Here is a 53,323-nt window from a genome sequence, read left to right as displayed (position 1 = left end):
TCGGCAGAAGGTGCGGCCCGGCTGCGTTAGCGATCAAGAAACTAGATGGCCGACGCAATCAGCCCAAGTGCCGTACCGCAGTACAGGCCATTTGGGGACCCCTGCTCACGTGGGCAATCCACCCAACGGACCCAGGTCTTCCGCATCGGGGCTCGCGCGTCGACGCCTCCGCCTCCGGGCAACCCGCATGCACCTCCGCGCAGTTCCGCTCGGTCAGCTCTTCCAGGAAGGCCGCGTCTCGATCAGGCGTGACGAACGGAAAGCAATCACAGTGCGACCGAAAGTAACTGCATGGCCAAGAATGCCTCTTGCCGCGCCGAGCTCCGCCAGACAACGGAACTCAGGGCGGCCGGCGACGGACCGGGCCTGCCAGTACGCCCCGGCCGACGACTGTCGCCTCCGAACAGTGCCGCCGGGAGTGGGACCCGGGTGCTCAGGAACCGGGAGCGGGAGGTGGTTCCTTCACCCAGTCAGCGTCGCGATCGCAGGACGAAGCGAGCCCTGGGGTTGCAAGGGCAACAGATCCGACCTGCATGGCGTGATCTTCACCAGTCCACGCACGGACGGTAACGAGCGGAGCTTGAGCCGTTGTTGTCGTTTGGGATCTTTCGATCAGCCCCTGCGATCTGGACGGGCTCCCCTACGCGTGGGTGGGGTTCCGGCTGCCCTGAGGCAGGGCCTCAAGGGGGGCGTTGTCGAGAGAGCGCGTCACCGACGCTTCTTGATCCAGGTGATCAAGGCCGCGACTCCCAGGGGCACAACAACTGCCGCTTTCGCCGCAAGCTTCGCCGACAACCATCCGGTCCCGGGGTCAACCAACCCAGCCACCAGGCAAGGGCTGCCAGCAGCCCAGCAGCCACCAGCGCGCCGACTGCGAACAGCACGCTCCGAAGACCGCCGCTGCCTCGTAACTCTCGTTTCCCTTCGCTCATGAGGGCGACTATAGGGGCATGCCGGAATGCTTCATTCCTGGACTGCCCGGTCCGACAGCCGACCGAGGCCGGGCCCGGCCGGCAGGTGTCAGGCTCCGCCACGAAGCGAGCAGCCGCACGTGCGCAGTCGCTACCGCACTGACCACACGAACGAGGTGCATCAGGTCTTCGGATGCGCGGGAACGACATGCCAGGTCTTGCAACTGTCTTGCACAGTTGGCGAATTGGCTGCCAGGTGCGGCTGGCGTTGCCTACGATGGCTGCCGTTGCATGGGCAGCCAGGTATCGGGAGGAGCGGATGGGCTCCGTCGACACAGATGAGGTAGCCGCGGTACCAGGGCTGCGGGCAGCTGTCGGTTTCTACTCCGGCAAGGTCGGGCGGCTGCTGCAGAGGAAGTCGGAGCTCGAAGCCGAACTCGCCCTTGTCGCCGCGGAGGTGGCGAAGGTATCCGCCACCCGTGACCAGTTGCGTGAGGCGCTTGAGGAGATCCTCGCGGATGCTCCGCCACCCGTGAACGAAGAAACAGCCCCGGACGGCCCCGCGGGGACGGCTCCCCGCAGACGGAGTCCGGGCCCAATACGGACCCGCCTCCCGGACAACAGGACAGGGCACCGGCCGATGACGATCCACCGCCTCCCCGGACAGAGGTTGCCGCAGGCCAGCGGACCGCGACGGGCGAGTTGATGGAGGCGGTCGAGCGGATTCTGGTGACTGCTGGGGCGGTCGATGCCGGTGCGGGACATCACGGAGGCGCTCCGGGCGGCCGACCCGGGGGAAGGCAGGGCGGGGGCCCTCGCGACGGTCCGCGGGACGTGCAAGCGGCTGGTGAAGAACGGCCGGGTCGTCGAGGAGCCGGTGGGCATGTTCGCCGTCGCCAGGGCCAACGGCTCACCGACGAAGGAGGCCGCCTAACGAGAGCCTGTTCATTGGGTGTTCCCTCCCCTCGGCGGGGGAGGGAACCAGCTCCCTGAGGTGGCACCCTCGTACGGGAGCGCGGCGTGGTCCCGTTCGCAGTGGCTCACGCACTCCCGAGGCTAGAGCAACTGGGCTCGCCTCGGGGGCGCGTGGCCTATTTTGTCGCCCCTTCGGCCGCCGATGCCGGGGGGCGGAAGGGCTGTTTTCCATGCGTACGGCGCATTCCTCCCCCGGGCGGGTAGAGGGTGACGGCGAGGAAGTTCTCCAGGCGGGCGACGGTGGCGATGTCGGGCCAGCAGCGGCCGGCGATCAGGTCGGCGATGGCCTGCCGGTTGACTCCCGACCCTTCGGCGGCCCGCCGCAGACTGCGGCCCTGGTCCGCCAGGGTGGTGGCGAGGGTGCGGGCGATGTCCTGGACGACGGCGGCGGCGGGGTCGTCGATGAGGGCGTGGGGCCAGGTTTCCGGATCGCGGGCAAGATCGCGCGGCGGCCTGCTGCGGGTCAAACCTCCGACCATGTTGATGCACTCCTCTCGGTGAAGATCGGCTTCGATGCCTTCACCGGCTGCTTGTCCAGCCGATTTGGTTGGACCGTGACGTTGAGCCCTGAGGTTTCCCGGCGGATCCGCGACTACCGTCCCCGTCTGCCACACCGGCGGTGGGCGCCGGTCGCCGACCAGGTCAGAGCGACGGTGGCCGCGGCGGCTCCTGCCACCTGCTACGAGGCGGGGCATCTGCTGCATGTGGTGGGGCGGCTGGCGGTGTGGGCGGACGGCTGCGGGCTCCCGCGGGATCCCGGGGTGTGGATGCGGACCGAGACGATCGACGCGTTCGTGCTGTCGGGCTGTGCCGGCATGGACGGCTCCACCGTGCAGACCTACCGCTCCTGGCTGCGGCGGGTGCGTGAGGCCCTGGTGTGGGTGCAACGCGGTGAGGCGCCCGCTGCACGGCTGTCCTCGCCGCGCGACCCACAGCCTCCTTACGAGCGCGGGGAGTTGTCGCGGTTGCGGGCCTGGGCGGCCCAACTGCCGGGACAGGCCCGGCTGGACGGCCTGGCGCTGATGGCGCTGGGTGCCGGATGCGGCCTGGCACCCGGCGAGGTCCCCCGGGTCCGGGGCAGCCACATCCGCGTCACCACATCCGGCGTCGCGGTGCTGGACCAGGAGATGCTCGGCCGGCTGGTGGCCTGCCACACCGGATGGGAGACCGTGCTCGCCGAGCTGAGGGAGACGGCGGGGGCGGGTTTCCTGTTCCGGCCGGGCCGGAAGGTGGCGGCGGCGAAGAACCTCGTCTCGTCCTGGCCGCACCGTCACCGCCCGCATGCCGGTCTCCCGCCGCTGTCGGCCCGCCGGCTGCGGTCGACCTGGATCGTCCGGCTGCTGGCCGAAGGTGTCAGCCCGGCGGTTGTCGCATCGGCGGCGGGCATGGTCTCCCCGGCCGGCCTGGCCCCCTATCACCGCTGGGTCCCGCCGCTGACGGACAAGGAGGTCGTCCGGCTCCTGCGCGGTCGCCGCCGGTGAGGCCCCGGCCCGAAGGTGAGGAGCTGGCGGCACGGTTGCTGCGGCCAAGGCTCCGTCCCGGCCGGCTGACCGAGATACCCGACTCCAAGGTCGGGCAGCTGCTGTCGGTGCTGGACCGCTCCGGCCTGCCCCAGCGGCTGGAGGAGCTGTTGGACGGCCGTCCGGGGCCGCCGGGCGTGCGGCCGCGCACGGTGCTGGCCGGGCTGATGCTCGCCGTCTACTACACCGGGCGGGCCACCGTCGCCGAAGCGTGGCGGATACTGCATTTCCGCCTGCGGCCAACAGCCCGCGTCTGGCTGGGCATTCCCCAGGCGCCGCCGGGCTCGGCCCGGGAGTGCGTCGCTGCCAGCCGCCGTCTCTACCGGGGTCTGGACCGCATCACCACGGTCCTGGACCCGGCCCGCTGCGACCGGCGCCGACGCCTGCCCCAGGCGGACGCCGATGCCCACGCGGCGGCATGGGACACCCCGGCCGGACGCCAGGCTGCCGGCCGTCTGCAGAAGCTGGCCAACGACCTCGTCCTGACTCCGGTCAGAATCGCCCAGCAGCGCGGGCACTTGCGCGGCTGGCGCGGCGACATCGGAGTCGACGCGACCGCCATCCCCGTCCTGGCCAAGCCCGACAGCGAGTTCTCCGGCACGGCCTCGGTCGAGATCACCGCGGGTTTGCACTTCAGCGGCGGCTCCGACGAAGGCGTCTTCGGTTACAGCGCCACCTTCCTCGTCGCCGCCCACACCCGCCCCGCACACGTCACCGGGACGACCCCGGCGAAGACGACGGCCTACCCGCAGCTGTGCCTCGGCCTGGTCCTGGACACCCCCACCGTCCGCACCGGCCCCAACGCGATCACCCTGCTGCGGCAGCTGGACGAACTCCAGCTGCCCAAAGGCACCTGCGCGGCCGACCGCGCCTACACCGGATGTAGCCCACAGCACTTCCAGGTCCCCGCCCGCCGCCTCGGCTACCGCCTCGCCCTCGACTACAAGGTCAAGGAACGGGGACTCCAGGGCACCTGGCAAGGGGCTCTCCTGGTCGACGGCTCGCTCGCCTGCCCGCGCATGCCCACCGCACTGGTCGAGGCCACACACGGCGCGGACGACAAGGCCGTACGCATCCGCAGCGACGAACTCAAGGAAGCCATCGCACAACGCCGGCCGTACTTCCTCAAACTCAAGGAGAGCGCCGACGCCCGGGGCACCGTCCGGCTGCAGTGCCCGGCCGCCGGTCCGTCCCCATCGGTGAACTGCCCCCGCCGCAACCGCCTCCGCCCCAACCAGCCACGCTCCTCCGGGCCGCCCCCGACGGTGGTCAACCTGGCCGATACCCGGTCCCGGGCCGCTCATCCCGCCGCCCGGCCCACGGTCCAGCTCCCCGACAACGAGTGGCTCGACCTGCCCCCTCAAGAAGACCTGCCTGCCGTCTGCGGGGCATCCGCCATCAGCGTCCCCGCCGACGCCCGCGGCGACCTGAAGACCGCGAAGTACCGGCAGGACACGCACTACCTCAGCCCCACCTGGGACCACACCTACAAACCCATCCGCTCCCACAACGAAGGCATCAACGGCCGCCTCAAGAGCGGTGACATGGACATCGGCAACCCGAAACACCGGCCCGCCCCCGGACAGGTCACCCAGACCCTCCTGATCGCCATCATGACCACCATCGGGAACCTGGACATCCTGGAAACCTGGCTCTACCAACACACCGGGGCCACCCTCGACAACGACACCGGCCTCAGCCGCGAACCCCACGGCACTCCCGGGCCAGATCACCCAGCAGCCCAACCACCGGGAAACACCGGACGGCCGCCCCCGCGCGTCACCTGACCCACGCACACGACAACGACAAAGCAGCACCGCCAGCCCCGGCCACCCGGGGCCCGCCCCCCTGCCCTCACAACGGCAAGTCGGCGCATCAGAAGGCTGATACCCCCACCACGCCGCCATCCACCACCCCGAACAGACATCGAACGGCCCCTGGAAACGCAGAAATCCCGCCCGATCAAAACGATCAGACGGGATTTCATCAACCGATCCTGAGCTAACTCAAGAACGGCCCGGCGAGGAGAAGGTGTCCTTCCAGGTCGTCACCGAGCACGCCCGCTCCATCGCCTTCCTCATCGCCGACGGCGTCCTGCCCGCGAAGGACGGCCGCGGTTACATCCTGCGGCGGCTGATGCGCCGCGCGATCCGCCATGCCCGCCGCCTCGGCATCAACGGCCCCGTCCTGCCCGCCACGACCGCCAGCGTCATCGGCAACCTCGGCGATGTCTGGCCCGAGCTGACGAACCAGGCCACGCTGATCGAGCAGGTTGTCACCGCCGAGGAGGAGTCCTTCACCCGCACCCTCGCCCAGGGCACCCGCCTGCTGGACGCCGCGATCTCCCGCACCCAGGGCAGCGGCTCGGCCGCCCTGCCCGGCGAGACCGCCTTCGAGCTCGCCGACACCTACGGCTTCCCGCTCGAGCTGACCGTCGAGGCCGCCCGCGAAGCCGGGCTGACCGTCGACGAGGAGCGGTTCGCCGCGCTGCTGGACGAGCAGAAGAAGCGTGCGAAGGCCGGCGGCAAGGCCAAGACCGCCGAGGCCCTGCGCAAGATGGACACCTACCGCGAACTGGCCGCCAGCCTGCCGCGCACAGAGTTCCTCGGCTACGAGCACCTCACCGCCGAAGCCACGGTCACCGGCCTGATCTCCAGCGGCACCGTCGTCCCGGCCGCCAGAGCCGGCAGCGAGGTCGAGCTGGTGCTGGACCGCTCGCCCTTCTACGCCCAGGCCGGCGGGCAGATCGGCGACACCGGCACCCTGACCATGGGCGACGGCACCGTCCTGGAGATCACGGACACCCGCTATGGGCTGGAAGGCTTCCGCGTCCATGCCGCCCGCGTCCTGGAGGGTGAGCTCCGTACCGGCGCCAGCGGCGAAGCGGTCGTGGATGCCGAACGCCGGGCCGGCCTCATGCGCTCACACTCGGCCACCCACATCCTGCACGCCGTCGTCATGGCCACCCTCGGCGATCATGCCCGCCAGCAAGGCTCCCTCGTCGAGCCCGACCGGCTCCGCTTCGACTTCGCGCACTTCGCCGCCCTCGCCCCCGAGCAGCTCACCGCCATCGAGGCGGCCGTCAACGGGCACGTCCTCGACGACCCGGAAGTGCGGGCCTGGCATGCCGACCGGGCGGAGGCCGAGGCCGCCGGGGCCATCGCGCTGTTCGGAGAGAAGTACGGCGAGCGCGTTCGCATCGTCGACATCGGCGACTTCTCCCGCGAGCTCTGCGGCGGCACCCACGTCGCCCACGGCTCCCAGGTCGGCGCCTTCCGCCTGCTGTCCGAGTCCTCGATCGGCTCCAACCTCCGCCGCGTCGAAGCTCTCACCGGCCACGGCACCCTCCGCCACCTTGACACCGAACGGCGACTGCTGGCCGAACTCGCCGGCCTGCTCGGCACCCGCCCCACCGAGGCCCCCGACGCCCTGCGCAAGCGCCTGGACGCCCTCGCCGCCGCCCAGGAGAAGCTGTCCCAGCTCCGGGCCGAGGAACTGCGGCATCAGGCCGGACACCTCGCCGACCAGGCCCAGCCGACCGGTCACGGCCAGTTGGTCGTCCAGCGCGTCACCGGCGTCGCCCCGGAGGAACTCCGTGGTCTCGTCGCCGTTACCCTTGCCCGGCTCGGCAAGAGCCCGGCCATCGTGGTCCTGGGCACCGAACACGAGGGCAAGGCCCTCCTCGCCGCCGCGATCTCGCCCGACCTCCACCAGGCCGGCACCCACGCCAGCCAGCTCCTCGCCGAGGCCGCACGCAGCGTCGGCGGCGGCTCCGGCGGCAGTGGCCCGCTGGCCAGCGCCGGAGGACGCCGCCCTCAGGCTCTCTCCCAGGCCCTGGACCTCACCGCCCAAGCAGCGACCCGCCTGCTCGACGACCAGTGAGCGCAGAGTGGTGGGGGACCTGCTGGCAAGTCCCCCACCAACAACGCCATCCGCAACAGGTCCGAGAGCCGTCCGCTACCGGGGTTCACGACTCTCGGCAATGCCTCTCGCTCGACGTACCTCTGTGGTGGCGAGAGGCGATCGCCCTCCACGAGAATGCACGGCAGATTGTTCCCGCATCGAAGGATGCCCGCCCATGACCACCAGCCGCTGCGATCACTGCGACCTGATCATCGGAGCCGGCTGTGCATGTGCGCCGCAACCGCCACAGCGCAAGATCGCCTCCCATCCCCACTGGGGGAACTGGAACCCGAACACCATCCTGATCTCGCCGACCCAGTACGCCCACATCCCCGGCTGCACGCACCTGTCCGAGAGCGAGATCAAAGCCCCGAGATGGGGCTGGACCACCGTCGCCGCAGGCACGTGGTCAAGGATCTCCTCCAGCCATCCCGTGCGAGCCACCGCGGGCAACACGGCCCGCGTGGCAACCCGCCGCTGCCAGACGTGCAACGAATCCGCCTGACGTGCTCCGCCTATCCCGGCATCTGGGCGCCGCGCGGGCGGGCGACTGTGAGGCGTAACACACTGCACCCTCCGGGCGGTACCTACCGGCAGAACCGCAGCACCTATGACTCGCAACCGCCCGTCGCTGTCGGCGGCGGCCGGTACCTTTGCAGTGAGTGTTGTGGTCCGCGTTTGACATCGCGGCCCGATCGAGCTGCATGGGAGTGGTCGCGGGTGACGAGTGGGCGCCTGACCCTGTCGTGGGTCGGCAGGGACGAGGCCCTGCGGAACACGGCGGACGGCGGATACGAGTGGGTTTCACGGCAAGACCCGCGGGTTACCGAAGTCCGGCTATTGCTGGAAACCGGCAAGGCCGGCGATGTCACCGGCACGGCAGCGGACAATCTTCTCATTCACGGCGACAGCTATGACGCCCTGCACGCCCTGGTTCGTAACCCAGAGTACGGCAATCACTACCGCGGCAAGGTGAAGCTCGTCTACATCGATCCGCCGTTCAACACGGGCCAGGCTTTCCAGCACTACGACGACGCGCTCGAGCATTCTGTCTGGCTCACAATGATGCGTGACCGACTTCTGCTCATCCGTGACCTTCTTGCCCCTGGCGGATCGGTCTGGGTGCATCTGGACGATGCTGAGATGGCGTACTGCCGCGTTCTCATGGACGAAATCTTCGGACGTGGCAACTTCGTCGGGACTGTTGTCTGGCAGAAGATCCACGCTCGCAACAACTCGGCACAGCATCTCTCCTCGGTGCATGACTACCTCCTCGTCTACGCTCGCTCCAAGAGCGATCTGGTGCTCAACAAAATCGATCGCACCGAGCTGAGCGATCAGGAGTTCTGGAACCCAGACAACGACCCTCGTGGCCCCTGGCGTAGATCGGACCTCACGGCCTCCCACGCATACGAGGACGGCCGCTATGAAGTGGTCGGTCCATACGGCGATGTGTTTTCCCCGCGAGGCAACCGTTGGTGGTCGTGCTCAAGGGAGACATTCGACGCACTGCGCGAGGACAACCGGCTCTGGTGGGGGAAGACGGGGCGCACCTTCCCGTTCCGAAAGAGGTTCCAGTCGGAACTGGGTGGCCTCGTGCCTACCACCTTCTGGACGCACGACGAGGTCGGCGATAACCGCCAGGCGAAGGCCGAGGTGACCAAGCTCTTCGACCGGTCGCGGATCTTCTCGACCCCAAAGCCTGAGGCTCTCTTGAAGCGCGTGATCCAGATCGCCACTGACCCGGGCGACGTTGTCGTCGACGTGTTCGCCGGCTCGGGCACCACCGCTGCCGTAGCGCACAAGATGGACCGCCGTTGGGTGACTGCCGAGCTCCTCGAGGAGACGGTTGAGACCTTCACCCGTCCCCGTTTGGAGAAGGTCGTCGCCGGCGATGACCCGGGGGCATCACGAAGACCGTTGGATGGGAAGGCGGAGGCGGCTTCAGGAGCCTCAAGGCATCGCCGTCCGCGTTCGAGATCGCCGATGGCCGCGTCTTCCTCACGGATTGGGTCAAGGGCGAAGACTTTGCTGCCGTCGTCGCAGCCCAGTTGGGCTTCATGTACGACAGCGCAGACGGTGGACCGTTCTGCGGCACGAAGGGACGTGCTCGGCTGGCCGTTGTCGACGGCGTCGTGGACGAGGTCGTGGCCCGAGGCGTTATTGGGCATTTGGACGAGGGAGAACGAGCAGTGATCGTCGGCAGGGGCGTCACGCCCGAAGCTGAGAGTCTCGTTGCGGAGCTGAGCCGGGGATCCAAGGTGCTTAAGGCGCCTCGCGACCTGGTGCGTCGCGGGAAGGCTGTGCGATGACCTGGATCGACTACGACGCCTCGCTCGTGGACGACATCGCGGCGAGGTTGGACCTTCGGGCGCCCAATGCGTCGGCCGTTCGTACAGTTGCCGAAGCGATCGCGGACGGGGACGGCCGCGAAGTGGTGTGCGACTTGGCGACGGGCGTCGGTAAGACGTACATCCTTGCTGGCCTGGTGGACTACCTGGCCGCGCAGGGAGTTCGGAACGTCCTGGTCGTCACGCCCGGCACGACGATCCAAGACAAGACGGTCGCCAACTTCACTCCTGGGCATGCGAAGTTCGTGAATGGTAGTGACGCCGAGCCGCTGGTGATCACCTCGGAGAACTTCTCCCGAGGACAGGTGGGCGATGCCCTGCACGACGACACGGTCACGAAGCTGTTCGTCTTCAACGTGCAGCAGTTGATCCGGCCCAGCGACAAGACGTCCAGGCGGGTCCGAGCCCGAGACGAGTTCATCGGCACGGGTCTCTACCAGCACCTTCAGCAGGTAGAGGACCTCGTCGTCATTGCGGACGAGCACCACGTCTACAGCTCAAGAGCCAAGTCGTTCAACCAGGCCATCGAGGACCTGGGCGCGCGGGCAGTCGTCGGACTCACCGCAACACCTGCACCAGGTGTCAAGCCGATCTTCCAGTATTCCCTCGCCGAGGCCATTGCCGACGGCTTCGTGAAGATCCCTGTGATCGTCTACCGCCCGGATGGCCGGAAGGACGAGAGTACGGTCCTTGCCGACGCTTGCCATCTACTGCGGATAAAGGACGCCGCATGGACTGCCTGGGCGGAAGCACAGGGCAGGACCCCCGTGCACCCTGTGCTCTTCGTGGTGTGCCGTGACATCCCTGACGCCGAGCGTGTCGCGAACAGGCTGACAGCCGACGACATGTTTCCCGACGAGGGGCAGGTGCTCACCATCACCTCGCAGTCGAGCGACACCGCACTGCGGGCCCTGGCTGAGGTGGAAGAGGCCGACTCGCCAGTGCGCGTCGTGGTCTCGGTGAACAAGCTGAAGGAAGGCTGGGACGTCAAGAACATTGGGGTCATCGTCGGCCTGCGCGCTCTCGCGTCGGAGACCCTGACGGAACAGGTCCTCGGCCGAGGGCTGCGGTTGCCTTACGGGCGTCGGGTTGGTACCCCCATGGTGGACACGGTTGACCTCGTTGCCCACGAGTCCTACCGGCAGTTGCTGGCCAACAAGGACGCGCTGCTGCAACAGGTTCTGCCCACTGGTGGCGGTGACGTGGACAAGGACCGTCCGCAGCCGGCCCCTGTTGTGAACCAGCCGAGCAGCGGCGACGAGCAGCAGATCCTTACCTTTACGTCCCGTCCGCGCGTTATCGGAGACGACTTGGTGGACGGCTCTCCGTTGCTACATGTGGAGTCGTTTGACGCTGTCATGGCCCAAGGCAAGCGTGACACGAAGGCCGTCGCAACGCTTCGCGCCAAGGTCCCCGGTGCGCCGACGATCCGCTTCCCCAGGCGTGAGCGGGAGATTCTTCCTGTTCGTTTCTCCTTCAGCTACATCGACAACGCGGCCGCGCGGTCTGAGGGCACCGCGTACAAGCACGAGTTCAAGGTCCCGTTGGTGCGGCAGGCGGTCGACGCCCAGCGTGGCATGGACAGCAAGGTGGACACGTTCGTGACGGCAGCCGAATCGGTTGACGCCACCCAGAAGCTCATCCCAATCTCCGAGCTCCGCAACGATCTCTTTGGGCGGATCTGGAACAGTGGTTACGTGGAGGAGACGCTTGCCGAATCCCGAGCGGCCGAACGCGTTGTCCGCGAGTTCTTGGCGGGAGCCGGCGTCACCGCGGAAGACCAGGAGCACGAGTGGGGTGAACTGCGTGCCGCCCAGGCAGCCACTGCCCTCGGTAAGTTGGTCAAGACTGCCTACGACACCCGTAAGCTCCAGCCCGCTTACGCCTTCCGGCCGGTAGACGTCCCGACTGTGCCCCCGCCGCCCATGCCCTCGAACGTCGTCAGTAAGTGGGCGGATTTCCGTAAGGACCTCTGGTACGAGGGCTGGGAACACTCGGTCGAACCGGTTGCCTCCTTTGATGCCGGCAGCACCGAGTACGCCCTGGCGCACCTGTTCGACGCGAGCCCCAGCGTCCAGTGGTGGCTGCGCAACTACGACCCGGGCCCCATCTGGATCGAGCGGGACAACGGGAAGAAGTACTATCCGGACTTCATCGTCCTCGACGCCGAGGGAACGTACTGGGTCGTGGAGGGCAAGGCCAACGACCGAGCGAATGATCCCGAGGTGCTGGAGAAGCGGCGAGCCGCTGAGGATTGGGCACGTTTCGTCCGGGACTATGGCGAGTTCGGCACGTGGCGGTACGTCTTCGCGACCGAGAAGATCATCAAGGATGCCAAGGGGTCGTGGGAGTCCCTGATTGCACTTGCCAAGCCGGAATGATCAACCGTGTTGCGGCGATCAAGGTCAGGCGCCTCCAGTTTGGGGAAGCGGAATTCTTGTGGGGGCCGTCGTAACGCGCAGATCTCGGGTTCGAATTCCGGCGGCTACTCCGAAAGATGCCAGGTCGCGCAGTCCGTGACTTGGCCCTTTCTCTACTCCTTCGCCCTGTCCGAGGGCCGGGTCTACGACCTGTTCGCTGGCCTCCACACCGCGCTCGGCGACAGCGAGGTGAGCAAGCGCTGGACTGCCACGCAGACCAGGCTTCTCGCCCTCGCTTCCTGACGCCGCGCGCTCCTGCCTGCACCCCCGGAAGGGCTGGTAGGAAGGCCGACAGTGCCGGAGGCGAGCGAGCGGCGGGCCACCAGGTGGGTGGCCCGCGGTGGAAGCGGACAACAGCTCGCAGATGCGGTCAGCAGAGGCAACTGGGTGCCGCCAGTTGGCGTCGGCCAGTTCCGCGACGGCAGATCGCTCGGAGCCGGAAACAGAACGGTGGAGACATGCCGTCCTCGCCGCAACTTCGTCGTCAGGTCCACAACGCACGCCAACCCGCCTGCCCGCCCCCCCCCGCAGGTCACCGGCCTCACGCAGGACGAGCTACGGCAGCTGGCCTCCGAGACCCTCGCCCAGTTGCCCGCCGCTCCCGCGATCGTGGTTCTGGCCCTGGAGCACTCAGGCAAGGCCCTGCTCGTCGCGTCCGTCTCGCCTCATCTGCTCAGCCGCGGCGTCCAAGCCGCACAGGTCATCACCCGCGCCGCGCGGACGGTCGACGGAGGAGGCGGCGGCACAGAACCCTCGCAAGCGCGGGCGGACGCCGCCCCGAACACCTCAACCAGGCCCTCACTACCGTGGTCGGGGACGCCATCGCCCGGCTCGGTGGCCGATAACGTCAGGCGATGCCGACCCGCTCAGCCCCTACTGGGCAAACCGGCGATCCCCAAAATGGACACGAGGAGGGAACGTGGATCATCTCTTTGCCGTTGCAGGTCGCCTGGCAACACCGATTTCACCGACCGGGCTGGCCACGGAAGGGCTCCTGGAACGGCAGCACCTACAGGAGTGGGTGATCGACAACCCTCATGTCCTTGGTGAGTCGGTACTCGTGATCACCGCGGAGTTCGACCGGTGGGCCGACACGGAGGGAGTACCGGCACGGGACCGGCTGGACGTCCTGGGGCTCGACGCCACCGGGCGCCTCGTGGTGGTTGAGCTGAAGCGGGGAACGGCCGACCGGGACGTACATCTCCAGTCGATCACCTACGCTGCCTTGGTGTCCCGGTTTGACCTCGACACCTTGGCGCAGGCGCACCACGACTTCCTGGCGAGCAGGGGGCAGGCCGTCGAACTCGACGCATGCAGGCAACGTCTCCTCGACCATGTGGACGGAGACTGGAGTCCGGAGCTGCTCCAGCGACCTCGGCAGGTGATCATCGCCGCCGACTTCCCCAAGCAAGTGACCCACACCGTTGTGTGGCTGTCGGAGATGAATCTCGACATCGACCTGGTGCAGGTGGGCCTGTGGAAGGTGGAAACCCACCTCGTCGTGGGTTTCACCAAGGTCTATCCGACGCCAGAAGTGGAGGAGTTCACACTCGCTCCGGCCCGGGTCGAGGCCAAGGCCGCTGCCCAGAAGCTGGAGGAGCGCTCCCGGGCCCGCAAGGCCGCGCATGTCCTCGTCGCCGCCGGCCTGCTGCCGGACGGGATCCGGCTGCGGCTGACGCCGAGGCACGGCGCGCCGCAGTCCATTCGCGAGGCCATCCTTGCCTGGGCGGGTGAGGATGCACGTCGCGCGACGGCCACCTGGAACAACAACACCGCCAAACCGCTGACCTGGGACGCCGATGGCAAGCCGTACACGCCGACCGGGCTGGCCAACCACATCTTCAAGAGCGTGACCGGCCGTACACCCGACGGGATACGGGGCACGACCTGGTGGGACGTCGACACCGACGATGTCCCAAGCGCGGTTGACCCCATGGAATGGGAGGCGTTGGCAGGCGTCAGCCTCGCGGACCTGGCCAAGCAGTTCAGCAGCGCCCGCAAGGACTGGACGAGCCTCCACACCCTGCTTGGCGCCATTCCGTCCGGGCGGTGGACCACCTACGGCGACGTGGCGTCCGTCATAGGCAGCCACGCCGTTCCGGTCGGCACCCACCTGGCCACTTGCGAGCAGTGCCCCAACGCCTGGCGGGTCCTCACCGCAGCGGGGCGCGTCAGCGCGGGCTTCCAGTGGACCGACCCGACGCGCACGGACACACCCGCAGATATCCTCGCGGCCGAGGGGGTCCAATTCGACGGCGGAGCCGCCGCTTCGGAAGCCCGCCTGCCGCTGCAGACACTTCAGCGTCTACTCGACAGCTGACCGCGGCGCTTCCGCCGAGACGGAACAGGCCGGAGAGGAGCCATCGACCGGCTGACTACCTCAGACGGGGACTCTTGACACGAGGGGGGACATGAACCAGTTCGAACTGCGCCGCGTGGAGCAGCAGCTCCGCGAAGCACTGCGAGACACCGCATTGAGTTGGGTGCTCGATGATGTCGACGCGGCAATCGCCGCAGGAGTGCCTGAGGAGAAGATTCTCCGTCGCCGTCCTCAGCGCCGCGGTGACGACACGTATGCCGCCAGCCCGATCTCGGTGGCGGCCCGATACGAGGTCGTGGACCGCAGCGAGCTCGGCCACGTCGAGATCGAGGCATCGCGCAAGCGAGGGACGCTGGTCATCGCCACGCGAGCCATGACAGACGAAGAACGTGTCCAGCTCCTCCTGAATGCAATGAGGCGAGTGCTCGTCGAGCTGCCCGAGATAGAGCTGGAGTCGCTGAAGACGCTCCGCGCCGGGGCCGAGGGCGACGCTGGCAGCCGGAGCATCGCCGAGGCAGTCGTATTCGAACCGGACGAAAGCGCTCAATCGCGCCGTAGTCGAACGGAGTTCCGGGCAGATCGGATGCCTGCACAGCAGCGTACGCGCGTTAGCCAGCTGTTGGCCGATGTGGCGAGGGAGGTGCGCAGTTGAGTACTGTCGATCATCTGGTCAGCGAGATCAAAAGTCTTCTGGCTGCAGGGGCCGTCTCGTACGACTCCGCTTCGAAGCCGAACGACGTCTACGAGGGCTTCATCTTCTCGTTGATCGTCGCCACTGCGAGTCGGCATGGCGCCACTGTCACCTACGAAGATGTCTACGGGGCGAAGGCCAGCAGCCTGGTCTTCCGGACAGGACCTGGTCACCTGCACAGCGACAGCCAGCCTTTCACCCATGCCGTGATCGATTTCGACGGTGCACCCGCCCTTGAAGTCCACCTCGGTGTGTACGTGGCCGGCACGTCGGGCGTTCTCCACGAGTGCGACGTGCTGGTGCTGCCGGCTGAGGAAGCCGCCTTGAGCCGGGCACAGGGCATCGCCCCACGAGGGAGTCAGTCCGTCCTCATCGTCGAGTGCAAGTACTACACCTCCAACCTGGGCATCGATCTCGCGCGGAACTTTGAGGGACTGCGCGCCGACATCCGCACCCAGAACGAGCTCTTCGTCTCCAACACCAGATCATCGAGCATCGTGCGGTACCTCGATGCCCGAAAGAGAGGGTTCGAGCCGGATGTGGTGCCCAACTCACCACAGGTGGGATACCTCCAGGCAGAGATCAGGAAGACCTTCAAGAGCTACCTGAGCAAGCACACACCCTCAACGGTGATCTGACCCCGCTGGTCAAACGCCGCAGCGACAAGAACTGCGCATGAGTGGCAGCGCGACACCGGGCACTCGGCGACTGGGCCAACGCCACGTCGTGCAAATTCGCCTGCGCAACGCGGTGCGGAAGTGCGCCTGCCTTGCTACCGCACCGCCGCTTGGGAGAAATCTGGGAGAAGATCTTCTCCCAAACCCACCGCGACACCAACCCAGACCAACCGCCACCAACACCCTGACCTGCACAGATACCTTCCGCACCAGGTGGCAGGCGTGATCGAACCTCATTCGGGACGAAGAGGTCGTGGGTTCAAATCCCGCCACCCCGACAGGTGAAACACCAGGTCAAGGGCCTGATCTACTGAGTGGGTCAGGCCCTTGATTCGTTTCCGTAGATCACTTGCCGAGAAGTCCGGGAGAAGATCTTGGCCGCGGTCTCCCGGCGGAGAGCGCACGACGCCGCGTCAGGCGGGTGAGGCACGATCCGAGGACGGTGTGCCTTCGCGAACCCGGCGCTGTCGGCCCCCATCGCCTGGGCAAGAGGCCCGGCACCAGGAGCGGGGTGCGCACTCGGGGAATGGTGCAGCAGCGCACCGAGGAGATCACCCGGCGGACCTCCGGGATCGCGCAGGAGGCCGCCCGGGCCGATCACATGCACCCGATCGAGTTGGTCGTCCTGTTCCCGGCACCACGACCGCCTTCGCGGGCGGCTCACTCCAGGTCGCGCCCGCCGAGGTCGCCCAGTCCCCTGGGGCTCGACAGACGAAGTTTGCTGTGCGGCTGAATCCATGTCCTTGGTGCCGGCGTGGCGACGGAAGCGTTGAAGGCACAGGCGGTGATCAGTACTGTCGTGTCCAACGTATGGCCGATGGGGGGACCTTGCGATGTCGGGCCGGACACGTACGTGGGGGCCTGGTGCCCGGGCTGTGGCACGAGCCGTGCTCGCAGGATTGGCCGGCGCAGTGGTCGGCATCGCGGCGTACTCCATCAGCCAGACTGGCGGCCGGATGCTCTCGATCGTGGTGGGTGGCCTGATCGGCATTGCACTCGCGCTCGGAGCCGATTTCTACCGTCGATCGGCTCAGCTGACGGAGGTTCAGCTCACCCTGCCCGGCAGTGTCATGGTCTTCGCCGCCACCACGGACATGCGGCAAGCGGCACAGCGCATGTTCTTCCAGGCGTCCACTCGTGTGGCCACGCGTCCCCTTGAGGAGGGCAGCGGGAACCTGCGTGAAGCATTGACCTCCCTCAAGACCCTGTTCGACCTGTACCGGGAACCTTTGGAGTCCGGTGCCGCACCGCCGCCGCCCGCCAAGGGCGACTCGGTCTACGACCTCGTCCTGGACATCCTCAACTTCGAGCTCGCTCCCTTCCTTGCGAAGTGGCACCCGCGGCTCCGCGCCTGGGAAGCCGCCCAGGGGGCACAGGCGGACGAGGCCGCATGGCCCGAGAACGCCGCTTTCCGGGACGACCTCAAGGATCTGCAGCGGCGCCTGCGGCCGTACGTCATCGGTCTGGGGAAGGTCGCGGGCATCCGCGACCCGGAGCGGCATCTGCGCAGGTCTGACTGGCACCCCGGGTCCGTGAGCCCGCCGGCCCCCCGTCAGCCGGAGCCCGGGCGCGACATCCGCTGAGGAACCCGGTGGCAGCGGAGTCCTTCAGGGGATGACGCATGATGAGAGCGTGACGATCACCCCTTCACGCGCCGCTGCGGCGGCCACCGCGCGGAACAAGGCAAAATATGCGCCCCCCCCCGCTGCTTTTGGGCCAAGCGGGTATGCGGGCATTCAGGCATGAGCCCTTCCGGGAGGGATTGATCGTGGTCCCCCCGGCAGCCCCCGGCGGTGTTTCCGCACTCGCCGCCGAGTGGGACGTGTTCCTGAGCTACAGCCGCACCGACGCCGACAAGGCACGTGTCCTCGCTCGCATACTGCGCGAGCAAGGGCTCCGGGTATTCCTGGACGACATGGCGGTCGACGACTTCGCGTCGATCACCGCATCGATCTCCGAGGCTCTCGCACGCTCCAAGACGCTTCTCGCCCTCTACTCGGCCGAGTACCCGCGCCGTCGCGCCTGCCAGTGGGAACTTACCTACGCGTACCTCGCCGGCCAGCGGGAAGGCGATCCTCGGCGCCGTGTTCTGGTGATCAATCCTGAGCGCGCCGCACATCATGTCCATCCGGTCGAGCTGCGCGACGCGAAGCACTGGATCTGGCCCGCCGTCCCGGACGCCCTTCAGCGTCTGGCAGCACAGGTCGCGGCACATGTGGCGGCCATCGACTCGCCACTTGGCGCCGCGGGGCAGCTGACAGGCACACAGGAGCCGCGGCCCATCCCCTGGCTGCCGGCCCCAGCCAGAACGGGATCGGCGCGCTTCACGAACCGGCTCGCGGAACAGTGGCGCATCCACACGGCGCTGGTCCGGCATCGTGCCCCGCTCGTCGCCGAGCCGGGTTCCGGCTCCGGTCGTACCGCCCAGCTCCGCGGCATGCCGGGCATCGGCAAATCCGTCCTGGCCCAGGAGTACGCCGTCCGGTTCGGCTCCGCCTACCCCGGCGGCGTGTTCTGGTTCGATCTTCACACGGCGCAGGGCTCTCCCACGACCGCGATGGACGCCTACGCGCAGCAGGTGGCCGTGGTCTGTCATGCCCTTGACGTCGATGACACAACAGACGCCCCGCTCTCGCGGCTCCTCAGCCGCCTCGCAGTCCACCTGGGTGAACGCGGAACGCCGTGCCTGTGGGTCGTGGACGGGCTGCCTGACGGTCTGCAGTGGGAAGAGCTGCAGCTGCTGCGCGGTCCCCATCTGCTCGCATCCACCCTGCTGACCACCCGCTCGTTCCGCTACGGATCGTTCGCCGAAGCCATCGACCTCCCCCCGCTCTCCGATGCGGACGGCTTCCGGCTCGTCACCTCGCACCGGACTCCCGCCGGCGACGTCGAGAAGGCGAGCGCCCTCGCCCTCGTCCACGACACGGGCGGGCACCCCCAGGCGCTGGACATCCTCTCCGACCTGGCCGAAACGACTGGATTCGTGGAACTCAGGAATCGACTGCACGCCACCGGCACCGACATTCTGGCTTCCCCCGGGTCTCCCCACAGTGAGCACCGATCCGTGAAGCCCCGCCACGGGACGCCTCTGGCCTCCGCATTGCTCACCCGCCCTCTGTCCGGGAACCGGCCGGTCGACGACGTGCTGCGTCTCCTTGCCCTCGCCGCGCCGGCGCCCCTGACCCAGACGGTCCTGGAGAACGCCATCGCCTCAGTGGATCCATACGACCCGTGGGAGGCCGGCTCCGCGGTCTCGGAGGCCGTCACCACACTGCTGGGCTCCGGTGCCCTCCTTCCCGATCCCACGACCCCACGTTCGTGGACCGTGCACGCCCTCCTGGCACGAGCCGTGCGGAGGCACGACGTGGACACCGCCCGCCAGGAAGACCTGCGCCGCGTGCTGCTGCACACCCTTGCGGCCCCGATCGCCCAGGAGCCCCGCGACGGCGCCCCACACCGGGCAGAGCCCGCGCCCTTCCCTCCCCTCGGCCTGCCCCACTCAGGGCCGAGCCCTGTCGAACGATCCGCAGCGTTCGATCTGCAAGTGGAACTGGTCACGCGGGTCGGCGTCCAGCCCCTCGACCCCGAGGCCGGCTCACTGCGCGAAGCGCTCACCTCGCTGCACTCCCTGTTCGCCACGACACGCGAGGTACTGCACCGGGTCGCGGGGGAATCCCCGCCCCCGCTCGTCCTCCCCCGTATCGCCCTCGACTTGACCAACCAGCACCTCCGCCCGTTCCTGGCGCTGTGGCACGCGGCACTCCGGCAGCACGAGGACACCTGTCCCCCTGACCGCAGCGCCATCGAGCACGAGCGGCTCTGGTCCAGGGCCGCCGACATGCGTACGCACCTCGCCGCCTTGAGAGAACCGTTGACCTCGACGGCCGAGGATCTGGCCGCTCTCTGCGGCATCGACCTTCTGCACCCGCCCAGGCATGAGATGCCTTGACGGCGTACCGCTCCATCTGCTCCGTGCGGATCAGGCTCCAGACGTGTTCTCGAAGGTCACCTGCAAAACTGGGGAGATCTCGGACTGGCTTCTGCCAGCAAGTGATCGCCGGGCAGGTAGCACATACCCCGCACGCAGCGGCGCACGCCGTGCGTTCGTGTACCCAACCGCCGACTCGGCTTGTTCTCTGGCCTTTCAACCGTTGTAGGCGATAAGGGTCTTCTCGCGGCGGACGGTGTCGCCCACGTCGTAGCGGGGTGCCCGGTGTCCGTTCGGGGTGCCTGGTGGTCGTCCGGGGCCGGGTCGGTGGGGTTTCGGTGCTCGGGCGGGGCAGGGCATGTGACGACGGAGGTTCCGAAACGCCCGCCGGGCCCGGGCGGGTGCGAGTCGGTGTGGTGCGGTCGGCTTCTCCCATGGGTGTCGCAGGTCACGGACCGGCGGGCGGGCAAGCTGGAGCTGCGTGTAGGCGGCGATGACCGGCCAAGTCCATCGGACGGCCGCCTCGGGATCCCGTAACCGGGGCCGGGTCCAGCCCAGCGTCTGCTTGAACAACCGGAAGGTGTGCTCCAGGTCGAAGCGTCGCAGGAACGCCTGCCAGGACCGGTTGACGTCCGCGTCGTCGGCGCCGGCCTTCGGGAACCCACCGAGCGGAAGGGGCCGCGCGTCGCTTGGCTCGGTCTCGCAACCGTGCCCGCGTCCACATGGTCGGCGTCCTTGAACCTCACTTCAACCGTGCTGTCGGACCTCCGCCAGAACCTCGTCCAGGAGTCCCCTCACATCGCTTCCTCCCAGCACCAGTTGTCGATCGAGCAGTCGGTTTCCGGTCTCGCAGGAGGTCTCGCTCACCAGGGAACACCCGTGGCAGGCCGAGAGGTTCAACTGCGAGGCTCCCTGCCGGTCGCTCTCGATGCAGACCGGGTCGTTGGAACAGAAGTCCGCGTCGTCCAAGGCCGCTACCAGGAGCGGAATCAGCTTCTCGGGCTCCCCGAGCCTGACGAGGCCGCCGAGGGCCCCCTGGGCGTCCCCCGCCACGGTGTAGATCAGGATTCCGGCGGTCTTGTCCGTACGGTCGGAGTTCGCGTAGATCCGCTCCTGCAGCGAGGCGGACGCATAGCCGCTCGCGAACGCCAGCCGCCGGATGAGCAGGTGCGCCAACGTATGCAGGGCGATGTACCTGGGTTCCGGAAAGTCCAGCCGGTTGGCCCAGGGGGAGTCGGCCCTGCGCTCCTTGAGGATGGCGGCGCGCGCCTGCACTTGCGGTTGCGCCTCCCATTCGGCGAGCTTCCGCTCCTCGAACCGCAGGAAGATCCCCTCTCCGAACAACTCGATCGCCGGGTAGGTGGGCCAACGTCGCTGGTCCGGACCCAAATCGGCACTGATCATCGCCGCTTCCGCGTCATGGCGCCGGAATCCTCGCAGAGCACGGACCTCCCGGAACCTGCGCACCTGCCCTATACCGCTCATCTTGTCGAGCAGGCTCTGCGGTCCTGCGACGTTCTCGAGGCTTCGTCCGTCGACGACGAAGTCGCTTCCCGAGCCGTCGCGCCCACCACCCAGCTTCGTCAGGAACGCCGCCCACTCACCGTCCTTGAGATCGAGCAGCATCTCGTCCGGGGCGGTCTCCTCCCCCGCCGCCACGGCGAGGACGGTTTCCGGCGTCACTCCGAGATCGTCGGCGATCCACTCCGCCACCTGCTCCGACAGGGGGCCGCCGTTGTCCGTCACCACTTTCTCGAAGAAAACGTGCCCCCGAATCTTGTCGGCCGCTTCCGCGGACTGCGGACGTTCTTCCGGTATGTCGAGCGCCGATATCCTCTCGGCGATGTAGTTGCCCGTGGCGCCGCGCTGCACGGCGACCAACTCGTACGGGCAGGGCTTCTTGACGGAGTCCTCCGGCTCCCAGGGTTGCCGCCCCGCACAACGGATCCCGTCCCGGTGCAGAGCCCCCTTCGTCACGAGTTCCGCGAGCCGGCGCTCGTTACCGCATCCGTGGCACTTCACGACCAGCGCCGCGAGACCTTCGCCACGGGTGGCCAGCTTGTGGAACCTGAGCGACTTGTAGTCACGGCAGAAGCGCACCCCTTCGTTCAGACTCGCCGCGCGACCACGATGTGCCCATTTGAACCAGTTGACGTCCTGGGCGTGGCTGCCCTTCTCGCAGACGGCGATGTAGCGCATCGGCACGAGCGCGCCGCCGCACTCGCAGGCGTTGCTCCACTTCCCCTTTTTCTTCCCCGTCAGCTTCGAGAGCTTGCCGCAGCGCTCGCAGAACCGCCAAGCCGGGAAGCGCCAGTACGGCAGTGCGGGCGTGTCCTTGCCTGCGCGGCCCGCGTGCTCCGGCGGTTGCCTCAGGACGCCGGCACCAAGGCGTGCCATCAGACGCTCGCAGCTGATCTCCTGGGCGAATCTCTTGTCCCACCAGGACGTATCCGGCGCCATGAGCGACTCGCCCCGGACATCGACGATCGCTCCCACACCGAACGGCGAGATCGTCTCGGAGAGGCGCAGGTCATGTCTGATCTTCTCCACGGTGCACCTCCTCCTGCGGCTCCTGGACCTCGACCGCCACGTTGGGCTCCACGGACCTCATCGAGTCTGCGACGAGCCACCCTTCGCCCGGCTGACCGGACCTCTTCAACAGAGCTGCTTGATCTTTATTCGTACGCTGGTAGTAAAGGGGTTCGTCCGCCTCGCGTGCCTGTGCGGCCCGCCGGTCCCAATCCCTCAGAAGGCTCCACACCGCAGAGCGCGTCTCCGTCGCTTCGAGACCGTCGGCACGCCTCACGTAGCCCAGGAACCTGTCGACGAGCCGATCAACCGCTTCGCGGGTCCTGTCGTCCTTCAGGTCGAGCCGACCCGCCGCGTCCTTGGGGGCGAGTACCGTGAACGACTGCCTCAGCAGTGCCACGAGTGCGCCGGCGAGCGACCGGTCGCGTGAGGCCAACGACCACGGCGTGACGCTCGTCGGCTCCACGCTCCGATTTCACCTGTCCATAGCCCCGGCGACCCACCCCGGGCTTATCGCCGGACGAGCATCGAGTGACACATGCCACACTCTCGCCCGTCCGCCTCAGAGGCGCTTCCGCATGCCGGGGTGACATGGGCGTACTGGGCAGGGCACGCGCTCGTGGCGCACTGAAGCCGAACAGCTGGCCGATATGGCCGCTTTGGGGATCGGGTCGGCTACTCGCAGGACTCACTTCCGGACCGCATGCGCCGGCGAAGAGGGCTTGCGTGGCGAGGGAGTGGGGATGACCGACTGCGGCTGCGGCGGAATGCCGAACCTGCTTCAAGCAGTCGCGGAGTCCCGGTTCAACGGTGGGCTCGCGCGACCAGTACGCCCACAGGCGAGAACTCGAATCGCCTCGCCGGGCACCTCCGTTCCCTTGGCACCGAGAGCGCCGACGGGTACCGCTAAGGGACTTGCGCGGCTAACTACCTGGCACTCCAGGGTCAGTTCATCCATTCACCGCATGCGGCAGCATGTATAAGCGAGGGACTGTCATGCTCACTGCACAAACACCGGGTGGACCGCAGGACCACAGGACCGCGCCGAGCGAACAGCGCACACCGGACCAAGCGTCTTTGGAGCACCCGAGAACACAGAATGCTTTCGCCTGGGTCGGACTCGGGCTGCCCGCCGTGGCCGATGCCGTCGGCGCGTCCCTCTGTGTGATGGGCCACGAGGAAGCAGGAAGTGCCCTCATCCGCTGGGCGGAAAGCATCTGCCCACAGAAGTAACGAACACCTGCGCCCCGTGCCGCCGGGCCATGCCATCCGGCGGCACGGGGCGAGCTCCGTGGGGAGGCCCACGACACCCGTGCAGGGGGTGAGGCGCCCCGAGCGCCCGCGCATCCAGACGCTCGGGACCCCTGGGACAAAGGAGGCCGGCGACTGCGACTGCGCGTCTGTGGCAGGGGTTGCCTAAGCATGCTCATCGACGATGCCGGGCACAGGGCCGGCAGAGCGCCAGGAGGACGCCTGCCAGGCGTTGCATGAAGGCAGGCTGCCGGGCACAAGCTGTCGGCGTGGCACGCGCGATCGCCGCTCCGCGCGAAAGGCGCTCGAAGGTACCGCCCGGGCCGCGGCATGGCGCGATCCCCGTCCGTCGTCCCGCGCCTCGGTCATTGCGCGGGATGGCGGACGGGGGCCGCGACGAGCGTCAGCTCTCCAGGGACGGGTAGTCGGTGTAGCCCTTGGCGTCGCCGCCGTAGAAGGTGGAGCGGTCGGGGGTGTTGAAGGGGCCGCCGGTGGCGAGGCGGCGGGGGAGGTCCGGGTTGGCGAGGAAGAGGCCGCCGAAGGAGATGAGGTCGGCGGTGCCGTCCTCGATGAGGGAGAGGTGTTCGGGGCCGGTGGGCTCGCTGGCGGTGAAGGGGTTGAGGATGAACGGGCCGTCGAAGAGCTTGCGCAGGGCGACGGTCAGCTCGCGGTCGCCGGGCTCCATGATGTGCAGGTAGGCCAGGCCCAGCGGGGCGATGCGGGAGACCAGGGCCTCGTAGGTGGGGCGCGGGTCGGCTTCGTGGATGTCGTTGAGGGTGCCGCCGGGCGACAGGCGGATGCCGGTGCGCTCCGCGCCGATCGCGGCGGCGACCGCCTCGGTGACCTCCACGGCGAAGCGGATGCGGCCCTCGACCGAGCCGCCCCAGTCGTCGGTGCGCAGGTTGGAGTTGGTCGCCAGGAACTGCTGGATGAGGTAGCCGTTGGCGCCGTGCAGCTCGACCCCGTCGAAGCCTGCCTCGACGGCGTTGCGGGCGGCGCTCACGAAGTCGGCGACGGTCTGCCGGATCTCGTCCTCGGTGAGCTCGCGCGGGGTGACGAAGTCCTCGAGGCCCTGGCCCGTGAAGACCTGGCCCTGCGCGGCGACAGGCGAGGGGCCGACGGGGGTGAGCCCGTCGGGCAGCAGGACGGGGTGCCCGATGCGGCCGGTGTGCATGAGCTGGGCGAAGATCCGGCCGCCCTCGGCGTGCACGGCGTCCGTGACCTTACGCCAGGCGGCGACCTGTTCGGCGCTGTGCAGGCCCGGGGTGGAGGGGTAGCCCTGGCCCACGACGGAGGGCTGGACGCCCTCGGTGACGATCAGGCCGGCGGAGGCGCGCTGGGCGTAGTACTCGGCGGTGAGTTCAGTGACGACACCGCCGGCGGCCGCGCGGCTGCGGGTCATCGGAGCCATCACGATGCGGTTGGCGAGCTGCCGGCCGCCGACGGTGATCTGGTCGAAAGCGCTGGTCATGACTAACCCTCCCATTTACTTGGCCGACCAAGTGGCTGGCCTGGCGCCACTGTAGCGCATTACTTGGTCGGCCAACATAATGGGACGGGAGAAGATTTCCGGAGCTCCCGTCGAAGCGGCGGGACACAGACCCGCACATCGGAGATCCGCACCTCGGAGACCCGCACATCACAGAGTCGGCACGACTGGGCCGGCGAACCAGGAGGCATCCCATGACCGGCGCCGAGTACCAGTGCCCGAACGAGGCGACCACCACCACGGACTCCGGCACGTGCGGCGAGATCAGTCATGCCATCGCCCGCGTCTCCAAACTCCATCGGATCACCGCCGGGCAGCTGCTGCGCCGCCTCGGCCTCTACCCCGGGCAGGAGCTGCTGATGATGGCCCTGTGGGAGCACGGTCCGCAGCGCCAGAGCGAGTTGATCAAGCTGATGGGCGGCCTGGACCCGTCCACGGTGACGCGCATGGTGCAGCGCCTGGAGCAGGCGGGACTGGTCGGCCGGCAGCCGGACCCCGCCGACCGTCGCGCGGTCATGGTGAAGACCACGGAACAGGGGGAGGCGCTGCGGGGCGAGGTCGCCGAGGTGTGGCAGGAACTCGAAAACGCCACGCTCGCCGGACTCGGCGACCATGACCGCGCCGAACTGAGCCGTCTGCTCGGCCTGTTGGAGACCAACCTCCACGGCGCGTGCCGACCCTGCTGACGGCCCGGACCGCCGCTCGCCGCTCTAACGCGCCGACTGCGCGGCCGGGTTGTGGAATGTGAACATCTTCGCCGGCTCGATCCGTGCCCACGCGACGCCCTTGAGCCACCCGTCCCACAGATCCCTGCCGTGCAGCTCGATCAGGAAGGACTCAAGAGCCGGATCGTCCGCGGGTGACACCTCAACCGCCTTTCCGTGCACCGTGATTTGAAGGCTCTGCCCCTCGAACACCGTGGCACTGACCGCGGGGCGGGCACGGATGTGCCGGAAGCGCACCGAATCCCGCCCCGATCCGAAGTAGAACCGGCCGCGGAAGAAGTGCCCGTCGACGACGCCGACCCTCGGCTCGCCGACGGCCGTCACCGTCGCCAGGGCCATCATCGATATGCCCGGGAGCCGGGCCACGACCCCGGCGGCGTCCAGTCGGCGCTCCTCGTCCAGGACAGAGCGCAGATGGGGGCCCGCCGCGGCATGGCTGTCGTCGAGCAGGCGTTGGAGAGCGGTCAGGTCGTCCGGCGTCTCGTACATGCCCCGACTATGACTCACGCCACTGACAATGGACCGGGATCTGCCACCATCCCGTCAGCTTCACACCGTACAACCACCCGACCGGGGCACGGAGTTGTCCACAAGCAGTCGGTCGTCCACAGACTCGACCGCGGCCGGTCTGGATGTCGGCGGTTCGGCGCAGAATGGGGGCATGACTGAGAGCAACGGGGCCCTGCGGGGCGACGGGCACATGCCCGATTGGGAGAAGCGCTTCCGGGCGCCCCGCGTGGGGCTGCCCAGATGGGCGGAGGACGCGCCGGACCGTTCGCTGTTCACTTCGAACGCGACCGGAACGTTCGAGGTGTACGCGTGGGACCGTGCCACCGGCGGCCTGCGCCAGGCCACGGACCGGCCCAACGGGACGACGGGCGGGATACTCACGCCGGACGGCGAGTGGATCTGGTGGTTCTCGGACACGGACGGTGACGAGTTCGGCGTCTGGATGCGCCAGCCCTTCCACGGCGGGCCGGACGAACCGGCGGCGCCCGGCCTCGAGCCGTCCTACCCGGGCGGCCTGGCCCTCGGCCGGGACGGCACGGCGGTGATCGGCCGCTCCACCGACAAGGCCGGCTCCTCGGTGCACGTGGTGCGCCCGGGCGCGGCGCCCGTGGAGATCTACCGGCACGAGCAGTCGGCGGACGTCGCCGGCCTGTCCCACGACGGCACTCTGATCGCCATCGAGCACACCGAGCACGGCGACGCCATGCACTCGGCGATCCGCGTCGTCCGCACGGACGGCACGACCGTCGCCGAGCTGGACGACACCCGGGGCGGCACCGAGGAGCTGGGCCTGTCCGCGATGGGCTTCGCGCCGGTCGCGGGCGACACCCGGCTACTCGTCGGGCACCAGCGGCGCGGCCGCTGGGAGCCGATGCTGTGGGACGCGGCCACCGGCACGGAGACCGCGCTCGACATCGACCTCCCCGGCGACCTCGAGGCCGACTGGTATCCGGACGGCTCGGCGCTGCTCGTCGAGCACAGCCACCACGCGCGCAGCGAGCTCTGGCGCTACGACCTGGCCGACGGCGCGCTGACCCGCCTCGACACCCCCGCCGGGACGGTCTCCGGCGCCCTGCCGCGGCCCGACGGGACGGTGGAGTTCCTGTGGTCCTCGGCGGAGAAGCCGCCGGTCGTCCGGTCCACGGCCGGGCACGTGGTGCTGGAGCCGCCGGCGGGCGCGGACGGCGTGAGCCATGCCCCGGACTCGGTCCCGGTCGAGGACATATGGGTGGAGGGTCCGGGCGGCAGGATCCACGCCCTGGTGCAGAAGCCGGCGGGCGAGGGCCCCTTCCCGACGGTCTTCGACATCCACGGCGGACCCACCTGGCACGACAGCGACGCCTTCGTGGCGGGCCCGGCGGCCTGGGTGGACCACGGCTTCGCGGTCGTACGCGTCAACTATCGCGGTTCGACGGGCTACGGGCGCGCCTGGACGGACGCGCTCAAGCACCGCGTCGGGCTGATCGAGCTGGAGGACATCGGCGCGGTGCGCGAGTGGGCCGTCGCCTCCGGGCTCGCCGACCCGGAGCGGCTCGTCCTGGCGGGCGGCTCCTGGGGCGGCTATCTGACGCTCCTGGGCCTGGGCACCCAGCCCGACGCCTGGGCGCTGGGGCTGGCCGCGGTCCCCGTCGCCGACTATGTGACGGCCTACCACGACGAGATGGAGGCCCTCAAAGCACTGGACCGCACACTCCTCGGCGGCACCCCGGAGGAGGTCCCGGAGCGCTTCACCGCGTCCTCACCGCTGACCTATGTGGACGCCGTGCGCGCCCCGGTCTACATCTCCGCCGGGATGAACGACCCGCGCTGCCCGATCCGCCAGATCGAGAACTATGTGCGGCGCCTGGAGGAACGCGGGCATCCGCACGAGGTCTACCGCTACGACGCGGGCCACGGCTCCCTCGTCGTGGAGGAGCGGATCAAGCAGCTCCGGCTGGAGATCGCTTTTGCGGAGCGGCATCTGGGCCGTCCGTCCCCGGCCCGGGATCGGGGGTGATGCCCAGCTCCGCGTCCCGGAAGGCTTCGACCTCACGGCGGAAGAGCCTGAACCACATGAAGAGCACGAAGCCGACGAAGATGAACCACTCACCGGTGTAGCCGAGGTTCTGGAACGCCTTGAGGTCGAGGCCGCTGTTGGGGGGGGCGGCGGGGGGCACCACGGTCAGCGGACGCGGCGCGTCGGTCGCCGTGATCCACGCGTCGTGCACCCCGTACGGCACGAGGTTGACCAGTGAGGCCGCGCTGATCACACCCACCTGTCCGGCGGGCAGGCCGCCGGATACGCCGACGCCCTTGGACGTGGGGCTCTCGGAGGACTGGAGCGCGCCGTCGACGGTGACCCGGCCGGTGGGCGGGGCGGGGATCCCGGTGGTGTCGGCTTTCGCGCCGGCATCGCCGGGGAGCCAGCCCCGCACCACCGGAAGGGCCTTGCCGTCGTCGGTCCGCAGCGGGGTCAGGACGTAGAAGCCGTTGCGGCCGTCCAGTTCCCGGTCGGGGACGAGCAGTTGACGCCCGGCGTCGTAGTGGCCGGTCACCCGGGCCTTGCGGCCAGAGGTCTCGGTGGTCACTGGAAGGAGGTCCTTCAGCGGCACCGCGGGGGCGGTGCGGGCCTCGTCGGCGTGGTTCTGCTGTTCGCGGTGCGAGTCGACGCGCGTCTCGAAGCGGCCGAGCTGCCAGGTCCCCATGAACAGGCAGAAGGGGATGGCCAGCACGGCGAAGGCGTTGATCACCCACCAGCGGGGGGTCAGCAGAAACCGATACACACCCCCACGGTACGGGGAGCGCGCGGCGGGGCCGCACCGGGCCTCCCCGTACGGGCCCGGGCGGGAGCCTAGCCGAGCCCGAGCGGGGCGGGGCCAACGGGGCCCGTCCAGGTCGCCGTCCCGGTCCCGACCCCCGAGGAGGGCGCCGGGACGGCGCCCCGTCCCAAGCAAGGAGACACCGCAGAGGAAGGAGGGAGGTGGTGAGCGGGGGATGACGAGGAGAAGGCGCGACGGCTCATGCGGCCGGCGCCCGTACGGCGAGGGCTCCCACGGCCACGGCTTCCCCTGCGGAGACGGCTCCTACGCCCGGTGATGGCTCCTACGCCCGGTGATGGCTTCTACGGTGTCGGCGCGGAGGCCGGCAGGGCACCGGTGTGGTAGACCGTCCCGGCACACGCCTCCGGAATGCGGGCCTCGGCGGCGGCTGGTTCGCCCGCCATCGGAGTGTTGGTGAGGGTGATGCCTCCGCCGGTCGTCCCGCCCGAACCTCCGGAACCGCCCGTGCCGCCCGCACCGGTGGAGCTCCCGGAGCCTGCAGAGCCGCCGGAGCCGGCCGCGGCGGGCGTCTCCGGGGCCCCGGCCGTCGACAGCACGGGGGCGTGGGAGGCGGTCGTGGCCGGGGTGGCCGGCGAGGAGCTCGGCGTGGGGCTGCTGCCGTCCTTCGTGCACGCACCCGGTGCGCCGTCGGCCGACGGCACCCAGGCGAACTTCACCTCGTAGGCCTGGCCCGGCCGCAGCACGACCTCCCGGGGCTCGCGCCGGGGGTCGGGCAGTCCGGCCGCCGGGTCACCGGAGGTGTGATCGACGACGGCGACCCTGGTGTGGCCGGCGGCGCCGGTCCGGGCGCTGGCGACGAGCGAGCCGGGGCCGGTCACGGCACAGGCCGCGTGGGAGACGTTGACGATGCGGAAGGCACCGTAGATCCGGCCGGCCGCGTCGGCGGAGCCCACGACGCCGGAGCCCCCGCCGAGCTGGGACCGCGAGCAGACCGGCGCGGCGGCGCCCAGGGTGGCGCCCGGCGGGGGCGGCACCGTGGCGCCGCCCGACCGGTCGGTGCCCTGCGGGGCCCCGGTCTCGCGCGTTCGTGCACCATCGCCCGACGGCTCGGCGCGGTGGTCGCCGCGGGCCACCGACCCGTCGCGGGAACGCTCGCCCGGGGGGTCGTCGGATTCTCCGGGCTGCCGGCCGTCGGCCGGTCCCTCGGAGTGGTGGCGGCTGCTCGCCGCGTTGGCCGGCCGGTCGCCGGGGCCGGGGGAGTCGATCTCGTCGGCGACGTGCAGCACGGTGGGCAGCGCCACGCCGAGCAGCACCACGGCCGCGACGGCCCCGCCCAGCGCCTGGCGCCGGCGGGCCCGCCGGGCGGGCACGGCCCGCCGCAGGTGGTCCAGCGCTCCGTCGGAAGGCCGGAGTCCCCCGACGGCGCCGTGCATCAGCCGTCGCAGCGCCTGCTCGTCGAGCTCCGGCAAACCGCCGGGAGTGGTACCGGGCGTGCCGGCGTCGCCGAAGGGCTCGGCGAGGCGACGGCGCCCGGGGTGCTCTGCGTGGTCCGAACGCTCGGCGTGGTCCGACCTGTCCGTGTGGCCCAAGCGGTCCGCGTGGCCCAACCGGCCCGTGTGGCCCGACCGGTCCGTGTAGTCCGACCGCTCAGTGCGGGCCGACGGCTCAGTGCGGGCCGATGGCTCGGTGTGAGCCGACGGCTCGGTGCGGTCGGAATTGTCCGGACTGGGGTAGTTCTGTGGGGAGTTCATGCCGGAGCCTCCATGGCGACGCGGAGGGCGGCTATCCCCCGCGAGCCGTACGCCTTCACCGAGCCGATGGACAGGCCCAGCACCTCGGCCACCTGCGCCTCGGTCATATCGGCGAAGTAGCGCAGGACGAGCACCTCGCGCTGCCGGCGCTGCAGGCCGCGCATCGCCTTGATCAATTGGTCTCGCTCCAGCTGTTCGTACGCCCCCTCCTCGGCGCTCGCCATGTCCGGCATCGGCTTGGAGAGAAGCTTGAGGCCCAGGATGCGGCGGCGCAGCGCGGAGCGGGACAGGTTGACGACGGTCTGCCGCAGATAGGCCAGGGTCTTCTCCGGGTCACGGACCCGGTTCCGGGCGGAGTGCACCCGGATGAACGCCTCCTGCACGACGTCCTCGCAGGAGGCCGTGTCGTCCAGGAGGAGTGCGGCGAGGCCGAGCAGCGACCGGTAGTGCGCCCGGTACGTCTCGGTGAGGTGGTCGACGGTGGTCCCCGCTGCCGCCGCCGGCTGCGGCAGCGGCGTCACCGACGCCTGCTCCCCGCCCTTCTGGGCGGGAATCCGCCCGGAGCCGCCCGGCTGCTCGGACGGGGTCGACGACGGCGAAGAGGACGAGGCGGGCCAGGGCGCGATCACCGGCATACCGCCCGGAGCACGCGTGCGCGTCGTGGCGCCGCCACGTCTCGGGACCGTCGCCATGCTGATGACCTCTGCCACGCCTGTTGGACACGCCTGCCCCCGTCAGGGTTGTACGCCCCGGGCACCCTGGGGGATCCCGGCACCGATCCGGCGCCGGACAGCGCACCACACGCCCTCATGCGTACCAGCCCTCCCCTGACGCCCCGCACCGCCCCGACCCGGTGAGCGCACTCCAGGGCGTCCACGCGCGGTTCAAGGGGTCTGGATCAACGGCTTGATCACAGAACCTTCACACGCCCACCAGTATTGCGGAGCCGCGGACCCGGCCGCCATGAGTTCGGCGGTACGAACGGGCCCGGAGCGGATGCGGAACGCCGCGTCCCGCCCCGGGCACCCGCCCGCGCATCGGTCGGGGAGGCCGGTGGCTCAGCGCCCCGTGCCCCCGTAGACGACGGCCTCGTCGTTCTCGCTGTCCAGGCCGAAGGCGGTGTGCACCGCGCGGACGGCCTCGTTCACGTCGTCGGCGCGCGTGACGACCGAGATGCGGATCTCGGAGGTCGAGATGAGCTCGATGTTCACGCCCGCGTTTGACAGCGCCTCGAAGAAGGTCGCCGTGACGCCCGGGTTGGTCTTCATGCCCGCGCCGACCAGCGAGATCTTGGCGATCTGGTCGTCGTAGCGCAGCGACTCGAAGCCGACGCCGCCCTTGGTCTTCTCCAGCGCCTCGATCGCCTTGCGGCCCTCGGTCTTCGGCAGGGTGAAGGAGATGTCCGTCAGACCGGTGGACGCCGCGGAGACGTTCTGCACCACCATGTCGATGTTGATCTCGGCATCCGCGATGGCGCGGAAGATCGTGGCCGCCTCGCCCGGCTTGTCGGGCACGCCCACGACCGTGACCTTGGCCTCGGACGTGTCGTGCGCGACACCCGAGATGATCGCCTGCTCCACCGGCTGACCTCCTGGAGGCTCGTTGCTCACCCATGTGCCCTTGAGCCCCGAGAAGGACGACCGCACATGGATCGGGATGTTGTAACGGCGCGCGTACTCGACACAGCGGTGCAGGAGCACCTTGGAGCCGGAGCTCGCCAGCTCCAGCATGTCCTCGAACGAGATCCACTCGATCTTGCGGGCCTTCTTCACCACACGGGGGTCGGCGGTGAAGACGCCGTCCACGTCCGTGTAGATCTCGCAGACCTCGGCGTCCAGCGCCGCGGCGAGCGCCACGGCCGTGGTGTCCGAGCCGCCCCGGCCCAGCGTCGTGATGTCCTTCTTGTCCTGGGACACGCCCTGGAAGCCGGCGACGATCGCGATGTTCCCCGCGTCCACCGACTGCTGGATGCGGCCCGGCGTGACATCGATGATGCGCGCCTTGTTGTGGACCGAGTCCGTGATGACACCGGCCTGGCTGCCGGTGAACGACTGCGCCTCGTGGCCGAGGTTTTTGATCGCCATCGCCAGCAGCGCCATGGAGATCCGCTCTCCGGCGGTCAGCAGCATGTCGAACTCGCGCCCGGCAGGAATCGGCGATACCTGCTCGGCGAGGTCGATCAGCTCATCCGTCGTGTCGCCCATCGCGGAAACCACGACGACGACCTGGTGGCCGTTCTTCTTGGCTTCCACGATTCGCTTGGCGACCCGCTTGATGCCCTCGGCATCGGCAACGGAGGAGCCTCCGTACTTCTGCACGACAAGGCCCACGTGCGCTCCTCGCAGCTCTGTGTATTGCGGTCGGTTCAGTCTAACGAGGGCGGGAATTCGGCCAGGAAAGAGCCGCATCGTGAGACATTGCCGCACATTCGGCCGCCGCCGCGGGCGGTGAACCGAGATTCTCCGGCGCCGGCCGCCCGCGAAAGGAGTTCTTGAACCGGGGCCCGAAAAAGGTCCCGGTTCCCGGGAGTTGGGCGTACGGACGCGCCGGAACCCGTCACAGGTCCCGCACCGGGGCTCCTCACCAGGCCCCGGGGATACGGCGGTTCAGACCGAGCGCAGGCCCGGCCCCGCGCCGATCTCGGCGGCCATGACCCGGCCGGCCTCCTCCTCCAGCTGCTCCTCCGTGCCCACCGTGTCCGTGTCGAGGCCGTCGAGCTCGTCCAGCGGCTGGTCGAGCCGGACGTGCGCGACGAGGGACTGGAGGGCACGCAGCGTCGCGGACGCGGTGGGGCCCCAGTTGGAGAGGTAGGAGAACTGCCACCACCACAGGGCCTCGCTGACCCGGCCGTCGCGGTAGTGGGCCATGCCGTGCCGCAGGTCGGTGACGATGTCGGCGAGGTCGTCGGAGATCCGGCAGGCGACCGGGACGCTGCGCGGCACGTACGGGTCGAAGACCTCGGAGTAGACGTCCACCGGGTCGAGGAGCGCGGCGAAACGCTCGCGGAGCTCGTCCACGTCCGGTTCCGGACCGACGTCGGGCTCGTAGCGCTCGTCGGGCAGGAAGTCCTCGTGGGCACCGAGGCGGCCGCCGGTGAGGAGCAGCTGCGAGACCTCCAGCAGCAGGAAGGGAACGGCGCTGTCGGGCTCGTCGCCGCGGGACACCTCGGCGACGGCCACGAGGAAGCTCTCGATCGAGTCCGCGATCGAGACCGCGAAGTCGTCGGGATCGCGCTTGGCGTCGTGGAGCGTTGCGTCAGACATCGAGAAGTCGTCTCCCTTCGAAGGCACGCCCGAGCGTGACCTCGTCGGCATATTCCAAGTCTCCGCCCACAGGGAGCCCGCTGGCGAGCCGGGTGACTTTCAGTCCCATCGGCTTCACCATGCGCGCCAGATACGTGGCCGTGGCCTCGCCCTCGAGGTTGGGATCCGTGGCGAGGATCAGCTCGGTGACCGATCCGTCCGCGAGCCGGGCCAGCAGCTCACGGATGCGCAGATCGTCGGGGCCGACGCCCTCGATGGGGCTGATGGCCCCGCCGAGCACGTGGTAGCGGCCGCGGAACTCCCGCGTCCGCTCGATGGCGACGACGTCCTTCGGCTCCTCGACGACGCAGATGACGGCCGGGTCGCGGCGCGGGTCCTGGCAGACGCGGCAGCGCTCCTCCTGCGCCACGTTGCCGCAGACCACGCAGAACCGGACCTTGGCCTTCACCTCGGTCAGCGCGTGGGCGAGCCGGCGGACGTCGGCCGGCTCGGCCTGGAGGATGTGGAAGGCGATCCGCTGGGCGCTCTTGGGACCGATGCCGGGCAGCCTGCCCAGCTCGTCGATCAGGTCCTGGACCACGCCTTCATACACGGATCGGGTTCTCCTTCGGGATGCGGACGGGCCGGCTCCGGCCCGGCGGGATCAGAAGCCGAGGCCGGGCAGACCGCCGCCGAGGCCCTGGGCGAGCGGGCCCAGCTTCTGCTGCTGGAGCTGCGCGGCGGCCGTGTTGGCGTCACGGACGGCGGCGAGGACCAGGTCGGCGAGGGTCTCGGCGATCTCCTCGGGGGTCGTGCCCTCCGGGTCGACGGCCTTGGGGTCGATCGCCAGGGCCTGGAGCTCCCCGGCGCCGGTGACGGTGGCCTTGACCAGGCCGCCGCCGGCCGAGCCCTCGACCGGGGTCTCCGCGAGCTCCTGCTGAGCCGCGGCGAGGTCCTGCTGCATCTTCTGGGCCTGCTGAAGCAGCTGCTGCATGTTGGGCTGGCCACCACCGGGGATCACGGCTTCGCTCCTGTGCTCTCGCGACTACGGGTACGACGCGCACCGGCCGGTCCGGGAAACCCGGACACTCCGGGCCCCGGGAACCCCGGGGAGCCTCGCGGATCCGCCGGTCCGACGCGGGTCGGTAGCCCGAGCCTACGTGGTCGCCGGACGCGGCGCGCCATGCGTGGGGAAAAGTACGGAGCGGGCGCCCGGCGCCCGGGAACACACCGCTTCCCGGGGACCTCCGGGCCCCCTGACGCCCCGCCCTTCCCCTCCGCTACTCGTTGGCGATCTCCTCGATGACCGTGGCACCGAGCTCGCGGACGATCAGGTCGTGCCCCGTGAGGGCCGTCTCGTCGAGGTCGGGGTCGTCCTCGGCGGGCATGTCGTCCTCGGGGGAGACGGCCCGCGGGGGCTCCGGCTCGCGGTAGGGCTGCGCGGGCGCGGAGGGCGCGGCGGGCCGGGGCTCCGCCGGAGCCGCCGGACGGGGTGCGGGCGCGGGCTGCGCCTGCGGAGGCGCGGGGGCCGCCGGAGCGGCGTACGGCGCGGCGGGCGCGAAGCCGCCGCCGCCCCCGCCCGCGCCCGGACCACCGACGGGGCCGCCGCCGGCGTCGACGATGAGCTCGATCTTCCACTGCACGCCGAAGGCGTCGTGCAGCGCCTGGCGCAGGACGTCCTCGCTGCCGCTGTTGGCGAAGCTGTCGCGGGCGCCGGCGTTGGAGAAGCCGACCTGGAGGGTCGCGCCGTCGAACCCCGCGACCTGGGCGTTCTGGCTGAGCAGGATCCAGGTGAAGCGGCGGCGGTTCTTGACCGCCTCCAGGATCTGGGGCCACATCTGGCGGGCCTGCGTCACATCACCGCTGCCCGCGGCGGGCGCCGGGGCGGGGGCGGACGCGGGGGTGGGCGCGGGCGCCGATGCGGGCGCGGCCTGCTGCGGGGCCTGGGCGCCGGCCGGCCAGGCGCCCGGCTGGGCGGCCGTGGGCCAGGCCCCCGGCTGCGCCGCGGGGGTGCCTCCGCCCGCGCCCGGGGCTGCCGCGGTCGGCCAGGCGCCGGGCCGTGCGGCGGGTGCCGGAGCGGGCGCCGGGGCCTGCTGCGGCTGAGGTGCGGGAGGCGCGGTGGCCGCCGGGGCGGGCCGGGGCGGCTCCTGCACGGCGGGCGTCGCCGGGGACGGACCGCCCGGCGCGGGCACGGCCGACGCCGGGGGCGCGACCGCTGCGCGGGCCGCCGCCGGCCCGGAGAGACCGGGCGTCGAGGCCGGGTCGTGCCCCTGCGGCCCCGGCACGTAACCGGCGGACGGCGCGGCCGGCGCCGGGGCGACGAACCCGCCCGCGGCGGGCCCCCCGCCGACGCCCTGACGCTCCAGCCGGTCGAGCCGGGCCCGCACGGACCGCTCGTCGTCGTAGGCGCCGGGGAGCAGCACCCGGGCGCAGATCAGCTCGAGCTGGAGCCGGGGCGAGGTGGCGCCCCGCATCTCCGTCAGGCCCTCGTTGACCAGGTCGGCGGCCCGGCTGAGCTCGCCGGCGCCGAAGACGGACGCCTGCGCCTGCATGCGCTCGACGACGTCGGCGGGGGCGTCGATGAGCCCCTTCCCGGCCGCGTCCGGCACGGCGGCCAGGATCACCAGGTCGCGGAGCCGCTCCAGCAGGTCGGCGACGAAGCGGCGGGGGTCGTTGCCCCCCTCGATGACGCGGTCGACGACCTCGAAGGCGGCGCCCCCGTCCCCGGCGGCGAACGCGTCCACCACGGCGTCGAGCAGGGAGCCGTCGGTGTAGCCCAGCAGCGACGTGGCCATGGCGTACGTCACACCGTCCTCGCCGGCGCCGGCGAGGAGCTGGTCCATCACGGACATCGAGTCACGCACGGACCCCGCGCCCGCCCGTACGACGAGCGGCAGCACGCCGTCCTCGACGGGGATCTTCTCCTGCTCGCACACCTGGCCCAGGTACTCCCGGAGGGTCCCGGGCGGGACGAGCCGGAACGGGTAGTGGTGCGTGCGCGAGCGGATCGTCCCGATGACCTTCTCGGGCTCGGTCGTCGCGAAGATGAACTTGAGGTGCTCCGGCGGCTCCTCGACCACCTTCAGCAGGGCGTTGAAGCCCGCCGAGGTGACCATGTGCGCCTCGTCGATGATGTAGATCTTGTACCGGCTGGAGGCCGGGCCGAAGAAGGCCTTCTCCCGCAGCTCACGGGCGTCGTCCACACCACCGTGGGAGGCGGCGTCGATCTCGATCACGTCGATCGACCCGCGCCCGTTCCGCGCGAGGTCGCGGCAGGACTGGCACTCGCCGCACGGCGTCGGCGTCGGGCCCTGCTCGCAGTTCAGACAGCGGGCGAGGATGCGCGCACTGGTCGTCTTGCCGCAGCCGCGCGGCCCGCTGAACAGGTACGCGTGATTTACCCGGTTGTTCCGCAGCGCCTGCTGCAGCGGGTCGGTGACATGCTCCTGCCCGATGACCTCGGCGAAGGACTCGGGACGGTAGCGGCGGTAGAGCGCGAGGGACGACACGCCTACGACGATATCGGGCCCCACTGACAAGTGGCTTCGATCACAGTTCCCCCTGGGCTCCCACAGCCCTCGGAGCCCCCGGGAAACACAAGGGCCCCTCACGTACCCGCCAGAGCCCACTTACCCTTGCTGCCTTCCGGCCCTGGGGGAGTTGGGTGAGATAGCGCCACGTGAGGGGCTTGCCCTCAGCCTAGCGCACCCGCGGGGCCCTCCGGACCCCCCGCCCCCACCCCTCGGAAGCAGGTTCGCGAGCACTGCTCCGCGTCTTGTATTGTTTGCGGCGGAGGATTCGCCTAGAGGCCTAGGGCGCACGCTTGGAAAGCGTGTTGGGGGCAACCCCTCACGAGTTCGAATCTCGTATCCTCCGCCATGGCTGACCAGCCGAAACGAAGGTCCCGACCACACAGCGGCCGGGACCTTCGTCGTTCCGTGGTCTCAGTTTTGGTCTCAGTTGGAGGCTGCGTCTTCCCCGAGGCCCTCTGGGCCAGATCCGATGTCTCCCCACAGAGTCGCCCGATCTCCCTGCCGGCATCGTTCAACATCGACTCGGTCACGCGCTGGTAGCGCTGGGCCATCGAGGTCGAGGACCAACCCGTGATCGCCATCACGATCCGCTCCGGCACACCGAGCAGGCAGTCGAGGCGGTGTGGCGGACGTCGCGAATGCCGGCCTTGTGCAGGAGCCGCTTCCAGTGGTTGTAGTCGGTGCTCGGTTTGAGCGGCTCGCCGGTTCCCGAGGTGAAGCCGTACGACTTCTCGTCCGCGGCGAGGAGGTCCTCGTGCGCATGACCGTCTCCGTGCGGCAAGATGTGGGCTTACATCCGGCGACTCTGAGAAGGAAACCAAGTGTCCGTCGCGACGCCCGTGCCCACTCCGTCAGTGACCCCGGTCGGGTCCGTCCCGGACGGCAAGGTTGCCGACTTCCTGACCGGGAAGTTCGTCAACGACACGCCCGAGGAGTACGTCCGGCAGAACATCGAGAAGGCCCTCGTCCGCCAGTACAAGTACGCCCCGGCCGACTGCGCCCCGGAGTTCACCATCAGGGTCGGGTCGGCGCGTAAGCGCGTCGACATCGTGGTCTTTGGTAAGGGCGCTGACCACACCCAGGCGAACGCGTACATCCTGGTCGAGACCAAGAAAGCCGACGTCAAGCCGACCCACCGCACGGAGGGCGTCGGTCAGCTCCAGTCGTACATGGCCTCGTGCCTCAACGCCCAGTACGGGATGTGGACGAACGGCACCGACCGGTTCTGCTTCGCCAAGCGCGGTGACGGCAAGGGCGGCTGGACGTTCGAGGAGATCATCGATATCCCTGGATTCGGCCAGACTGAGGCCGACGCCCAGAGGCCCAGCCGCAAGGACCTGAAGGTCGCCACGGCCGACAACCTGCTCTTCGCGTTCCGGCGCTGCCACAACTACATCGCGGCGCACGAGGGCAAGCAGAAGACGGAGGCGTTCTGGGAGCTGCTCAAGCTGATCTTCACGAAGATCGAGGACGAGCGGGCGCCAAAGCTGAACTTCTTCGCGACGCCCTCCGAGCGCGGGAGCTCGACGGTCGCATCTGCGGCGAAGAAGCGCATCCAGGGGCTCTTCGAGCAGCGGGTGGTCAAGAAGTACCCGATGATATTTGATGCCAAGGACACGGACATCGACCTCAAGCCCGAGGTCGTGGCGTACGTGGTTACCGAGCTGCAGGGCTACTCCCTGCTGCGGTCGCCGGTCGATGTCAAGGGCGTCGCCTATGAGGAGATCGTCGGGTCGAACCTGCGCGGCGACCGAGGGGAATTCTTCACGCCGCGCAACGCCTGCCGCATGGCGGTCACCATGCTCGACCCCCAGCCGGGGGAGCGGCTCCTCGACCCGTCCTGCGGTACCGGCGGCTTCCTGATCACCGCGATGAACCATGCGCTCGAGTACATCGAGCGCACGGAGCGCGAGCAATGGGACGACCCCGCGCAGGGCACCGACTTCGAGCGCGACGAGCTCTACCGCCGCAGGGATGAGTACTTCCGCCAGTGCGTCCTCGGCATTGACCTGAATCCCGCGCTCGTCCGTGCCGCAAAGATGAACATGGTCATGAACAACGACGGCTCCGGCGGCCTGTTCCAGGCCAACACCCTGGAGAACCCCCACAAGTGGTCCAGGAGCCTGCGCGAGGCCGTGCCTCTGGGCTCGATTGACGTCATCGTGTCCAATCCGCCGTTCGGTGCGAAGATCCCAATCGACGACGAGGACATCCTCTCCCAGTACGACCTCGCGGCCGTGTGGGACCAGGACGACGACGGCACTTGGTCGATCCGGCTCGACAAGCACGGCAACCGGGTACTGCAGAAGTCCCAGCCGCCGGAGATCCTGTTCATCGAGCGTGCGCTGCAGTTGCTCGCTCCCGGCACCGGCCGGATGGCGATGGTCATCCCGAACGGCATCCTCAACAACCCGAGCACCGCCTACGTCCGTAGCTGGCTCCTGAAGAAGGCCCAGATCCTGGCCGTAGTCGACATGCACCGCGACCTCTTCCAGCCGGGCAACGACACGCAGACCTCGATGGTGCTCATGCGCCGCTTGTCGGCCGAAGAGGAGGCCGCGGCGGAGGCCGACGGCCTCGACTACCCACTGTTCATGGCCGTCGCGGAGAAGGTCGGTCACGACAAGCGCGGCAACGTCATCTGGCGGCGGACCGCAGACGGCTCCGACGCGCTGGTCAAACGGATCGAGACTGTCGCCGAGATCGACCAGAAGACCGGCAGAGAAGTCCTCCGTGAGGTCGAGCTGACCGACCGCCAGGTCGATGACGAGCTGCCCGAGGCCGCCGAAGCCTACCGGAAGTGGCTGGAGGAGCAGCGATGAAGCTCGCACCCGTCCGCTCCTCCGCCCTCCGCGAGGGGAACCGGCTCGACGCTCGTTACTTCGCCGCGCCCGCCGTGCGCATCAAGGTCGTGCTGCAGAACGCATCCGAGGTGGACCTGCGCGCGGTCGGCGACTACGCCGACGTGCGGGCTCCGTCTCGGTTCAAGCGGGTCTACGCCGCGCCGGGCGAGGAGTATGTGTCCTACCTGCGCCCCTATGACGTGTTCGAGTTCCTCCCGCCCGAGGCCGACCGGCTGTCGCTTACCCGCACTGAGAACCTAGATGACTACCGGATCCAGGCCGGCGATCTGCTCCAGACATGCTCCGGCCGGAACCTGGGGCCGCTTACCATCGCCGACGACTACCTCGCGCGCTTCGCCCTGTCGCACGACATGATCCGGATGACCATCGCCGACGAGGTGGATCGGTACTACACGCTGGCTGTGCTCCAGTCCCCGACCGGCCAGGCGCTGCTCCGGGGCGACCTCAACGGCTCAGTCATCGACCACATCACCATCGACCAGGTCTCCAACGTCCGGATCCCGTTCATCGACTCGATCCGGGACGAGGTCGCTCGCCTGATGCGCGAGGCGGTCGAGATCCGTGGGGCCGCCCGTATCGCCCTGCGCGCTGTCGTCGAGGGCATCAATGAGAAGTACCCCAGCGAGCCGGCCAAGCCGTTCCGGGAAGGCTGGACGGTGAAGGCCAGCGACCTCGGGTCCCGGGTCGACGCGGCGTACCACGCCGAGCACATCGGCGACCTCCGCGACCGCCTCGCGGCCGACGGTGGGGTCGAGCTCGGCCAAGCGGCCGACATCCTCAAGCCGGGAGGGCGGCCGAAGCTCTACTACGTCGGCCCCGAGGAAGGGACGCCGTTCCTCTCGGGCCGGCAGATCCTGCAGCTCGACGTCGTCGGCGCAAAGAACATCTCCGTTCGATCGGTCGACAAGGACTCCGGGTACGGCCTCGGGAAGGGGTGGATCACCTTCCAGGCCGATGGGCGGGCCGAAGAATCCCTCGGATACCCCTCCGTAGTGCTGCAGGAGCGTGCTGGCTGGTTCGCCTCCGGCCACGTCGGCCGCGCGATCCCGAAGGACAGCGGTCACACTGGCTGGATCTGGGCCTCGATGGCCTCGGACATCGTCCAACAGCAGATCGCGGCGATGGCCTGCGGGTCAGTCGTCGACGCGCTCTACGAGTCCGACCTCGAGAGGATCCTGATCCCACCGCTCGACGCAGTCGACGCGGAGGCGGCGCAGGCCGCATGGGACGACCTGTCAGCCTCCACGAAGAAGAGCGCCGAGGCGGTCAGACTCGTGGAGGACAGGCTCAAGGGTCTCGGGATCTGACGCGCGCGAGCATCCATTCAGCGTTCGGGAGGGTTCTCTCAACACCGAGGCCCGGCAACCGGAGTCGGTTGCCGGGTCTCGCCGCACGTGGTCCGATGTACACCCTGGCATCACCTGGCCGGCGCTCCGTTGATTCGCCGTGGTGGGTGGCAATCCGGGGCACTACCAGTCATCGGTGTCCCCGTATTTCCCCGGATGCCGTGCGCGGTCCACAGCCTGTGCACACGCCTCGGCGAAGGCCGCCTCTACGGCGGCCTTGTCTGTACCTCGCACCTGAGCCTCGACCTCCTGGACCGCGCCGGGGCGGCGGGCGGTGCGCCAGGCCGAGGGGCGGTCGGTGTAGCGGTCGGTCTCGAAGTCCCAGGCCGGCACCGACCACTGCTCCGGGACGCCCGTCGCCGCGCGTTCCCCGCCGGGGAGGAACAGAGCTCGGGCGTGGAAGACCACCGCCCGCTCCGGTACACGGTCGCGGATGGCGCTCGCGCCGCCGGGTCCCTGGTGTTCCCAGCGCCAGCGGTCCCATTCCTCCACCTCGGCGGTGCGGTCGGGCCAGTCGTCGCTCCACCGTTTCACGACCTCGTCGGCGTGCTGGCGGTGGAGGAAGGGCACGCGCCGCTCGCCGAGGCGGGCGACGTGGACCACCAGCTCGGCGGGGACGGGACTCTGGCCGGCCTCCGGCGCGGCGCTTCCTGCAGCCTGGGTCACGCCCCACAGGAGGCCGCCGACCTTGTCGGCGGTGTCCTTGAGGACGCGGCTGGTCAGGTGCTGGTAGCGCCGGCGCATCCGGGCGGACTTGCCGGGCTCCCAGCCCATGATTGAGTCGACGACCGCGTCGGAGACGCCGAGGATGAGCAGGACCGTCGCCGCGGTGTGGCGGGCGTCGTGGAGGCGGGCCTCTCGGACGCCGGCGGCCTTCAGGAGCTCCTTCCACTTGTGGTAGTCCGTGTTGGGGTTCAGGGGCTCGCCAGTGGGCGAGGTAAACACGTACCCCTTCTCCGTCCACAGGTCACGAGCCCGGGCTCGCTCGCGGGCCTGCTCCTCGCGGTGCTGCCGGAGGAGCTGAAGCAGCTCGTCAGGGGCGCCGATGGGGCGTTGGCCGGCGCGGGACTTGGCGCTCTTCGTCTCGCGGCGGGTATTGATCTTCTGGGGGCAGTAGCCGGGCTTGCGTCCGCAGCGGTCACCGCAGCCTGTCGTGTGAGGGCTCAGGACTTTGTTGACAGCTTGGCCTCACGACATCGATGACGGTCTCAGGTGATGCTGGACAGCGCGTCAGAGCTTCGGGGCGTGGATTTTGGCCCTGAAGCGGGTGACGGGATGCTGTTCCTTGCGTGGGTGAAGCGACAGGTCGGCGCCGTTGAGGGTGATGCGGAAGTACGTGTCCTCGACGTGGACCGTGACGATCTCGCCGGCGTAGGTGCGGCCGACGCGGAGCCGCTGGCGGGCGACCATGATGACGCCGTCGGTGGGGACCTTGCGTTCGACGTGAATTGCCCCGGTGGCGGATGGGGGAAGCTCGCCGGTGACGATTCTGGCTCCGCGGAGCCCAGCGCGTTGGTCGGCGTCGATGGGGGCGGGCAGGGTCTTGGCGAGCACGCCGTCGTGAACGACGTGCAGCAGGTGGCCGTCCAGGCGCAACGTGACGCGTCGGCTGGCCAGTTCGTAGCCGATCGTCACCGGGACCTTGCCGAGGCTGGCGATGCCGCTCTGGTCGATGTTCCGGTCGACCTCGATCACCGTGCCGGGCTCCAGACGTCCTGCCCGGGCTGCGGCCGGGGCAGCCGGCGGTGGTCCGGCAGGCACGGCCCCGCGCATCGAGAGCTCGCGCAGGTTCCCGGCGTCCAGGCACGATGCGGCGCTTCGGACCAGTTCGCCGTCGATGGTGATGTGGACGGTGTGCTCGTCGGCCCACACCCGCGCCCGGCGGCCTGCGTAGTCCTTGCTGAGCTTGACGCGCTGCACGCGCGGCAGGACTCCGACATGGCCCGTGGCGGCGACGACGGTCTCGAACTCCACGGCCGGCGCCGACGTCGGCACGAGCAGGGTGGGCGGTCCCGGCGGCCCTGCCGCGACGACTGGTTCCTCGGCAGGCGCCGGAGAGGCGACGATCGTTGGTTCTGGCTGGGGGTTGGGCCGGAACCGGCTGGCGGGTGTGGCCATGTCCAGGGCCTGGTGGGGCCGGGCGGTGTTGTAGGTGTGGACCCACGCGTCGACCGCGGCCTGTGCCGCGGGCAGGTCGGCGAACGGGCCGGAGACGTCCAGCAGTTCCCTCCGCAGCGTCTGATGCCAACGCTCGATCTTCCCCGTCGTGGTCGGCGAGTACGGCTTGATCAGCTTGGCCGTGACACCGTTCTCCCGGCAGACACGCTCGAACAACACCTCGGCCGGCCGGGGCTTGGTGAACCGCCCGGTGAACTGCTTGCCGTTGTCCGTGAGGACCTCGGCCGGCACCCCGTAAGTGCGCATCGCACGCACGAACCCGTCGGCGACGGCCCGGCCGGAGGGCACCGCCAGGACGGTGGAGATGACGACGAACCGGGAGTGGTCGTCGATCCCGGTGAGCATCTTGCACTCGCGGCCGTCGGCCAGGTATATCCCGCCGACCAGGTCCATCTGCCACAGGTGCATCGGCGTCTCGCGCTGCCACCGTTTGTACTTGCGGCGGTGCTGCTGCTTCTGGTGCCGGATGAGCCCGTTGCGTTCAAGGACGCGGTGCACCGTCGCCCGCGATGGTGCACCGGCAGAGCCGGCCTTCGCGATCTCGTAGGCGATCCGCCGGGCACCCCAGCGCGGATTTGCCCGGCGCATCTCACACGCCAGGGCCTCCACCTCGGCGGGAAGCCGGGTCGGGCTGGTTCGCGGGCGCCGGGACTTCTCCCGCAGCCCTTCCAGCCCCTCGGCCTCGTACTTCGCCTTCCACGTATAGATCGCCTGGCGTGACACGCCGTACCGGACGGCCACCTCGCTGACCGGCGAACCGTCGAGCACCTCAAGTACCGCCCGGTACCGCTGCTCGACGAGCCATGCAGGGCCGTGCTCTCCGGACTCATCCCCCTCTGCCACAGCAACTCATGATCGAGGAGCAGCCGAGCCACCGTCAAGAATGTCCCGAGACGCCCGTCAAGGATCTCCCGAGACTCTTCTGTCACCTATCTCCTGAGGCCCCACACGACACGCAGCCATGCTTGTACCTGGGCCGCAGCCGACCACGGCGTACGCGGATGACGCCGAGCTCGAAGTCGACGTCCTCCCACTGCATACCGAGGACCTCGCCCTGACGCAGGCCGAGGGCGAGCGCAATGACCCAGCGGGCGGTGTTGCGGTGCTTGCCTGCTTCGGCAAGGAGGCGCTGGACCTCCTCGACCGTGTACGGCTCGACCTCCTCCTCTTCGACCTTCGGTGCCTTGGCGATGGAGGCCGGGTTCGAGGTGAGGTGCTGGCGGCGCACGGCTTCGTTCAGCGCCGTGCGGATCGTGCGATGGGCTTGGTGCGCGGTGCCGGCGGCGCTGCCGTTCGCCTGCATCTTTCGGTAGAAGCGCTCCAGGTGCTCGGGCTCCAGCTTCTCCAGGCGGTGGGCACCCAGACCGGGGATGAGGTGGTGGTAGACGGCCACTCGGTAGCCGTCGATGGTGTTCTCGGAGACGCTGGGCGCGGCGATGTTCTCCACCCAGTGCGTCAGCCAGGTCTTGACCGTCCAGGTCTGGCCGGCCTTTGCGACACCGGTGGAGTCGCGCTTCTTCTCCAGCTCGCGCACGACCTTGGTGACCTCTGCACGGGTCTTGCGGCTGACGTGACGGCGGTCCGGGGAGCCGTCGTCCTTGACGCCGACGGTCACACGGCCGTGCCAGCGGCCGTCCTTCCCGAGATAGATCGTGGAGGCGCCGTTGGGCTGGCGGGACTTCTGAGGCTGTCGAGACTGTGCCATGTGCGCCCGCCTCAGGCCGCAGCGTGGAAGTCCGTGGCCCGATAGCGGCGGGCTAGGAATTCGCCGAGGGCCTCGGCGGGTATGCGGCGGAGGCTGCCGATCTTGACGGAACGTATCTCCCCGGAGGAGACGTACTCGTACATCTTCGTCCGGCCGATGCCGAGCCGGCGGGCGGCCTCCTCGACCGTGAGACCGACGAGTGTGGGGTCACCGGGTTCGTCGCCTCGCTCGGCCATCAGGGTACGCAGGGCTCCCTCAGGGATGCCGAGGAGCTGGGCGATCTGGGTGACGGGCAGGGGGAACTGAGGCAAGAGGGCTCCTCACCCCGGTCGCGTACGGAGCGCCAACTCCATTCGGACCGGTCTGGTGGTGGGTGGTTGGGCGGTCGCGCTGTCGCGCGTGAGGATGCGCCGCGATGGAGGGTGCGGTGTTCGCAGCACCGAGGGCCCTGCGGCAGGACGACTACTCGGCGGCTTCGGCTTCGGTGGCCGGCGGGTTGAAAGCGTCGCCGAGCCAGCGGATCAGCCGGGAGCGGGCTCCCTTGTGGCGGTAGAAGTCGCCGTCGGAGGCCGCGTCGAGTTCGTGGGCGAGCAGGTTGCGGACCATCATGTCCTGGTCCGGGTGAGCTTTGGTGTACTCGCTGAGCTGGTCCTGGATGCGGTCCAGGGACTTACCCAGGGCCCGCCATTCTTTCCACAACTCGACGTACTCACCGACCAGCCGGCGGATAATCGGGTTGGCCATCTGCCCTGGCGGGCTGGCGAGTTCGTCGAGGGTCATGTCGAAGACCTTGCAGAACCCGAGGGACTCGTCGGTGTTGATGCGGCGGCGCGGCTTGCCGCTCTCGATGCGCCAGATCGCGGACTGGCCGATGGGGTGGCCGATCTCGGCCATCTTCTCGGCCAGGGTGACCGTGCTCCAGCCGCGTGCCTCGCGTTCCAGCTTCACGCGTTCGGCGATGTTGTTCTCGACCGGAGGCCGGTCGCTCACAGCGCGTGCTTCGTCGCCTTTGCCGCTGGCCATACTCACCTCCTCGTTGGGTCCGGGCGAGGCCGTACTCGTACGGCCTCGGGTACACAACTACAGCTCATTCGGAGGGCGAATGCAAGTAGATGTTTTCCGAATGCGCTGGTAGGGTGGTGCCGCCCACCGGTGAACACGGGTGGACAACGCAGAAACCCCCGGCGCTGCGAACACCGGGGGTGAAGCGGAGATCCTCACAACCGCCCAACCATGACGATCTGGACCGGTGGACCGGAGTTGGCGCTCCGTATGGCCTGCCGGGAGAGGAGTCCTATGGCCCAGAGTACGGGCCTGCCATCGCAAATGCCATCCCGTCGGCCTGCGGCCACGAGGACCGAGACGATCGTCGGCGGTCCGGGCGAACCTCCGTACGCGCTGGACGCCGAGCAGGCGGTGCTCGGCGCGTGCATGCATGACAGCGACGCCGTGGACGAGGTCCGGGGCATCCTGGACGCCGCCGACTTCTACCGGCCGAACCACGAGACGGTGTGGCGGGCGCTGCTAGCGCTGCGCTCCGCCGACGCTCCCACGGACCCCATCGCCCTGACCGAGCACCTCTCGGGGACCGGTGATCTGAACCGCATCGGCGGTCGCATCTACTTGCACCAGCTCGCCGGTGCGCCGCCCTCTGTCGGAAATGCCGGGTACTACGCGGAGATCGTCCGGCGCAAGGCCGATCTGCGCCGCCTTCAGCAAACCGGCCTGCGCCTTGTCCAGAGCGCCACGGAGCCGGGTGCCGACCCCGACGAGATCCGCTCCGCCATCGAGTCGGACCTGGGCGCCGAGCGGGAACGGGCATTGGCCTCCGGCAGCGGACGACTTTCGCGCTACCTCACGAACGGCTGGGACTTCATCACGAAGACCGCCGACATGAAGCCGATCTGGGGCACCCAGGCACAGACCGCCTGGGCCTCCGGCGAGAGCCTGATGATTGTCGGCCCGCCCGGAGTCGGCAAGACGACCCTCGCCCACCAGGTCGTCCTCGCCCGCATCGGCCTGAGGGATACCGTCCTCGACTTGCCGGTCATCCCCGGCAAGAAGGTGCTGTACCTGGCGATCGACCGGCCCACCCAGATCGCCCGCGCCCTGGCCCGCGCAGTCGATCCCAAGCACGAGGCCGTCCTGCGCGAACGGCTCGCCGTCTGGCAGGGACCACTGCCCGCCACGCTCGACAAGGAACCCGACCTCCTCGCCGACCTCGCCAAGGCCCACCAGGCAGACACCCTGGTGATCGACAGCCTCAAGGACGCCGTCAGCACCATGGTCGACGACGCCCTCGCGGTCGCGTACAACAACGCCCGCGGACGAGCCTTCCAGAACGGCATCCAGGTCCTGGAACTGCACCACCAGCGCAAGTCCGGCGCCGAAACGCCCAAGGGCCAACGGCCCACCCTGGACCGGGTCTACGGCTCCACCTGGCTGACCTCCGGCGCCGGCAGCGTGCTGTTCCTCGACGGCAAGCCCGGCGACCCGGCGGTCACCATCCACCACCTCAAGCTCGCCACCGGCGAGATCGGCCCCCTCCAGGTCGTCCACGACCACGAGCGCGGCACCACCACCGTCGACCCCGCCCTCGACCCCATCACGCTGCTGCGTGCGGCACGCGGCGGCCTGACCGTCCGCGAGCTGGCCAGCGTGCTCTCCGGCGAGCCCAGCCCCGACCGGGCCGACGTCGAGAAGGCGCGACGCCACCTGGAACGCCTCGTCAAAGCCGGGCTGGCCACCAAGGCCGAAGGCATCGCAGGCGGCAACGGCGGCGGCCAGCAGGCCCGCTACCACGCCTCCGCGCGCCACATCGGCGCCGTGTCCTGACGTCCCGCACCACCCTCGAACCGTTCACGCGACCGTACACGCACCCCCTGCGCCTGCGTGGCCCGGAAAACCACCCACGGCGTGCACGCTCACCGCAAAACCGCAGGTAGAGCGATCACGCGAGCGTCCACGCCGTACACGCGCCCAGGCGATCACGCGCGGGGCCCCCTTTAGAAGGGGGCCCGCGTGTACGCCCCCTCCGTGAACGCCACCGCACCAGCCCCACAAGCCCCACCGCACCGCCCCTGGAGAGACCTGACGTGCCCTCCCCTGCCCCGATAGCCCCGGCCACCGAAGGCGGCACTGCCTCGCTCCTGCCGCACTGGGCTCCCACTCCCGCGATGGCCGTGACGCTTCTTGCCCTGCTCGGCCTGTTCGCCCTGTTCACCACGTGGATGAAGCGCCGACAGCACCGCCGGCCGTCCGGCACCACCCGCTGGCGCGGGACTGTCGCCGTGCCTGTCGCGGCCATGGCCGCGCTCGGCTGCACCGCCTACAGCGCGGACACCAGCTGGCGGTTCGCCGCCGACTACCTCGACATGGGCGGCACCGCCGAGCGCGTCGCGATGTTCGCCGCTGCCGAGCTGGCCCTGTTCGCCACCGCCCTGATGGCGCGGCAGAACCTGAACGGCCCGAAGCAGGCTCCCGGCCTGCCCGGCACCCTCACCTGGGTCATCACCGCAGTCCAGGTTCTGCCCGCCTACGCCGAGTCCGGACTGTTCGGCGGCACCGTGCGCGCCTTCGTCGGCCCGGTCATGGCCGCGATGCTGTAGCACCTGGCCATGGGCATCGAGCTGCGCCACCGCACCCCCGACGCCGCCTCACGCAGCCTGGCCACCGTCCTCGTCCGCCAGGCCCGCGAACGCCTCCTAGCCCGGCTCGGCATCGCCGACCAGGACGCCGACGCCGCCCGCCTCATCCGCGAGCGCGCACTGAGCGAAGCCGTCGCCCTCATCCTGCGCGCCGAATCGATGACCGACCAGAAGCGCGGCAAGCGACGGCAACGACGCCTGACGGAACGCCTGCACCAGGCCCTGGAACAGGCCGGCGTCGACGGGGATCCGCACCAGGACGAATTGCTGCTGCGCAAGCTCGCCACCCGCAAGCAGGCCCTCGGCCTCGCCTCCCTCACACTGCCGCCGCGCTGGCCCATCCCGGCCTCGTCCCCCGCCCGTGAATCCGGGCATAGCCGCCCGCGATCCGCCCGCCCGGAAGCACTGCCGCGGGCAGAGGACGCTGCCCGCCCCCACCCATCAGACCCGGGTGACGACGAGGTGCCTCCGGCTGCCCGCCCGCAGCCTGCCCACCCGGTGCCCGTGCTGCCCGCACGGGCGGAGACGGAGGGCAGCCGACCGCTCACGGACAACAGCTTGGGCAGCGTGTCGGGCGGGCGCGAGCGGAAACCGGCTGCCCGGAGAAACCGCGACACCGGCAAAGCCCGTGCCTCCGACGAGGTCATCCTCAAGCACACCCGCCTCATCTACGAGGAGACCGGCAGCGTCGGCCGCGACCGAGTCGAGGCCGCCCTGCGCGCCGCCGCCTACACCGTCTCCAGCGACGACGTCGGACGAGTCGTCCGCGAGTTCAAGGCCCAGCTCAAAGCCGCAGCCGGCACTCCATCCCGCTGATCCCCGCAGCACCAGCACTCCCGACCACACCCCGACCCGAAAGGCCCCATGCACACCCCGCACCACGAAGACCCCATGACCCCCGAGGAATCCCTGCTGTCTAACCCTGCCCCAGGCGGAGCAAGTTGTACCGGGAGCAATGCTCCCGGAGTTCCCGCATCAGGGGTGGCGGGAGCAGCCCTGCGCCAGGGGGCGCCGGACCGGCAGGCAGCGACCGCGGGCGGACCGCAGCCTGGAGGGGAACGGCAGGCCGAGTCCCTTTCGCGGCGGCGTCAGCGTGCCCGTCAGCCGAAGCCCCGCAAGCGCCTGCGCCAGCCCAGCTGCCGCATGAACGAAGCCGAATATAAGCGCTTCACCGAAGCAGCCGCCCAGTGCCAGATGACCAACGCCTCCTTCCTCGCCTACGCCGTCGACAAGGCCACCCGCGACCTGACCCTCACCGCCGCCGAGATCGCAACCGAACGGGAAGTCATCGGCCAGCTGTTCGCCGCGCGCCGGCACCTGGGCCGGATCCACGGCCTGTTCAACCAGGTCGCCAAAGCTCTCAACTCCGGCGCCGACGCACCCCACCTCGGCGCCACCGTCGGGGCCGTCCTGAGCGCGGCACGCCGGATGGAGGACGCCGCCGATGCCCTGCTCGCCCACCGGGACGGCGGTGCCGCTACATGATCCCCCGCATTCACAAGCGCGGCGGCGCGACGATCGGTCTGATCCGCTACCTGTACGGCCCCGGCTCCCACGAGGAGCACATCGACCCGCACCTGGTCGCCGCCTTCGACCCGCTCACCCCCGACCCCGGCCGCGACCCGCAGGCCACCTACGGGCAACTGCAGCGACTGCTCGACCGGCCCGTCGACGCCCTGCCCGCCAGTCGGCGCCCTGAGAAGCACGTGTGGCACCTGTCCGTACGTGCCAGCCCCGAAGACCCGATCCTGTCCGACGACGACTGGGCAGCCATCGCCCGTCGCATGGTCGCAGCCGCCGGCATCGCCCCCGATGGCGACGATGCCGCATGCCGGTGGGCGGCCGTCCGGCACGCCGATGACCACATCCACATCATCGCCACCCTGGTCCGCGAGGACGGCCGACGACCCCGCCTGCACAACGAGGCCCGCCGTGCTCAGGCCGAGGCCCGCGCCATCGAGGTCGACTACGGCCTGCGCCGGGTAACGCCGGGCGATGGCACCGCCGCCAAGCGCCCCACCAGCGCCGAGCGCCACAAGTCCGATCGCCGTGGCTGGCAGCGCACCCCGCGCGAGGAACTACGCGAGGCGGTCCGCCGCTCGGTGGCCGGCGCAGCGAGCGAGGAGGAGTTCTTCGACCGCCTCGCCGCGGCCGGTCTGCTCATCCGGCGCCGCGTCGCTCCGTCGGGCGACACCCTCGGCTACACCGTCGCCCTCCCCGGCGACCGCAACGCCAAGGGCGAGCCCGTCTTCTACTCCGGCTCCAAGCTCGCCCCGGACCTCTCCCTGCCCCGCATCCGCGAACGCTGGACCCAGAACCCGGACAACGCCACCCAGCAGCCGACCCAGCCGTCGGTGACCGGGCCCGCCTCCGCACGCCGGCGCGCCACCACCGCCGCCTGGCAGACACTGCTCGTCATCAACCACAGCGACGACGACGTCATCGCCGCGCAGATCGCCGCCACCGGCGAAGTCCTCGACGCCCTCGCCCAGACTTCCGCCGCCCACACCCGCAACGAACTCCAGGCAGCAGCCGTCTCGTTCGAACGCGCTTCCCGCTCCCACATCCGCGCCGCACGCGGCCACGACAGCGCCCTGCGCCGAGCCGCCCGCGACCTCATCCGCAGCGGCCCGGCCCTCGGCCGAGGCGAGGACGGCGCCACCACGGCCATGGCGCTCGACATGCTGTTCTTCCTGATCACCGCCGCCGCACACTGGCACGCCAAGAAGCAGCACGCCCAGCAGGCCGAAGCCACCCACCGGGCCGCCGAACACCTGCGTGCCGCCTACCAGGTCGCCGCCACCCAGCCCTTGGCGCTGCTCCACCAGCGGGGCGCTCGCCTGGCCCCATCCTGGCAACGCCACCACGCCACCGCCGTACGCCAGACCCTGCCCGAACTGGCCGACCGAATCCTCGCCGAACCCGGCTGGCCCGCCCTCTCAGCCACCCTCGCCGAGACGCAGAGCGCCGGCCACAACCCCACCACCCTCCTCACACAGGCTGCCGCCCAACGGGAACTGGACACGGCGGAACGCATGAGCGACGTACTTGTCTGGCGGCTACGCCGGATGGCCAACCTCCCTGCGGATCCCCAGAACGCCCAGGGCCAGCGCGCCACCGGCAAGCACGCGGTCGCCTCGCCGGGACGGACCGCGCAAACCGGGACCAGGCCCGCGAATGCTTCCCCACGACGGCGCTGAACCGCGAAAACCGAGCCGCAAAAGGTAACCGACAATCCCCGGTTAGGCTAACCGGGGATTCTCCAGACCATGGGCACATCGGCCACCCACCCCCGCCCCTTTTAAGGAGAACCCCTATGTCCGCATCCACCCCTCGCCCCCACGTCATGGCCCTGCTGTTCGACACGGGCTTCAACCGACCGTCGGGTACCCGCACCTTCCGCCACCTCGACGGACGCCCCTTCACCGACGAGGAACAGGCCCTAGCCGATGACGCCACCCTCGAAGAACTCCAGGCCGCCGGCGTCCACGTCCACAACCCTGAGGCCGGAGCGGAGGCGGAGGCAGCCTCGCTCGTACTGACCGAGCTCCTGCTCAAGTACGCCGTCCAGCACCACAAAGCTCTCGCCGCCCTCATGACCGACGAGGACCTCATCGACTACGACCGGTTGGTCACTATCGTCGCTGCGGGCGCCGACGGCTTCCGCCCGCGTGAGGACTGAGCACACAGGCAAGGCGCCCACGTAGTAACCAGCGGCCAGCGGCTGGGAGACTTCCCCGCTAGCAGACGCCGCATCGACTCGCAGGTTCCTCCGGCGCACTCAATGACCTTCGTCAGAGGTGCAGGACGACATCGAGGTGTTGCTGCACCGGCTCGAACAACCCGTACGGCACGTACTTCGAAATCTCGCCGTGGGCGAGCCAAGCAAGCTCGGCCAGCTCCTCGGTGTCCGAGACGTGAGCAGTGCCGCCCACCACCTCGCAGGCTGTGTACGACATCAGCCGGCCCGTCTTCGGGTGAACTCTCGACGACGGCCAAACCCTTCACCCGCCGCCGACATGAACCCGCTCGCCGAGCAGCTTCACAACGACCACGTCCAGGCCGGCCTCCTCCTGGGTCTCCCGCACGGCGGCGTCC

The 53,323-nt window shown here is 69.6% G+C and carries 39 protein-coding genes, 1 tRNA gene, 1 other RNA gene and 5 pseudogenes (1 of these 46 running past the window's edge); 24 read left to right on the top strand and 22 right to left on the bottom strand.

The features are described 5' to 3' along the window. The first annotated feature begins 1,659 nt into the window (after positions 1–1,659). Entirely contained in the window at positions 1,660–1,845 is a 186-nt protein-coding gene (locus AC230_RS31920) for a hypothetical protein (protein ID WP_049715965.1), read from the top strand. A gap of 157 nt (positions 1,846–2,002) precedes the next feature. On the opposite strand, the gene AC230_RS11100 is transcribed toward AC230_RS31920, so the two are convergent. Further along, positions 2,003–2,353: a helix-turn-helix domain-containing protein gene (locus tag AC230_RS11100; protein ID WP_206743340.1), complete on the bottom strand. Its 351-nt coding sequence runs from the start codon at positions 2,351–2,353 to the stop codon at positions 2,003–2,005. An 87-nt stretch (positions 2,354–2,440) separates the two neighbouring features. Between AC230_RS11100 and AC230_RS11095 the strand changes: the two genes are divergently transcribed. The 13 genes from AC230_RS11095 to AC230_RS11040 all read left to right on the top strand — a co-directional run bounded on the left by AC230_RS11095 (position 2,441) and on the right by AC230_RS11040 (position 19,717). Continuing rightward, complete coding sequence (locus AC230_RS11095) at positions 2,441–3,367, top strand: hypothetical protein (RefSeq protein WP_241833016.1); 927 nt, start codon at positions 2,441–2,443, stop codon at positions 3,365–3,367. Positions 3,368–3,402: 35 nt separating this feature from the next. Next, complete coding sequence (locus tag AC230_RS11090) at positions 3,403–5,193, top strand: hypothetical protein (RefSeq protein ID WP_078870844.1); 1,791 nt, start codon at positions 3,403–3,405, stop codon at positions 5,191–5,193. Positions 5,194–5,437: 244 nt separating this feature from the next. Beyond that, the gene (gene alaS / locus AC230_RS11085) at positions 5,438–7,288 is read left to right on the top strand and encodes an alanine--tRNA ligase (protein WP_241833184.1); all 1,851 of its coding nucleotides are present in this window, start codon (positions 5,438–5,440) and stop codon (positions 7,286–7,288) included. A 196-nt stretch (positions 7,289–7,484) separates the two neighbouring features. Further along, on the top strand, positions 7,485–7,814 hold the full coding sequence (locus tag AC230_RS31000; RefSeq protein WP_078871148.1) for a hypothetical protein: 330 nt from the start codon (positions 7,485–7,487) through the stop codon (positions 7,812–7,814). 335 nt (positions 7,815–8,149) lie between these two features. Then, the gene (locus AC230_RS11075; protein WP_157868553.1) at positions 8,150–9,505 is read left to right on the top strand and encodes a site-specific DNA-methyltransferase; all 1,356 of its coding nucleotides are present in this window, start codon (positions 8,150–8,152) and stop codon (positions 9,503–9,505) included. A gap of 112 nt (positions 9,506–9,617) precedes the next feature. Next, positions 9,618–12,041 (top strand): DEAD/DEAH box helicase family protein, encoded by a 2,424-nt coding sequence (locus tag AC230_RS11070; RefSeq protein ID WP_049715963.1) that lies wholly within the window; start codon positions 9,618–9,620, stop codon positions 12,039–12,041. Between the two features lie 135 nt (positions 12,042–12,176). Further along, complete coding sequence (locus AC230_RS32520; RefSeq protein WP_157868552.1) at positions 12,177–12,323, top strand: hypothetical protein; 147 nt, start codon at positions 12,177–12,179, stop codon at positions 12,321–12,323. 51 nt (positions 12,324–12,374) lie between these two features. Further along, the gene (locus tag AC230_RS34805) at positions 12,375–13,130 is read left to right on the top strand and encodes a DHHA1 domain-containing protein (protein WP_479683266.1); all 756 of its coding nucleotides are present in this window, start codon (positions 12,375–12,377) and stop codon (positions 13,128–13,130) included. Beyond that, a complete protein-coding gene (locus AC230_RS11065; RefSeq protein WP_479683268.1) occupies positions 13,030–14,400 on the top strand; it encodes an MGMT family protein in 1,371 nt (456 codons plus the stop codon). The genes AC230_RS34805 and AC230_RS11065 overlap by 101 nt, the downstream gene beginning before the upstream one ends. 91 nt (positions 14,401–14,491) lie before the next feature. Beyond that, complete coding sequence (locus AC230_RS11060; protein WP_049715961.1) at positions 14,492–15,052, top strand: hypothetical protein; 561 nt, start codon at positions 14,492–14,494, stop codon at positions 15,050–15,052. Next, the gene (locus AC230_RS11055; RefSeq protein WP_049715960.1) at positions 15,049–15,729 is read left to right on the top strand and encodes a hypothetical protein; all 681 of its coding nucleotides are present in this window, start codon (positions 15,049–15,051) and stop codon (positions 15,727–15,729) included. Before AC230_RS11060 ends, AC230_RS11055 begins: the two co-directional genes overlap by 4 nt. Before the next feature lie 950 nt (positions 15,730–16,679). Next, on the top strand, positions 16,680–17,351 hold the full coding sequence (locus AC230_RS11045; RefSeq protein WP_049715958.1) for a hypothetical protein: 672 nt from the start codon (positions 16,680–16,682) through the stop codon (positions 17,349–17,351). Positions 17,352–17,536: 185 nt separating this feature from the next. After that, complete coding sequence (locus AC230_RS11040) at positions 17,537–19,717, top strand: TIR domain-containing protein (protein ID WP_049715978.1); 2,181 nt, start codon at positions 17,537–17,539, stop codon at positions 19,715–19,717. A 195-nt stretch (positions 19,718–19,912) separates the two neighbouring features. Here AC230_RS11040 and AC230_RS33615 read toward each other — a convergent pair. The 4 genes and pseudogenes from AC230_RS33615 to AC230_RS11025 all read right to left on the bottom strand — a co-directional run. Continuing rightward, positions 19,913–20,389: pseudogene (locus AC230_RS33615) on the bottom strand (NF041680 family putative transposase); the annotation flags it as partial. A gap of 54 nt (positions 20,390–20,443) precedes the next feature. Beyond that, positions 20,444–22,246, bottom strand: coding sequence for a DUF1998 domain-containing protein (drmB, locus tag AC230_RS11035; protein WP_049715957.1), 1,803 nt, complete (start codon positions 22,244–22,246; stop codon positions 20,444–20,446). Then, positions 22,227–22,691: a hypothetical protein gene (locus AC230_RS11030; protein WP_049715956.1), complete on the bottom strand. Its 465-nt coding sequence runs from the start codon at positions 22,689–22,691 to the stop codon at positions 22,227–22,229. The genes drmB and AC230_RS11030 overlap by 20 nt, the downstream gene beginning before the upstream one ends. A gap of 1,188 nt (positions 22,692–23,879) precedes the next feature. Beyond that, a complete protein-coding gene (locus AC230_RS11025) occupies positions 23,880–24,947 on the bottom strand; it encodes an alkene reductase (protein WP_049715955.1) in 1,068 nt (355 codons plus the stop codon). A gap of 212 nt (positions 24,948–25,159) precedes the next feature. Between AC230_RS11025 and AC230_RS11020 the strand changes: the two genes are divergently transcribed. Continuing rightward, positions 25,160–25,651: a MarR family winged helix-turn-helix transcriptional regulator gene (locus AC230_RS11020; RefSeq protein ID WP_049715954.1), complete on the top strand. Its 492-nt coding sequence runs from the start codon at positions 25,160–25,162 to the stop codon at positions 25,649–25,651. Positions 25,652–25,675: 24 nt separating this feature from the next. Here the strand turns inward: AC230_RS11020 and AC230_RS11015 are convergent, their stop codons facing one another. Beyond that, a complete protein-coding gene (locus tag AC230_RS11015; protein ID WP_049715953.1) occupies positions 25,676–26,179 on the bottom strand; it encodes a pyridoxamine 5'-phosphate oxidase family protein in 504 nt (167 codons plus the stop codon). Between the two features lie 211 nt (positions 26,180–26,390). Between AC230_RS11015 and AC230_RS11010 the strand changes: the two genes are divergently transcribed. Further along, positions 26,391–28,196 (top strand): S9 family peptidase, encoded by a 1,806-nt coding sequence (locus AC230_RS11010; protein ID WP_078871153.1) that lies wholly within the window; start codon positions 26,391–26,393, stop codon positions 28,194–28,196. Here AC230_RS11010 and AC230_RS11005 read toward each other — a convergent pair. From AC230_RS11005 to ffs, 9 genes are all read right to left on the bottom strand, one after another. After that, the gene (locus AC230_RS11005; RefSeq protein WP_049715951.1) at positions 28,120–28,962 is read right to left on the bottom strand and encodes an SURF1 family protein; all 843 of its coding nucleotides are present in this window, start codon (positions 28,960–28,962) and stop codon (positions 28,120–28,122) included. The genes AC230_RS11010 and AC230_RS11005 overlap by 77 nt on opposite strands. Before the next feature lie 338 nt (positions 28,963–29,300). Next, complete coding sequence (locus AC230_RS11000) at positions 29,301–30,428, bottom strand: hypothetical protein (protein ID WP_157868551.1); 1,128 nt, start codon at positions 30,426–30,428, stop codon at positions 29,301–29,303. A gap of 278 nt (positions 30,429–30,706) precedes the next feature. After that, a complete protein-coding gene (locus tag AC230_RS10995; protein ID WP_078871146.1) occupies positions 30,707–31,402 on the bottom strand; it encodes a SigE family RNA polymerase sigma factor in 696 nt (231 codons plus the stop codon). Positions 31,403–31,768: 366 nt separating this feature from the next. After that, on the bottom strand, positions 31,769–33,040 hold the full coding sequence (locus tag AC230_RS10990; protein WP_049715948.1) for an aspartate kinase: 1,272 nt from the start codon (positions 33,038–33,040) through the stop codon (positions 31,769–31,771). 276 nt (positions 33,041–33,316) lie between these two features. Then, the gene (locus AC230_RS10985) at positions 33,317–33,973 is read right to left on the bottom strand and encodes a DUF5063 domain-containing protein (RefSeq protein ID WP_049715947.1); all 657 of its coding nucleotides are present in this window, start codon (positions 33,971–33,973) and stop codon (positions 33,317–33,319) included. After that, on the bottom strand, positions 33,966–34,565 hold the full coding sequence (gene recR / locus AC230_RS10980) for a recombination mediator RecR (protein WP_049715946.1): 600 nt from the start codon (positions 34,563–34,565) through the stop codon (positions 33,966–33,968). The genes AC230_RS10985 and recR overlap by 8 nt, the downstream gene beginning before the upstream one ends. A 51-nt stretch (positions 34,566–34,616) precedes the next feature. Continuing rightward, complete coding sequence (locus AC230_RS10975) at positions 34,617–34,973, bottom strand: YbaB/EbfC family nucleoid-associated protein (protein ID WP_078871145.1); 357 nt, start codon at positions 34,971–34,973, stop codon at positions 34,617–34,619. A gap of 259 nt (positions 34,974–35,232) precedes the next feature. Further along, positions 35,233–37,461, bottom strand: a complete 2,229-nt coding sequence (locus AC230_RS10970; protein ID WP_049715944.1) for a DNA polymerase III subunit gamma and tau — start codon at positions 37,459–37,461, stop codon at positions 35,233–35,235. Between the two features lie 87 nt (positions 37,462–37,548). Continuing rightward, an RNA gene (ffs, locus tag AC230_RS30990) (signal recognition particle sRNA small type) lies at positions 37,549–37,643 on the bottom strand. A gap of 100 nt (positions 37,644–37,743) precedes the next feature. On the opposite strand from ffs, the gene AC230_RS10965 reads away from it, so the two are divergent. Continuing rightward, positions 37,744–37,831: transfer RNA gene (locus AC230_RS10965), tRNA-Ser, on the top strand. 234 nt (positions 37,832–38,065) lie between these two features. Here the strand turns inward: AC230_RS10965 and AC230_RS10960 are convergent. Further along, a complete protein-coding gene (locus AC230_RS10960) occupies positions 38,066–38,266 on the bottom strand; it encodes a hypothetical protein (protein ID WP_049715943.1) in 201 nt (66 codons plus the stop codon). Positions 38,267–38,306: 40 nt separating this feature from the next. Here AC230_RS10960 and AC230_RS10955 point away from each other — a divergent pair, with 40 nt between their 5' ends. Next, positions 38,307–40,307 (top strand): type I restriction-modification system subunit M, encoded by a 2,001-nt coding sequence (locus AC230_RS10955; RefSeq protein WP_049715942.1) that lies wholly within the window; start codon positions 38,307–38,309, stop codon positions 40,305–40,307. Beyond that, entirely contained in the window at positions 40,304–41,656 is a 1,353-nt protein-coding gene (locus AC230_RS10950) for a restriction endonuclease subunit S domain-containing protein (RefSeq protein WP_049715941.1), read from the top strand. The genes AC230_RS10955 and AC230_RS10950 overlap by 4 nt, the downstream gene beginning before the upstream one ends. 162 nt (positions 41,657–41,818) lie before the next feature. Here the strand turns inward: AC230_RS10950 and AC230_RS10945 are convergent. The 5 genes and pseudogenes from AC230_RS10945 to AC230_RS10925 form a co-directional block, all read right to left on the bottom strand. Next, positions 41,819–42,844: pseudogene (locus tag AC230_RS10945) on the bottom strand (tyrosine-type recombinase/integrase); the annotation flags it as partial. Between the two features lie 81 nt (positions 42,845–42,925). Then, complete coding sequence (locus AC230_RS10940) at positions 42,926–44,716, bottom strand: IS481 family transposase (RefSeq protein ID WP_049714346.1); 1,791 nt, start codon at positions 44,714–44,716, stop codon at positions 42,926–42,928. Between the two features lie 100 nt (positions 44,717–44,816). Next, positions 44,817–45,578 (bottom strand): annotated as a pseudogene (locus AC230_RS10935) (tyrosine-type recombinase/integrase); the annotation flags it as partial. A gap of 11 nt (positions 45,579–45,589) precedes the next feature. After that, entirely contained in the window at positions 45,590–45,889 is a 300-nt protein-coding gene (locus tag AC230_RS10930; RefSeq protein WP_049715940.1) for a helix-turn-helix domain-containing protein, read from the bottom strand. 151 nt (positions 45,890–46,040) lie between these two features. Continuing rightward, a complete protein-coding gene (locus AC230_RS10925; protein ID WP_049715939.1) occupies positions 46,041–46,601 on the bottom strand; it encodes a helix-turn-helix domain-containing protein in 561 nt (186 codons plus the stop codon). A gap of 273 nt (positions 46,602–46,874) precedes the next feature. Here AC230_RS10925 and AC230_RS10920 point away from each other — a divergent pair, with 273 nt between their 5' ends. The 5 genes and pseudogenes from AC230_RS10920 (at position 46,875) to AC230_RS10900 (ending at position 52,907) form a co-directional block, all read left to right on the top strand. After that, entirely contained in the window at positions 46,875–48,413 is a 1,539-nt protein-coding gene (locus AC230_RS10920; protein ID WP_049715938.1) for a DnaB-like helicase N-terminal domain-containing protein, read from the top strand. 341 nt (positions 48,414–48,754) lie between these two features. After that, positions 48,755–50,041: pseudogene (locus AC230_RS10915) on the top strand (hypothetical protein). 327 nt (positions 50,042–50,368) lie between these two features. Beyond that, entirely contained in the window at positions 50,369–50,710 is a 342-nt protein-coding gene (locus AC230_RS10910) for a hypothetical protein (RefSeq protein ID WP_049715937.1), read from the top strand. Continuing rightward, positions 50,707–52,425: a relaxase/mobilization nuclease domain-containing protein gene (locus AC230_RS10905; RefSeq protein WP_049715936.1), complete on the top strand. Its 1,719-nt coding sequence runs from the start codon at positions 50,707–50,709 to the stop codon at positions 52,423–52,425. The genes AC230_RS10910 and AC230_RS10905 overlap by 4 nt, the downstream gene beginning before the upstream one ends. Positions 52,426–52,541: 116 nt before the next feature. After that, positions 52,542–52,907 carry a hypothetical protein gene (locus tag AC230_RS10900; RefSeq protein ID WP_049715935.1) on the top strand — a complete coding sequence of 122 codons (366 nt, stop codon included), beginning with the start codon at positions 52,542–52,544 and terminating at the stop codon, positions 52,905–52,907. A 112-nt stretch (positions 52,908–53,019) separates the two neighbouring features. On the opposite strand, the pseudogene AC230_RS10895 reads toward AC230_RS10900, so the two are convergent. Beyond that, positions 53,020–53,323 (bottom strand): annotated as a pseudogene (locus AC230_RS10895) (NUDIX hydrolase) (it continues 143 nt past the right edge of the window).

Source organism: Streptomyces caatingaensis (assembly GCF_001187435.1).
In the GTDB taxonomy this organism is placed as follows: Bacteria; Actinomycetota; Actinomycetes; order Streptomycetales; family Streptomycetaceae; genus Streptomyces; species Streptomyces caatingaensis.
This window is presented reverse-complemented; position numbering and strand designations above follow the sequence as displayed.

What these genes read in the sequence shown, in the direction of transcription:
- AC230_RS10985 (WP_049715947.1), bottom strand. Translation starts at nt 33,973, where the DNA reads ATGTCTGACGCAACGCTCCACGACGCCAAGCGCGATCCCGACGACTTC.
- AC230_RS31920 (WP_049715965.1), top strand. Translation starts at nt 1,660, where the DNA reads ATGCCGGTGCGGGACATCACGGAGGCGCTCCGGGCGGCCGACCCGGGG.
- AC230_RS31000 (WP_078871148.1), top strand. Translation starts at nt 7,485, where the DNA reads ATGACCACCAGCCGCTGCGATCACTGCGACCTGATCATCGGAGCCGGC.
- AC230_RS11060 (WP_049715961.1), top strand. Translation starts at nt 14,492, where the DNA reads ATGAACCAGTTCGAACTGCGCCGCGTGGAGCAGCAGCTCCGCGAAGCA.
- AC230_RS10905 (WP_049715936.1), top strand. Translation starts at nt 50,707, where the DNA reads ATGATCCCCCGCATTCACAAGCGCGGCGGCGCGACGATCGGTCTGATC.
- AC230_RS11015 (WP_049715953.1), bottom strand. Translation starts at nt 26,179, where the DNA reads ATGTACGAGACGCCGGACGACCTGACCGCTCTCCAACGCCTGCTCGAC.
- AC230_RS10910 (WP_049715937.1), top strand. Translation starts at nt 50,369, where the DNA reads ATGAACGAAGCCGAATATAAGCGCTTCACCGAAGCAGCCGCCCAGTGC.
- AC230_RS10995 (WP_078871146.1), bottom strand. Translation starts at nt 31,402, where the DNA reads ATGGCGACGGTCCCGAGACGTGGCGGCGCCACGACGCGCACGCGTGCT.
- AC230_RS11020 (WP_049715954.1), top strand. Translation starts at nt 25,160, where the DNA reads ATGACCGGCGCCGAGTACCAGTGCCCGAACGAGGCGACCACCACCACG.
- AC230_RS10950 (WP_049715941.1), top strand. Translation starts at nt 40,304, where the DNA reads ATGAAGCTCGCACCCGTCCGCTCCTCCGCCCTCCGCGAGGGGAACCGG.
- AC230_RS10900 (WP_049715935.1), top strand. Translation starts at nt 52,542, where the DNA reads ATGTCCGCATCCACCCCTCGCCCCCACGTCATGGCCCTGCTGTTCGAC.
- AC230_RS11010 (WP_078871153.1), top strand. Translation starts at nt 26,391, where the DNA reads ATGCCCGATTGGGAGAAGCGCTTCCGGGCGCCCCGCGTGGGGCTGCCC.
- AC230_RS10920 (WP_049715938.1), top strand. Translation starts at nt 46,875, where the DNA reads ATGGCCCAGAGTACGGGCCTGCCATCGCAAATGCCATCCCGTCGGCCT.
- AC230_RS11025 (WP_049715955.1), bottom strand. Translation starts at nt 24,947, where the DNA reads ATGACCAGCGCTTTCGACCAGATCACCGTCGGCGGCCGGCAGCTCGCC.
- AC230_RS10925 (WP_049715939.1), bottom strand. Translation starts at nt 46,601, where the DNA reads ATGGCCAGCGGCAAAGGCGACGAAGCACGCGCTGTGAGCGACCGGCCT.
- AC230_RS11070 (WP_049715963.1), top strand. Translation starts at nt 9,618, where the DNA reads ATGACCTGGATCGACTACGACGCCTCGCTCGTGGACGACATCGCGGCG.